Origin of the sequence: Syntrophotalea acetylenivorans, from assembly GCF_001887775.1 — a bacterium.
GTDB classification, from domain to species: Bacteria; Desulfobacterota; Desulfuromonadia; order Desulfuromonadales; family Syntrophotaleaceae; genus Syntrophotalea_A; species Syntrophotalea_A acetylenivorans.
In genome coordinates, this window is record NZ_CP015519.1 from 2,362,372 (window position 1) to 2,419,543 (window position 57,172).

Annotated in this window: 52 protein-coding genes and 1 riboswitch (2 of these 53 running past the window's edge); of the genes, 38 read left to right on the top strand and 14 right to left on the bottom strand. The window is 56.0% G+C overall.

Annotation, left to right across the window (positions count from 1 at the left end; all coding sequences use genetic code 11):
- From A7E78_RS10860 to hslO, 6 genes are all read right to left on the bottom strand, one after another.
- Window positions 1-527, bottom strand: the beginning of a protein-coding gene (locus A7E78_RS10860) for an alpha-keto acid decarboxylase family protein (protein ID WP_072284285.1). It extends 1,120 nt beyond the left edge of the window; 527 of the gene's 1,647 nt are visible here — the first part of the coding sequence; it begins with the start codon at window positions 525-527; its stop codon lies off the left edge, out of view.
- Between the two features lie 8 nt (window positions 528-535).
- Complete coding sequence (locus A7E78_RS10865; protein WP_072284287.1) at window positions 536-1,210, bottom strand: lysophospholipid acyltransferase family protein; 675 nt, start codon at window positions 1,208-1,210, stop codon at window positions 536-538.
- Complete coding sequence (locus A7E78_RS10870; protein ID WP_072284288.1) at window positions 1,207-2,478, bottom strand: glycosyltransferase; 1,272 nt, start codon at window positions 2,476-2,478, stop codon at window positions 1,207-1,209. The genes A7E78_RS10865 and A7E78_RS10870 overlap by 4 nt, the downstream gene beginning before the upstream one ends.
- A gap of 391 nt (window positions 2,479-2,869) precedes the next feature.
- Window positions 2,870-3,280: a TraR/DksA family transcriptional regulator gene (locus A7E78_RS10880; RefSeq protein WP_072284291.1), complete on the bottom strand. Its 411-nt coding sequence runs from the start codon at window positions 3,278-3,280 to the stop codon at window positions 2,870-2,872.
- Window positions 3,281-3,494: 214 nt separating this feature from the next.
- On the bottom strand, window positions 3,495-4,547 hold the full coding sequence (mnmH, locus tag A7E78_RS10885) for a tRNA 2-selenouridine(34) synthase MnmH (RefSeq protein ID WP_072284292.1): 1,053 nt from the start codon (window positions 4,545-4,547) through the stop codon (window positions 3,495-3,497).
- 3 nt (window positions 4,548-4,550) lie between these two features.
- Window positions 4,551-5,447, bottom strand: a complete 897-nt coding sequence (hslO, locus tag A7E78_RS10890; protein ID WP_072284294.1) for an Hsp33 family molecular chaperone HslO — start codon at window positions 5,445-5,447, stop codon at window positions 4,551-4,553.
- A gap of 199 nt (window positions 5,448-5,646) precedes the next feature.
- On the opposite strand from hslO, the gene A7E78_RS10895 reads away from it, so the two are divergent.
- The 7 genes from A7E78_RS10895 (at window position 5,647) to A7E78_RS10925 (ending at window position 13,511) form a co-directional block, all read left to right on the top strand.
- The gene (locus A7E78_RS10895; RefSeq protein ID WP_072284295.1) at window positions 5,647-6,642 is read left to right on the top strand and encodes a nucleotidyltransferase family protein; all 996 of its coding nucleotides are present in this window, start codon (window positions 5,647-5,649) and stop codon (window positions 6,640-6,642) included.
- Between the two features lie 48 nt (window positions 6,643-6,690).
- Window positions 6,691-8,283 (top strand): DUF445 family protein, encoded by a 1,593-nt coding sequence (locus A7E78_RS10900; protein ID WP_072284297.1) that lies wholly within the window; start codon window positions 6,691-6,693, stop codon window positions 8,281-8,283.
- 232 nt (window positions 8,284-8,515) lie between these two features.
- Window positions 8,516-9,799, top strand: a complete 1,284-nt coding sequence (locus tag A7E78_RS10905) for an efflux RND transporter periplasmic adaptor subunit (RefSeq protein ID WP_083553037.1) — start codon at window positions 8,516-8,518, stop codon at window positions 9,797-9,799.
- Window positions 9,796-10,479, top strand: coding sequence for an ABC transporter ATP-binding protein (locus A7E78_RS10910; protein ID WP_072284298.1), 684 nt, complete (start codon window positions 9,796-9,798; stop codon window positions 10,477-10,479). Before A7E78_RS10905 ends, A7E78_RS10910 begins: the two co-directional genes overlap by 4 nt.
- Complete coding sequence (locus tag A7E78_RS10915; RefSeq protein WP_072284300.1) at window positions 10,454-11,707, top strand: ABC transporter permease; 1,254 nt, start codon at window positions 10,454-10,456, stop codon at window positions 11,705-11,707. Before A7E78_RS10910 ends, A7E78_RS10915 begins: the two co-directional genes overlap by 26 nt.
- A 73-nt stretch (window positions 11,708-11,780) precedes the next feature.
- Window positions 11,781-13,001 (top strand): ABC transporter permease, encoded by a 1,221-nt coding sequence (locus A7E78_RS10920; protein ID WP_072284301.1) that lies wholly within the window; start codon window positions 11,781-11,783, stop codon window positions 12,999-13,001.
- A gap of 261 nt (window positions 13,002-13,262) precedes the next feature.
- Window positions 13,263-13,511 (top strand): YfgJ family double zinc ribbon protein, encoded by a 249-nt coding sequence (locus A7E78_RS10925; RefSeq protein WP_072284303.1) that lies wholly within the window; start codon window positions 13,263-13,265, stop codon window positions 13,509-13,511.
- Between the two features lie 125 nt (window positions 13,512-13,636).
- Here A7E78_RS10925 and hemL read toward each other — a convergent pair whose 3' ends face one another.
- The 5 genes from hemL to A7E78_RS10950 all read right to left on the bottom strand — a co-directional run bounded on the left by hemL (window position 13,637) and on the right by A7E78_RS10950 (window position 20,858).
- Complete coding sequence (gene hemL / locus A7E78_RS10930) at window positions 13,637-14,920, bottom strand: glutamate-1-semialdehyde 2,1-aminomutase (protein WP_072284304.1); 1,284 nt, start codon at window positions 14,918-14,920, stop codon at window positions 13,637-13,639.
- A gap of 102 nt (window positions 14,921-15,022) precedes the next feature.
- Window positions 15,023-16,552, bottom strand: a complete 1,530-nt coding sequence (locus A7E78_RS10935) for a sigma-54-dependent transcriptional regulator (RefSeq protein WP_072284306.1) — start codon at window positions 16,550-16,552, stop codon at window positions 15,023-15,025.
- Window positions 16,553-16,569: 17 nt separating this feature from the next.
- Window positions 16,570-18,258 (bottom strand): GAF domain-containing sensor histidine kinase, encoded by a 1,689-nt coding sequence (locus A7E78_RS10940; RefSeq protein ID WP_072284308.1) that lies wholly within the window; start codon window positions 18,256-18,258, stop codon window positions 16,570-16,572.
- A gap of 63 nt (window positions 18,259-18,321) precedes the next feature.
- Window positions 18,322-19,467: an iron-containing alcohol dehydrogenase gene (locus A7E78_RS10945; RefSeq protein ID WP_072284309.1), complete on the bottom strand. Its 1,146-nt coding sequence runs from the start codon at window positions 19,465-19,467 to the stop codon at window positions 18,322-18,324.
- 173 nt (window positions 19,468-19,640) lie between these two features.
- Window positions 19,641-20,858 carry a molybdopterin molybdotransferase MoeA gene (locus tag A7E78_RS10950; protein ID WP_072284311.1) on the bottom strand — a complete coding sequence of 406 codons (1,218 nt, stop codon included), beginning with the start codon at window positions 20,856-20,858 and terminating at the stop codon, window positions 19,641-19,643.
- Between the two features lie 360 nt (window positions 20,859-21,218).
- Window positions 21,219-21,338, bottom strand: a riboswitch (molybdenum cofactor riboswitch).
- Between the two features lie 724 nt (window positions 21,339-22,062).
- Here A7E78_RS10950 and A7E78_RS10960 point away from each other — a divergent pair.
- From A7E78_RS10960 to A7E78_RS11035, 16 genes are all read left to right on the top strand, one after another.
- Window positions 22,063-23,235 (top strand): iron-containing alcohol dehydrogenase, encoded by a 1,173-nt coding sequence (locus A7E78_RS10960; RefSeq protein ID WP_072284314.1) that lies wholly within the window; start codon window positions 22,063-22,065, stop codon window positions 23,233-23,235.
- A 766-nt stretch (window positions 23,236-24,001) separates the two neighbouring features.
- The gene (gene mdh / locus A7E78_RS10965) at window positions 24,002-25,174 is read left to right on the top strand and encodes an iron-dependent methanol dehydrogenase (RefSeq protein ID WP_072284316.1); all 1,173 of its coding nucleotides are present in this window, start codon (window positions 24,002-24,004) and stop codon (window positions 25,172-25,174) included.
- Between the two features lie 275 nt (window positions 25,175-25,449).
- Window positions 25,450-26,268 (top strand): HesA/MoeB/ThiF family protein, encoded by an 819-nt coding sequence (locus A7E78_RS10970; protein ID WP_072284318.1) that lies wholly within the window; start codon window positions 25,450-25,452, stop codon window positions 26,266-26,268.
- 51 nt (window positions 26,269-26,319) lie between these two features.
- A complete protein-coding gene (folK, locus tag A7E78_RS10975) occupies window positions 26,320-26,817 on the top strand; it encodes a 2-amino-4-hydroxy-6-hydroxymethyldihydropteridine diphosphokinase (protein ID WP_072284320.1) in 498 nt (165 codons plus the stop codon).
- A 4-nt stretch (window positions 26,818-26,821) separates the two neighbouring features.
- Window positions 26,822-27,070, top strand: coding sequence for a PP0621 family protein (locus tag A7E78_RS10980; protein WP_072284321.1), 249 nt, complete (start codon window positions 26,822-26,824; stop codon window positions 27,068-27,070).
- 62 nt (window positions 27,071-27,132) lie between these two features.
- The gene (gene fsa, locus A7E78_RS10985; protein WP_072284323.1) at window positions 27,133-27,777 is read left to right on the top strand and encodes a fructose-6-phosphate aldolase; all 645 of its coding nucleotides are present in this window, start codon (window positions 27,133-27,135) and stop codon (window positions 27,775-27,777) included.
- A 176-nt stretch (window positions 27,778-27,953) separates the two neighbouring features.
- Window positions 27,954-29,111, top strand: coding sequence for an ADP-forming succinate--CoA ligase subunit beta (gene sucC / locus A7E78_RS10990; RefSeq protein WP_072284325.1), 1,158 nt, complete (start codon window positions 27,954-27,956; stop codon window positions 29,109-29,111).
- A gap of 67 nt (window positions 29,112-29,178) precedes the next feature.
- Window positions 29,179-30,051, top strand: coding sequence for a succinate--CoA ligase subunit alpha (gene sucD, locus A7E78_RS10995; RefSeq protein ID WP_072284326.1), 873 nt, complete (start codon window positions 29,179-29,181; stop codon window positions 30,049-30,051).
- A 185-nt stretch (window positions 30,052-30,236) separates the two neighbouring features.
- A complete protein-coding gene (gene def / locus A7E78_RS11000) occupies window positions 30,237-30,755 on the top strand; it encodes a peptide deformylase (RefSeq protein ID WP_072284328.1) in 519 nt (172 codons plus the stop codon).
- A 29-nt stretch (window positions 30,756-30,784) separates the two neighbouring features.
- Complete coding sequence (gene fmt / locus A7E78_RS11005) at window positions 30,785-31,699, top strand: methionyl-tRNA formyltransferase (RefSeq protein WP_072285131.1); 915 nt, start codon at window positions 30,785-30,787, stop codon at window positions 31,697-31,699.
- 1 nt (window position 31,700) lies between these two features.
- Window positions 31,701-32,492 (top strand): DUF116 domain-containing protein, encoded by a 792-nt coding sequence (locus A7E78_RS11010; RefSeq protein ID WP_072284329.1) that lies wholly within the window; start codon window positions 31,701-31,703, stop codon window positions 32,490-32,492.
- A 20-nt stretch (window positions 32,493-32,512) separates the two neighbouring features.
- Window positions 32,513-33,352, top strand: a complete 840-nt coding sequence (locus tag A7E78_RS11015; protein WP_072284331.1) for a zinc metalloprotease HtpX — start codon at window positions 32,513-32,515, stop codon at window positions 33,350-33,352.
- Between the two features lie 87 nt (window positions 33,353-33,439).
- Window positions 33,440-34,795, top strand: a complete 1,356-nt coding sequence (gene rsmB, locus A7E78_RS11020; RefSeq protein WP_072284333.1) for a 16S rRNA (cytosine(967)-C(5))-methyltransferase RsmB — start codon at window positions 33,440-33,442, stop codon at window positions 34,793-34,795.
- 267 nt (window positions 34,796-35,062) lie between these two features.
- Entirely contained in the window at window positions 35,063-35,722 is a 660-nt protein-coding gene (gene rpe, locus A7E78_RS11025) for a ribulose-phosphate 3-epimerase (protein ID WP_072284335.1), read from the top strand.
- Window positions 35,722-36,291 carry an NUDIX hydrolase gene (locus tag A7E78_RS11030; protein ID WP_072284337.1) on the top strand — a complete coding sequence of 190 codons (570 nt, stop codon included), beginning with the start codon at window positions 35,722-35,724 and terminating at the stop codon, window positions 36,289-36,291. Before rpe ends, A7E78_RS11030 begins: the two co-directional genes overlap by 1 nt.
- Window positions 36,292-36,308: 17 nt before the next feature.
- On the top strand, window positions 36,309-38,147 hold the full coding sequence (locus A7E78_RS11035; RefSeq protein ID WP_072284339.1) for a bifunctional homocysteine S-methyltransferase/methylenetetrahydrofolate reductase: 1,839 nt from the start codon (window positions 36,309-36,311) through the stop codon (window positions 38,145-38,147).
- A 15-nt stretch (window positions 38,148-38,162) separates the two neighbouring features.
- Here the strand turns inward: A7E78_RS11035 and grxC are convergent, their stop codons facing one another.
- Entirely contained in the window at window positions 38,163-38,417 is a 255-nt protein-coding gene (gene grxC / locus A7E78_RS11040; RefSeq protein ID WP_072284341.1) for a glutaredoxin 3, read from the bottom strand.
- 67 nt (window positions 38,418-38,484) lie between these two features.
- Here grxC and A7E78_RS11045 point away from each other — a divergent pair, with 67 nt between their 5' ends.
- The 4 genes from A7E78_RS11045 (at window position 38,485) to A7E78_RS11060 (ending at window position 43,022) form a co-directional block, all read left to right on the top strand.
- Window positions 38,485-38,901: a hypothetical protein gene (locus A7E78_RS11045; RefSeq protein WP_145924894.1), complete on the top strand. Its 417-nt coding sequence runs from the start codon at window positions 38,485-38,487 to the stop codon at window positions 38,899-38,901.
- Window positions 38,902-39,681: 780 nt separating this feature from the next.
- Window positions 39,682-41,019 (top strand): aldehyde dehydrogenase family protein, encoded by a 1,338-nt coding sequence (locus A7E78_RS11050; protein WP_072284343.1) that lies wholly within the window; start codon window positions 39,682-39,684, stop codon window positions 41,017-41,019.
- 176 nt (window positions 41,020-41,195) lie between these two features.
- Entirely contained in the window at window positions 41,196-42,260 is a 1,065-nt protein-coding gene (locus tag A7E78_RS11055) for a glycosyltransferase (protein WP_072284344.1), read from the top strand.
- 153 nt (window positions 42,261-42,413) lie between these two features.
- On the top strand, window positions 42,414-43,022 hold the full coding sequence (locus tag A7E78_RS11060) for a J domain-containing protein (RefSeq protein ID WP_072284345.1): 609 nt from the start codon (window positions 42,414-42,416) through the stop codon (window positions 43,020-43,022).
- 22 nt (window positions 43,023-43,044) lie between these two features.
- Here A7E78_RS11060 and mobB read toward each other — a convergent pair whose 3' ends face one another.
- Complete coding sequence (gene mobB / locus A7E78_RS11065) at window positions 43,045-43,554, bottom strand: molybdopterin-guanine dinucleotide biosynthesis protein B (protein ID WP_072284346.1); 510 nt, start codon at window positions 43,552-43,554, stop codon at window positions 43,045-43,047.
- 168 nt (window positions 43,555-43,722) lie between these two features.
- Here mobB and A7E78_RS11070 point away from each other — a divergent pair, with 168 nt between their 5' ends.
- Window positions 43,723-44,943 (top strand): c-type cytochrome, encoded by a 1,221-nt coding sequence (locus A7E78_RS11070; protein ID WP_072284347.1) that lies wholly within the window; start codon window positions 43,723-43,725, stop codon window positions 44,941-44,943.
- 375 nt (window positions 44,944-45,318) lie between these two features.
- Here the strand turns inward: A7E78_RS11070 and A7E78_RS11080 are convergent, their stop codons facing one another.
- Window positions 45,319-45,816 (bottom strand): ferritin-like domain-containing protein, encoded by a 498-nt coding sequence (locus A7E78_RS11080; RefSeq protein WP_072284349.1) that lies wholly within the window; start codon window positions 45,814-45,816, stop codon window positions 45,319-45,321.
- Window positions 45,817-45,938: 122 nt separating this feature from the next.
- On the opposite strand from A7E78_RS11080, the gene A7E78_RS11085 reads away from it, so the two are divergent.
- The 10 genes from A7E78_RS11085 to A7E78_RS11130 form a co-directional block, all read left to right on the top strand.
- On the top strand, window positions 45,939-46,475 hold the full coding sequence (locus A7E78_RS11085) for a thiol-disulfide oxidoreductase DCC family protein (RefSeq protein WP_072284350.1): 537 nt from the start codon (window positions 45,939-45,941) through the stop codon (window positions 46,473-46,475).
- Window positions 46,465-47,082: a ribosome biogenesis GTP-binding protein YihA/YsxC gene (yihA, locus tag A7E78_RS11090; protein WP_072284351.1), complete on the top strand. Its 618-nt coding sequence runs from the start codon at window positions 46,465-46,467 to the stop codon at window positions 47,080-47,082. The genes A7E78_RS11085 and yihA overlap by 11 nt, the downstream gene beginning before the upstream one ends.
- A 309-nt stretch (window positions 47,083-47,391) precedes the next feature.
- Window positions 47,392-47,637, top strand: coding sequence for a SemiSWEET family sugar transporter (locus A7E78_RS11095; protein ID WP_072284352.1), 246 nt, complete (start codon window positions 47,392-47,394; stop codon window positions 47,635-47,637).
- 71 nt (window positions 47,638-47,708) lie between these two features.
- The gene (gene cobC / locus A7E78_RS11100; RefSeq protein ID WP_235606736.1) at window positions 47,709-48,287 is read left to right on the top strand and encodes an alpha-ribazole phosphatase; all 579 of its coding nucleotides are present in this window, start codon (window positions 47,709-47,711) and stop codon (window positions 48,285-48,287) included.
- A 10-nt stretch (window positions 48,288-48,297) separates the two neighbouring features.
- The gene (locus A7E78_RS11105) at window positions 48,298-48,720 is read left to right on the top strand and encodes a sirohydrochlorin chelatase (protein WP_235606737.1); all 423 of its coding nucleotides are present in this window, start codon (window positions 48,298-48,300) and stop codon (window positions 48,718-48,720) included.
- Between the two features lie 251 nt (window positions 48,721-48,971).
- Window positions 48,972-50,183 carry a precorrin-6y C5,15-methyltransferase (decarboxylating) subunit CbiE gene (cbiE, locus tag A7E78_RS11110; RefSeq protein WP_072284354.1) on the top strand — a complete coding sequence of 404 codons (1,212 nt, stop codon included), beginning with the start codon at window positions 48,972-48,974 and terminating at the stop codon, window positions 50,181-50,183.
- A gap of 97 nt (window positions 50,184-50,280) precedes the next feature.
- Window positions 50,281-50,994, top strand: a complete 714-nt coding sequence (locus A7E78_RS11115; RefSeq protein ID WP_072284355.1) for a hypothetical protein — start codon at window positions 50,281-50,283, stop codon at window positions 50,992-50,994.
- Window positions 50,995-51,124: 130 nt separating this feature from the next.
- Window positions 51,125-53,098, top strand: coding sequence for a putative bifunctional diguanylate cyclase/phosphodiesterase (locus tag A7E78_RS11120; protein WP_145924895.1), 1,974 nt, complete (start codon window positions 51,125-51,127; stop codon window positions 53,096-53,098).
- 94 nt (window positions 53,099-53,192) lie between these two features.
- Window positions 53,193-54,473, top strand: a complete 1,281-nt coding sequence (locus A7E78_RS11125; RefSeq protein ID WP_072284357.1) for a metallophosphoesterase family protein — start codon at window positions 53,193-53,195, stop codon at window positions 54,471-54,473.
- Between the two features lie 290 nt (window positions 54,474-54,763).
- Window positions 54,764-57,172: the 5' portion of an AAA family ATPase gene (locus A7E78_RS11130; RefSeq protein WP_072284358.1), read on the top strand. The gene runs 39 nt beyond the window's last position; 2,409 of the gene's 2,448 nt are visible here — the first part of the coding sequence; the start codon lies at window positions 54,764-54,766; its stop codon lies off the right edge, out of view.

Genomic DNA, 57,172 nt, shown 5'->3' on the forward strand with positions numbered 1-57,172 from the left:
CAGCTGCAGGCTGCCTCAGTCAGGTCGCGGGGCAACTCGATGTACACCGGTTGTTTGTGGCGCACCGCAGCTGCCAGTACCCGGTCGATCTCACAGCAGCCGTTTTCCACGTCGATCAGATCGGTGGCGGCGACGGTGAGGTGGCGGAAGATGTTGAGCTGGGTATCGAAATCCCGCACTTTATGATGCAGCAGGGGATTGCGATGGCGCTCGTTGAGTCCCGGCGCCCCGCTGATGACCACCAGCGGCGATTTCTCGGCAAAGGCCTGGGCGGTGGTATTGGCGATCTTCAGGCCGCCGACGCAATAGGTGACGCAGACCACGCCGAGGCCCTTTAGGCGGGCGTAGGCATCGGCGGCAAAGCCCGCCCCCTGTTCGTCGCAGGTGTTGATCATCTGCAGAGGGCTTTCTTCCAGTTGGCGGTAGAAATCGAGAATATAATCGCCGGGTACGCCGAACACATGGTCGACGTCATAGTCGATAAGGCGGCGGATCAGATAGCCGCTGACGGTGGTTTCACCCTTCATAAGACCTCCTATCGAGCCGGGTTGTTTTTTCCGGCGGGTTGCCTTATCAGCTCCAATGCCTGACGGTGGCAGCCCTGCAGGCGCTGCTGCAGCTCCTGGCTGAACCGGTCCAAGGCCACATCGGGCAGATGGGGCGGCAGTTGCAACGGTTCGCCGACCACCAGCGCCACCCGGCTGAACAGCAGCGGTAATTCCATCTTATCCCAACGGCGTTGTAAGCGCCAGTTGGGCCGGCTGGCCACGCCGAGGGGCAGAAGGGTGAAACCGAAATGGGCGGCCAGGGTTAGCAGTTGCGGTTTGACCTCTCGGTCTGGTCCTACGGGGCCGTCGGCAGCGGTGGCCCACACCGGCTGTTCGGCCAGGCGCCGGCGCAGGGCGACAAGGAACTGGTGTCTCGGCTCGGCCGGCAGTTCAAGAGTGGAGAGACCCAGGCGTTGGCAAAGGGCACTGAGGGTTCGGCCACGCCAGGAGCGATTAGTGAGGGCACAGACCCGCCGGTGGTGCAACAGGGCGAGGAGGGCCAGATAGTCGCCGTGCCAGCATAGCAGCAGGGTGCGCTCACCGCTGGCAAACTGGGTGTCGAGACGCTGCAGACCGTGTTGCTGGCGGCGCCAGCTGGCCCCCCACAGCCGCAGTAGCAACGCGCCGATTGATCCCAGCAGTCGCTGGCCGCTATCGCTCACTGGCGCGGCCGCTGACGGTTGCCCGGTTTCAGGGCATGGATGATGTTGTGGACGATTTTCCATTCTTCCTCGAAACGGAAGCGCCAAGCGGTCCATTGGTTGCCGTTGGGCCGGGGGCAGTTGGAAGCGGCGATCAGCCTCGCATAGAGGCTCTGGAGACGGGTAACGGCCTTGTCCATGGAAAAATCCTGAGCGCTGTTCAAGGCACCTTCGATCAGGCGCATGCGCTCTGCTGGCAGCAGCTCCGCCAGCCAGTTCAGGGCCGCAACAAAGGACTTTCGCTGTTCTGACGGTAGCAGACGGCCGTTGATGCCGTCGCACAGGATGTCGCGCACCCCCGGGGCGTCGATGGCCACTACCGGGGTGCCCGCGGCCATAGCTTCGGCCAGAACCAGGCCCTGGGTTTCGCTTTGCGAAGCAAAGACGAAGATGTCCATGGCGCGGTAGGCATCGGCCAGTTCCGCTAAGGGCAATACCCCCAATGCATGAACCCGCCCTGCCACACCCGCGGTGGTAAGGTATTGCAGGAGCGAAACACCCTCCGAACCTTCTCCTGCCAGCAGAAAATGCGCTTGCGGCCGTTGGCGCAGAAAGTCTGCTACTGCTGTCGCCAAAAAACCGAGGTTTTTCTCCGGCGCCAGGCGGCCGACGTAACCAAGCAGCAGCGCATTCGCGGGGATGGCGTGCTGCTGTCGACATCTTGCGCCGTCACCGTCGGTAAAGCGCTGCAGATCGATGCCGGTGGGGATGATCTCGATGGGCACCTTGACTCCACGTCGTTGCAGACAGGCCGCCAGGGTGGCGCTCGGGGCGATCACTGCGGTGCACAGGTTGCAGTAACCGGTCGCCAGGTCGGCGGCGAAGCGGCGCACCCGCGGAGAATCGAAGGGCAGGTTGTGGGTATAGCGCTCGTACATGGTGTGATGGGTGAAAACCATCGGCAGACCGCGTTCGGCGGCGATACGCAGGGCGGTGTCGCCAAGCAGAAAGGGGTGGTGGGAATGAACGAGTTGTGGTGCCAATTCGCGCAATCGGTTGTACAGTCCCACCGGGGCCGGGAGCGGCACCGAGAAATCCGTGTGGTGAAACCGGTGCAAAGCCGGCCAGCGTAGCACCCCCGGCTCGAAGCCCGGCTGGCCGATAAAGGTTGGCGCTACCACCAGGACCTGATGGCCCCGCCGGCGCAGAGCGTTGCTGAAGCTATGTACGCTGCGTGCCACGCCGCCCACATGAGGGTGGTAGGTGTTGGTCATCATCAGAATGCGCATGATACCGGCGCTCCAGGAGAAAGACGGACATTGGCGAGGTGCTGAAACCTGGATCTACGCTATCAATAATAACAGCTTTGGCGGCAACCTGAATTGGCGGGGGCTTCGGATCGGTTATTTGAGGATAATTGTCAGGCGGTTGCGGCACCGGTCTGGACTACGGTTCGAAGTGGCGATGCGGGGTGGTCGGCAAACGGCGGGAAAGAATGATGCTGTTTCTGATAGGGCCGAAGCCAGCAACAATAATACCCCGGGTCCTAAGTGGGATAGGAAATTACGGTGCTTGGGGTCGGGCGGCGGTAAAAAGCCTGTTCCGTCGCACTGGCTTCAGTAAACGCTGCCGCCGATCCGGCAATAGCCGGACTGGCGGCAGGCTATGGATGTGGTCCTGTTAGCGTCCAGGCAACCGACTTGACGTCTGTTTTTCCAAACGTTCTTTTTCCTCGGCGTATTCGATGCTATAGCGGGCCCATGGCCGGACCTTAAGGCGCGGATAGCCGATGGGTTCCTCGGTCCCTTCGCAGAGGCCGAATTCCTCGGTGTCGAACTTTGCCAGGGTCCGGTCGACCTCGCGCAATAGTTTGACTTCTTTATCCAGAACCCGCAACTGAACAGCCTGTAGTTGGTTGATGGCAGCTTGATCCAGCTCCTCGAGATTGTCGTCGGGATCAAACTCCATATCACGGGCGCGCATAGTCTCGATGGACTTGACCAGTTCCCGGCGTTTTCCTTCCAGCAGCTTCTGTAATTCTTGCCATTGTTGCTCAGTCAAACCGTTGATTTCTTTTGTTTTAGTTGCCATTCTCAGCACCTCCTATCCAGAAATCTGGCCAAGCCAGCATAGTGAGACTTAAATGTAGCATAAACGACGAAAATTATCAGTAGCCTAAACTATTTTAATCATAAGGTCACTAGGGTATTTAATTTGCCAGGATACGATTCGTATAATTGGTTTTGCTCTCGTCAATACAAGACACAGAGTGTTAATGCAGGTGATGTGCATTCGACCTCAGTGGTCAGGTTACCGGTTTTAGTTCAGCGGGCAGATTGTTGCTAAGCTCGATCAGGGAACGGGCGATCTCGCCGGGCCGCTCGGGGGTAGGAGTCAGCATGACGACCCGTTGCGGATCTCTTTGTTTCAAACCAAACAGGTAGGTTTTGTCGTAATAATCAAGGATGGCGTGTGCCGCTGAAGAAATATCGCCGTTGGTGATAGCTTGCAGGGTGGCGCTGGTTTTCTCCCCTCCGAGCCGCTTGCTGATATTGGTGACGGCCTCGGCCAGTTTTTCCGGCGCTTCATTGCCGTAATCAATACACAACCGCTCCACTCGCCGTTCCCTCGGCACATCGATTTTTATCACCGTGGCTTTGCGCATCTGTTTATACAGGTTATCGTTGATCACGACCCGGCCGATACGACGGCTTTCGTCTTCGACCCAGATCGGTCTGTCGCTAACCAGGGTTTGCAGCTGGGCGCCGATTTCATTTTCAAACTGTTCGGTAGTCGGTTGCGCCAGGCCATCGATGGCGCCGAAGGCCGAGCCGCGGTGGTTTGCCAGACCTTCCAGGTCGAGAACCTGTTCGCCGCGGCGGCGAAGATTTTGTAACAGTTCGGTTTTGCCGCTGCCGGTCATGCCGCTTAATATCAACAGCGGCCAGGGGGCAGCGAGGGTGGCCTGGACCTGCCGGCGATAAGCTTTGTAACCGCCTTTGAGGAGTGCCACGCGATAGCCGACGGTTTCCAGCAGCCAGGCCAGTGAAGAACTGCGCATACCTCCGCGCCAACAATGAACCAGGATCTCTCGGCTGTCTGTGATTTCCCTCACCCGGGCGATATAATCGGTCAGGCGTGGCCCAACCATCTCCAGCCCCCGCAGTACCGCAGTCTCTTTTCCCTGGTTCTTATACAGGATGCCGATCTGGTGCCGTTCCTCGTCGCTGAACAGGGGCAGATTATAGGCGCCGGGGATATGGGCCTGGCCGTATTCTCCAGGGGTGCGGGCGTCGAATACGGGACAGTTTGCCGCACGCTGCAGGAAGGCTTCGGGAGTCAGTAGCCGTTGGCTCATAATTTATTGCGGCCCTTTGTTTGTGGATTTCAGGGCATCCAGCAAGAGGTTGAGTTGCTTGCCGGTAAAGCTATAGCGTTCTTTGCAGAATTCGCAGGTGACAGTCGTCGTTTCCTCTTTTTGGGCAATTGCTTCCAGTTCTTCCAGACCAAGGGCCTTGAGCATCGATTGTACCTGCGGGCGGCTGCAGGTGCAGCGAAACTCCAGAGGAGTCATTTCCGGGGTGCCGAGGGGGATGCCCTCAAAGAGCAGTTGCAGAATCTGCTCCGGTCCTTGCTCGGCTCGAAGCATGGCGGTCAGGGGGGGAAGCGTGATCAGCCGTTCTTCCAGCAAGGAAACGAGAGCTTCTTCGCCTTCAGGCATGGCCTGCACCAGCAGGCCGCCGGCCGCGGCGACCCGGCCTTCCTCTTCAAGGTAGACGCCCAGGGCAACGGTGGACGGTATCTGCTCCGATGAGGTCAGGTAATAAGCCAGGTCCTCGGCGATTTCACTGCTGTAGAGTTGGACCATTCCACGGTAGGGTTCTTTGAGACCGAGATCTTTCACGACATGCAGGAAGCCGGCTCGGCCGACGGCCGCCGGCACGTCAAAACCTTCAGCGGTGGGAGCAATTCCCGATAGCGGCTCTTTGACCGAACCCCTTAACTGGCCGGTGGCATTGGTTTCGGCATGTAGTTTTTGCAGCGGGCCGTTGCCTTCTACCATCAGTGCCAGCCGTTGGTCGCCTTTGAGCAGGCTACCCATGACTGCTGCGCCGCTGACCAGGCGGCCAAGGGCGACGGTAGCGGTTGGGTCGGTGCCCTGGCGTTGGCGGATGGCTTCGACCAGGTCGGTGGTGACGGCGGCGGCGGCGCGCAGTGTGCCGTCCCGAGTGGCGACGCGCAGCAAATGATCCTTCATACAGACTCCTTATGGTCGGGCTGATCGGTCCCGATCAAGTGTGGCTTGTTCTTCGATTAAAATACGGTTATGATCTTGGGCGGTATAGGTCTTCTGTCAGAGCCCAAGCTGGGCCGTATGCTACCCGAAGGGGCCGCTTCTGACAAGGACCTATCCGACCGATCGTGATTCATCATCTTTATTTTATAGGGAGAAAGTCATGAAAATCATTCTGCCGGTAGCAGGCAAAGGCACCCGCCTGCGGCCGCATACCCATACCAAAGCCAAATCATTGGTCCATGTAGCGGGGAAAACCGTCCTGGAGCACATTGTCGAACGGGTACTGACTGTCGATGCCGAGGAACTGATCTTTATCACCGACGACAATGGCAGTCAGATCGAAGAGTTCATGGAGCAGCATTTCCCCGGGGTTAACTGCAGTTATATCGTGCAGAAAGAGCGGCTCGGTCCGGCCCATGCCGTGGCTCTCGCTTCGCCGCGCATCTCTGCCGGTGATGAAGTGCTGGTGGTTTTTAACGATACCATCTTCGTTACCGACCTGGCTAAAATCCCCGATCTGTGCGCTGATTGCGATGGCCTGATCTATTCCAAAGAAGTCGAAGACTATCAGCGCTTCGGGGTTAATGTGGTCAAGGAGGGCTATATCGTCGATATGGTCGAGAAGCCGGACACTCCTGTTTCCCGCCTGGCCCAGGTCGGACTCTATTATCTCAAGGACGGTCAGGGATTCATGGACTATCTGGAGAAGACCATCGCTGCTGGCGATACGGTTAAGGGAGAGTTCTATTTGCCGGCGGTCTTCATGCGCATGATTCGCGATGGCATCAAGTTTTGCGCGCCGGAGATTCAGGCCTGGCTCGACTGCGGCAAACCGGAGACCCTGCTGGAGACCAATCGTTACCTGCTGTCCGGCAACCGGGTCGGTTGCGCAGGCACGATAGAGAATACGGTGATTATCGAGCCCGTGTCGATTGCTGCCGGGGCTACGGTGCGGGGCTCTATTATCGGTCCCAACGTATCGGTGGCCGACGGCTGTCACATCGAGGCCAGCATTGTCAAAGATTCGATTATCAATGCCGATTGCCGGGTGCAGAGCATGACCCTGGCCGAAAGTATTCTCGGCGATGCGGTGCAGCTCACGGGCAGCCCCCGCCGGATGAATATCGGTGACCACTCTCTGGTGATCATGGAATAACCGTCTGACAGAAGGGCCGCTAACGGTCCTCGAAAGTGATGCGCTACAATGACTCTAGTAAAGATCCTGCCTTATGTGCTGCCCCCCGCCTTAGGGGCGGTAATCGGCTACGTGACCAACTATATCGCTATCCGTATGCTCTTTAGGCCCCTCAAGCCGTGGTATATCTTCGGCTTGCGAGTGCCTCTGACGCCGGGAATCATTCCTTCTAAGCGTTTGGAGCTGGCCAAGTCCATGGGGGGCGTGGTCGGTTCCCACCTGTTGACTTCCAAGGATGTCGGCCGGGCGCTGGAAAAGGAAGGCTTTCGTCGTGAACTGCAACAAGCGGTAAACGATAAGCTCGGCTCCTTTCTCGATCGGGACCTGGGGCCGCTGGCTTCGCTGGTGCCGGGCAAGTTTCAGGGCCGTTTTCGCGAGCTGGTCGAAATGCTGCGTTGGAAGGGCCTCAAGGCCCTGTTCGATTATCTGCAGAGCAGCGAGTTCGAAGAGAGCCTGCGAGGTTACCTGCAGCGCAAGGGCGACGAGCTTCTCGAAAGGGACCCTGCAAGCTTTCTCGCCGGACCCAAACGCATGATGCTGATGGGGCATGTAGAGCGCAAGCTGGCCGGCGTGCTGCAGGCGGAGGGAACCGCCAAGGCCATCGAACGAATTATCGACGAGCAGCTGGAAAAACTGCTCACTTCAAAACAACCTCTTAAGGAGATGTTGCCGGAGGCTTTGGTTGAAGGCCTGCTGGGTGCCATCGAGCGGGAGATTCCCGTACTGCTCGATCATTTCGGCGGTTTGCTCTACGATCCTGAATTTCGAGCCCGGCTGGTGGAGCGGGCCAAGGAGGCCTTGGTCAAGTTTATCGACGGTCTCGGCCCCATGAAAAACCTGGTGTCCGGATTTATCGACCTGGAAAAGGTCGGCGAAAAGATCCCCGGCTTCCTCGATCAGGCCGGCGACGAGATTTCCCGCTGGCTGCGGGAAGAACGTACTCAGCAGCAGGTTGCCGAACTGCTGCGTTCCCGGGTGGAGAATCTTCTGGAGCGGCCCGTGAGTTCTTTCGTTGAACCTCTGCCTTTCGAAAAGGTGGCCGGAGCCAAACGTTTTGTGCGCGACCAGGTGGTTTCCTGGGTACAGAGTCCGGCTGCGGCCAAGGCATTGCGGGGATTGTTGGAGAAGGGCTTTGATGCGATCAAGGACCGTTCCTTTGGCGAGATGCTCAATACCGCCCTGCCGGGTGGAATCGTGCCCCGTATGCGCGAGCAGCTGGCCACGCGTCTATTGGGCGCCTTGACCAGTCCTGCGGCCAGGGATGCCGTTGACCGGGTGCTGGCTGAAAAGACTGAGCAGTGGGTTTTTCATCAGCCGTTGGGATGCCTTTCGGCGCGTCTTTCGGCCGATGTGCGTAGTGAGCTGCAGGAAGGGCTGTTTATTCATCTTGCCGAACTTTTGAAAAAAGAGGTGCCGCAGCTGGTTGATACCCTGAATATCAAGCGGGTGGTGGAAGAGAAGGTCAACACACTCGATGTGTTGACCGTCGAGCGTTTGCTCCTCGATATCATGGAGGATCACTTCAGATACATTAATCTGTTCGGTGCCCTGCTCGGCGCTTTGATCGGTCTGGTGAATCTGGTGGTTCTTGGATTTGCTTGAGGTTTTTGTTGTCTGGGAGTCTGGCGGCTTATTATTAATCCGCCAGACTCCTGATACTAACTGAGTAAAGCCAAAAGCTGTCCGGATAGAGGGCAGCTTTTCTTTTTTGAGTGCTGCTGATTGTACTGCAAAAGGGCGATAGGCAGTTATGCTGTAAGGAGTTTGATTGTCGGCCTGAACTGGCTGATTCTTGCGGTATTTGAAAGACGTGAAACAAAAAGAAAGAGGGGCCATGATTAAAAAACTGCTCGTGCTTGGTGTGGTTCTGCTTTTGCTCGGTGGAAGCTATGGGATCTGGCGGTCCCGCCACAATGAGCAGGCCGTGCGCATTCTGGAAACGGCCGAAGTAAAGCGGGGGGCTGTACGCCAGGTTCTTGAACAGACTGGCATTATCAAGCCGCAGGTTGGGGCCATCGTTAAGATCGGTACCCGGGCTACCGGAGTTATCGAACGGATGTTGGTCAAGGTCGGAGACCGGGTGTCCGCCGGGCAGTTGGTGGCCCAGATCGACAGCCGGGAAATCCGCTCCCAACTGGCGGAGGCAAAAGCCCGCTACCAGGCTCGCCGTGCGGAACTCGCCCGTGTCGAGCAGGTCTATCCCTTGCGGATTCGAGAAGCCGAAGCACAGTTGGCCCTGGCCGAAACCGCGGCGGAATATCTGGCCAGCAACTACCGACGACTGGCGCAGTTGGCCGAAGAAGGCATCATCTCCCAGGATGAGCTGGATAATGTTCGTCAGAAGTCCGAAGTTGAACAGCGCCTGGTTGCCGCCCGCCGAGCGGTCTTTGAGCGGGAAAGCCGCGAGTTTATCGAGGAGCGGCGCAAGGCGGACCTGGCGATGAAGCAAGCAAAAGCGCAACTGAATGCGGTGAATATCCGACTCTCTTACACGCAGATTGTCAGCCCTCTGGACGGGACAGTCAGCCAGGTCACGGCTCAGGAGGGGGAAACCATCGTCTCGGGCCTGCAGGTCGCCAATCTGATCACCGTGCTCGATACCCGTCGACTGGAGATGTGGATCTATGTCGATGAAACGGATGTCGGCCAGGTAAAGATCGGCCAGAAATTGGAGTTTCGGGTAGACGCCTGGCCGGACCGGATCTTTAAGGGCACCGTAGCCACTGTCTATCCGGAACCGGAGGTGCGGGAGAATATTGTTTATTATCGGGCTTTGGTCGCAGTAAGCGCCGAACAGGCCGAACTACTGCGACCTGAAATGACCACCCAGGTGAAGATCGTGGTGGCCGAAAAAGCGGATGCCCTGCGTCTGCCCAATGCCGCTCTCAAATGGGTCGACGGCAGGCAATTGGTATTCGTGCAGCGGGCTGACGGTTCAGTGCGGCAGGTCGTGCCGGAGTTGGGCCTGATCGGGGTGACTCACAGTGAAGTGACCGGCGGCTTGCAGGCCGGCGAGAAGGTTGCCACTCAACTGATTTTGGGCCAGGCTTCGGCGGCCGCTGGTTCAGGTAGCGGGGCGGGTGGAAACAACGCCCGTGGACGAAAGGCCGGGCGATGAGCGGCAGCGAACCGATTATTCGCCTGGAGCAGATCGACAAGACCTATCTGCAGGGCGATTTGACCATCGAGGTGCTCAAGAACATCGATTTGAGCGTGTCTCCCGGGGAATTTATCGCCTTGCAGGGGGCCTCCGGGTCCGGCAAGTCGACCTTGATGCATATTCTCGGTCTGCTCGATCGGCCGAGCAGCGGTCGCTACCTGTTTCAGGGGCAGAACGTTGCCGAGTTAGCCGATGACCGTCTCAGCGAGTTGCGCAATCGACAGTTCGGATTTATTTTTCAGAGTTTTTACCTGGTCCCCTATGTTACCGCTCTGGAAAACGTTATTCTGCCAGGTCTTTACAGTGCCACTCCGGCCGGTCAATTGCGACAGCGGGCCCAGAAACTGCTCGAGCAGGTGGGGTTGGCCGATCGTATGCATTTTCGGCCCAGTCAGCTCTCCGGCGGTCAGCAACAGCGGGTGGCCATGGCCCGGGCGCTGATGAACGATCCGCCCCTATTGCTGGCCGACGAACCGACCGGCCAGCTCGATTCCAGCACCAGCGCCGGGATCATGGAGCTGCTGCGGGAGATGCATGACCAGGGGCGTACGGTGATCCTGGTCACCCATGAGGCCGAGGTTTCCGCTGCCGCCGAAAGGATCATTGTGCTCCATGACGGTCGTATCGAACCTTCTTGATATTAGCCGCCAGCTGTGGCGGATCGCCGGTATGGCGTTGCAGGCCCTGTGGGCTTTCAAGCTGCGCAGTCTGTTCGTGATCGCCGGGGTGGCTTTGGGGATCGCTTCGTTGACCGTGATCGTGGCGGCGGTGGACGGGGCCGAACGCAAGGCGACGGAGATTGTGCGTTGGTTCGGTCCCGATGCGGTGCTGGTGTTCGGCGGCAATATCGAGAGCCGGGCGGTTGGCCAGCGGAGGCTGACCCTCTCTTACGCCGATGCGGATGCTTTGCGCCGCTCCCTGCCGGGCGCTTATCTGGTGGTGCCGATGCGGGCCAAATCCAACCAGTCGCTGCGTTTCGAGGACCGGGTGGTACAAGTGCCGCTGGTGATCGGTACCGCCGAAGGCTATGCCGAGGCCTGGAACTGGCCGCTGGTCGAAGGCCGGGATCTGAGCGCCGAGGATCTGTCTCGCGGGGCTAAGGTTGGATTGATCGGCGACAATACGGCTCGGGAGTTATTCGGCAAGCGCTCCCCGGTGGGTCATACGGTGCTGGTCAATAAGGTACCGGTTCAGATCGTCGGTCGCTTGAGCTATCGCGGGGTAGTCAGCGGCAGCGGCTCCATCGACGATCGAATTATTATTCCCATCACCACCCTGACCCAACGCTTCAACCTGAACCGTAAGTATTTCAGAGCCTTGCGAGTTAAGTTCCATGCCCCCGAGCTGATGACCGAGCATATTGCTAATCTACGCAGCCTGTTACGTCATCTGCATCACCTGGAACCTGGCGAATTGGACGATTTCACTATTATCAGTTCCGAAGAAATTCTGAAGTTCCTCTCCATGTTCAAAAGCGGGCTGTTATTGTTTCTCGGCGTCACTGCACTGGTGGCTATGACCGTCGGCGGTTTTGTGCTGGCCAATCTGTTTTATTTGAGCATCAATGAACGGCGCATGGAGATCGGTCTGAAAAAGGCTCTGGGTGCTCGTAACTGGGCGATTCTTTGCCAGGTACTGATCGAGGCGATCTGTTTGACCCTGATCGGTGCCTTGCTCGGCATGGGACTCGGCATGGGGCTCGGTCAGTTGTTGGCTCGGCTCGGCCTCTTGCAGATTCTCTTTTCCTGGAAAGTGTTCGGTATGGCGGTGGCCGCTGCGTTGGCCATCGGTGTGCTGTTCGGCCTCAAGCCGGCCCGCCAGGCGGCTGCCTTGAGTCCCATTGAGGTGTTAAAGGATACCGCTTAACTCGGAGTACTTACCAAGCCTCATGAATAACACGGGTTTTGAGAGTTCCAGATCTATAAGATAGCGAGTAGTTATGTTCTTCAGCCTCAAAATAGCCCTGTCTTCCCTGCGTGCTCACCGCCTGCGTAGCATTCTGGCCATGGTCGGCGTGTTTCTCGGCGCCCTGGCTCTCACCGGGGTGCAACATGTGTCGCGTTCCATGCTGCTTAAGGCCGAGCATGAGACGGCCAAACTCGGCACCAATCTATTTATGGTTCGCAGCGGCCAGTTATCCTTTCGGCCCTCGGGAAGTAGCCGGGTGCGGGGGTTGGCCAGAAATTTTACCCGGCAGGATGCCAAGGCGCTACTGGCCGGAGTGCCGGCCGCCCGAGCCGGAGCCCCCTTCGTACTGGCTACCAGCCCCATTCGTTCCGGAGACCTGCAGATCAATTGTCAGCTGGTCGCCACTCTGCCCAGCTATGCCACAGTACGCAATGTAAAGGCTGCCTGGGGGCGATTTCTCTCCGCCAGCGATGAAGCGGAGCGGGCCAAGGTTTGCGTGCTGGGGGCCAGTATCGCCCGGCGGCTATTCGGCGATGGCCAGGGAGCTGTTGGTCAACAGGTGATGTTGCATCGGGCAGGGCTGCGGGTAATCGGTGTGATGGAGCCGAAGGGGGCCGATATTGCCGGCACCGATCAGGACGAGCAGGTCTTCGTGCCTCTGACCACTTATATGCGGCGCTTGGCCAACCAGGACTGGATCAGCGGCGTCTATCTGCAGTTGGCGGATTCGCAGGCGATCGAGGAAGCGCGGCAGGCGGCGGCAACTATCCTGCGGCGCCGACACAGCATCGATGTCGGCGAGGATGATGACTTTACCCTGCTGGCCGCTCAAGACACCATGCGGGTACAGCGCGACGCTCTGGCCCTGGTGCAGACCCTCGGTCTGCTCAGCTCAAGTATTTCCTTTGCCGTTGGCGGTCTCGGTATCTTGTCCATCATGGTATTGCTGGTGCGCACGCGCAGGCTGGAGATCGGTGTCCGCCGGGCAGTAGGGGCGAAGCGCCGGGATATTGTGCGCCAGTTCATGTTCGAGGCGGGACTGATGGCGGGTATCGGTGGCGGCCTGGGGGTGCTCAGTTCTTTGCTGCTGGTGCTGGTGGTCTGCCGCATCGGCGAAATGCCCCTGGCTTACGATCCCGTGTTGATCGGCAGCAGCCTGTTCGGCTCTCTGTTGCTGGGTTTGGCCGCCGGTGCCTATCCGGCCTGGCAGGCGGCAAATGTGGAGATATTGCAGGTGCTGCGCAACGAATGAAGGTGGTATTTTTTGTTTCGTGAACCAGCCACCAACGCTGACCAAAAAACTATCGACCTGCTGTTGCCGTTTGCCAACGACCCTGTTTGTTTCCCAATGTCTGATAAGTTCTTGGGGTCTGATAATTGTGATTTATCGGAAATAGGGGAGTGTCCTCTTTTCCCTCTTGGAAACAACTTCCCGATGCAACGGATTTTGTAATATAATTCAGCGCCTGTTTGGTCAGGGATTGAAAGCAAAAGCGATGTAGGGAGGGTGTATATGCTTCGGCGAATCTGCAAGATCTGCGGTCGTGAAACGAGTAAGGAATTATCCGTTGAAGGGCCGAAGTTTTTCTGTAAAACCTGTAAAGACTATCCCCAATATGTAGAACTGGATATGGAACCCCATTGTCCCCAGTGCGGAGACCTGATTGAGGAGTGCGTCAAATGCGGCACCGGTTATTTCTGCAACCGCTGCAAACGTCTCTTTTCTCGAAAAGATCTCGCCTGGAAGGATAAAGAGGCCTAAAAGTCGGACGGTCTGACATATGGGAAAAGCCCCTAGTTATCTGACCGGGGGCTTTTCATGTCTGCAGTATTCGGAACAGCCTAGAAGCCTATTGCGAGGTTTTCAGGTGAAACCTGTCTTGGCAGTTAAAGGGCCGCAAAAGCTTTCCGGGCCGCGTCGATGGTGCGATCGAGATCCTCCTGGCTGTGGGCGGCGCTCATGAAGCCGGCCTCGAACTGAGAGGGTGCCAGATTGACTCCGTTCTCCAGCATCAGGCGGAAGAAGCGGCCGAAGGCGTCGGTGTCGCTTTGGGCGGCATCGGCGAAGGAGTTGACCGGGCCGGGATGAAAGTAGGTGCAGAACATGGCCCCGACCCGCTGCAGGCAGGTGGGTTGAGAGCACTGTTCGGCGGCTTCGCGAAGCCCGGCCTCGAGGTAGGCACTCTTGACTTCCAGTTGCTGGTAGAAGCCAGGTTCCTGCAGGAGCTTCAAGGTGGCGAGGCCAGCGCTCATGGCCAAAGGGTTGCCGGACAGAGTGCCAGCCTGATAGACGGGGCCTTCCGGAGCCAGCTGTTGCATGATCTCTTTCTTGCCGCCAAAGGCGCCGACCGGCAGGCCGCCGCCGATGATCTTGCCGAGACAGACCAGGTCTCCACGGATGTTGAAGCGCTCCTGGGCGCCGCCGTAGGCGAGGCGGAAGCCGGTCATCACCTCGTCCATGATCAGTACGATCCCTTCCGAATCGCATAACTCCCGCAGGCCCTCAAGGAAGCCGGGCAGCGGTGCCACGCAGCCCATGTTGCCCGCCACCGGCTCGAGAATGATGGCCGCCAGGTCGCCGCGATGGGCATCGGTCAGGGCCTGAACCTGTTCGAGATCGTTGTACGAGGCGGTCAGGGTGTGGCGGGCAAGGTCGGCCGGTACCCCTGGAGAGGTGGGCACGCCGAAGGTGGCCGCGCCGCTGCCAGCCTTGACCAGCAGGCTGTCGGCGTGACCATGATAGCAGCCTTCGAATTTGAGGATCTTGTCGCGGCCGGTATAGCCCCGGGCCAGGCGGATGGCGCTCATGGTGGCTTCGGTGCCGGAGGAGACCATGCGCAACTGCTCCATATTGGGGTAGGCCTGGCGCACCATCCCCGCCAGTGCCACCTCCAGGGCAGTTGGGGCGCCGAAGGAGGAGCCGAGAACCGCAGCCCGGCACACCGCCTCGACCACCTTGGGGTGGCTATGGCCGAGGATCATCGGTCCCCAGGAACCGACGTAGTCGATATAGGCGTTGCCGTCGACGTCGTACAAGGTGCTTCCATTGGCCCGGTCGATAAACAGCGGCTCGCCGCCGACGGATTGAAAGGCTCGTACCGGGCTGTTGACCCCGCCGGGAATGACTTGTTTTGCCTCGGCAAAGAGCGCGGCAGATTTCGAGCGGTTCATAACAGTTCTCTCCTTATGGGACACGGGGCTCTATTCTCCAGTTCTGGATAATAGAGCCCCAATATTGATAGTAGGCAGTTAAGTTGTCTGTTGCGGTTGCCGCTAATTGTGCAGGTCGTATTTTTTGATCTTGCGGTGCAGCGTATTGCGGGCGATGCCAAGGACCCGGGCCGTTTCGGTAATGTTCCAGCGGTGCTGGACCAGAGTCTTTTTGATGGAGGCGGCTTCCGAATCCTTGAGACATTCGCTGCCGGGCGAAGCAATGCCTTTTTTGCGCATCACCGAACAGAGGCTCTCTTCGAGGCCGCGCAGGGAATGGAGCAGTTGGGTCAGTTCGCCTCCGGAGAGTTGTTCCAGAACCTCGGGCTTACCGTAATGTTCCCAGAACTTGTCCAGAGAAGGCTCATTGTTTTCAACGGGCGGTGCCGATGTATCCCGCTGCGGCACAACAACCGGTCGCGGCCGGTTGACGGACAGCTTGCCGGCAAAGTGCTTGGGTAGAATCTTCGGGCCGTCGCAGAGGGCGACCGCTTGACGCAGGGTGTTGGACAGTTCGCGGATGTTCCCCGGCCAGTCGTATTCGCAGAGCAGTTGAGTGATCTCTGTAGAAAGGGTGAGGTGGGGATTGAGCTGGCGGACAAAATGTTCCGCCAGCATGGGAATGTCTCCCTGTCGGGCGCGCAGCGGGGGGATCTCCAACTTAACCACGTTGAGACGGTAAAAGAGGTCTTCGCGGAAATCACGGCCGAGCATGGCTTGTTCAAGGTCGACGTTAGAGGCGGAAATAACCCGCACGTCGCTATGGACCATCTTTTCTCCGCCCAGGCGCATGAATTCGCCTGTTTCCAGAACCCGCAGCAGTTTGACCTGAATGGCCAGGCTGGCCTCACCGACTTCGTCGAGAAACAGGGTACCGTTATTGGCCAGCTCGAAAATGCCTCGGCGCATGCTGCCGGCACCGGTAAAGGAGCCCCGTTCGTGGCCGAACAGTTCGCTTTCGAGCAAGTTGTCGGACAGGGCGCCGCAGTTGATGGGGATAAACATCTGTTCGGCCCGGTGGGAGGTGGCATGGATAAAGCGGGCCAAGACCTCCTTGCCGGTCCCCGTTTCCCCTTGAATCAGGATGCTGATGTCCTTGCTCGCCAGGCGATAGGCAAGGGATGCCAGTTGCCGCATTTCCGGTGTGTTGCCCACCATGAATCCCTGGCTTTTGGCAAACTGACTCCACTCTTCTTCGTCTTTTTGCTTGCCCTGGGAGGCGGAGGCGGCCGCTTCCTGGATCAGCCATTCAATCTGCTTGATATCGTCAAAGGGTTTTTCAACATACTGATAGGCGCCCATCTGCATCGCTTTGACTGCCGTCTGGATGGTGCTGAAGCCGGTCATGATGATGACTTCGCAATTGGGCTGTTTGCGTTTGATATGTTTCAGCAGAGTCAGGCCATCCGTATCGGGAAGCTTCAAGTCGACCATGGCCACCTGAAAGGGCGACCCCTCCAGGGCACGCAGGGCTTCACTCTCACTAACTGCGGTAACCGTGCGACAACCTTTCCTGTCGAGCAGCCGGCGAAAAAAATTACAGACGGATTCTTCGTCGTCGATAATCAAAACATTGATGGGATGTGCAGCCATGCTTCTCCTCTTGGTCTTCAGACGGGTAGATGTTTAGTCGGTTGTGGCGGACTGGGCGGCAGCTTCAGAGAAAAGCAGCTACCTTTGCCGGGACTGCTTTCCACTTCCAGGGTGCCGCCGTGGGCCTGGGCGATCCCGAAGCTGACCGAAAGACCTAACCCGGTACCTTTGGTCGCTTCTTTGCTAGTGTAAAACGGGGTAAAGACATCGTCCAGTTTGTCCTTTTCTATGCCGGTTCCGTTGTCCCGTACAGAGACGGTCACCCAATCCTGATCCGGTCCCTGCTCTAGATAAGATTTCAGGTAGATGGTCTTTTCCCCGGTTTTATCCGTCAGGGCGTCTCTGGCGTTGATCAGCAGGTTGGTAACCACCTGCTGGATTTGTACGGCGTTGGCCATAATTCGCGGTAAGTCTTCAGCCAGCTGTTTGACAATGGTGATCTGTGTCGGGTCGACCAGATAGTTGACCAGACCAAGAGCCCGTTCGATCTCGCGGTTGAGGTTGGTCAAATCCATCGGGACCTGTTCCTGACGGGAAAAGGTCAGCAGGTTCTGGATGATACGCTTGCAACGCAGGCCGCAGTCAGCGATTTCTTTAAGGGAATCGCCTTGTTCCGGGTTGCCGGCCAGTTCAGCATATAAGAGTTGGGCTGTACCGATGACCACGGTCATCGGGCTATTCAGTTCATGGGCGACCCCCGCTGCCATCTCGCCAATGGCTGCCAATCGTGCCGAATGCATCAACTTGGCTTCCATTTGGGCTTTTTCGGTAATGTCCTTGATGATGATGGTCATTGCTACCAGTTCCTGCTCTTTGCCCAATACAGGATAAAAGGATAGATCAAGCTGGCGGCCTGTTTTTGTCTCCAGATGGCGGTAAATGGGACGGGGGTCTATGGCCAGCGTTTGCATCGGGCAGTTAGGACAGGGACTGTTGCGACCGTAAAGGGTAGTGAAACATTTCTGGTCCTGTTGCGACGGCTTTCCGTCGGGAAATAGTTCCGGCAACGGTCGATGGTTGTTGAGTTGAATATTGTATTCGGTATCTATCAACAAGATCGGTTCGGTGACGGCGTTAAAAGTCGCTTCCCAGCCTTGTCGTGCGCGGGAAACCTCTTCGTAGAGCTGGGCGTTCTGAATGCTGATGGCCAACTGTTCGGCCAGATGCTGAACAAAGCTGAGCTCTTCCTGGGTATAGGCCGACTTTTGGGAACTGCCGATCAGCAGCAGTCCCTGGTTGGCCGACTTATAATGCAGGGGAGCCACCACCAGAGAATGGAGCTGCTCCGCCAAATGGGGATACCCGGCGAAAAAGGGGTCGCTTTTAGGCAATTCGCCAAGGATCAAGGCCTCGTTGAGGTTCAGGGGCTCCCAGAGAACCGAATCGCGCGGTAGGGGTTGCGCTTGTCGAAAATGAAACGGGGGCAGCGCTTTGATCACCAGTTCATCGTTCTGCAACATGGCCAGGCCAAGCAAATCACAGGGCAAAGCTTCTGGCAACAACTGCTGGGCTTCGTTGAACATGTCTTCAACAGACATTTCCAGATGTAGGGCCCGGGTCAGGCGGTGCAGAATTTCGAGGCGGACATTTTGCCGGCGAATCTTTTCCTGACGCTTCTTCAGCTCGGCGTAATAGCTCAACTTGGACGCATTGACGCCGGTCAGGTCGGCTATTAGCTTATTTTTTCCGTCAGGCTTTTGGCTCACTATTGAGACCTCTGTCCAGGGCAGGAAAACTCATCTGTGGTTTTAAGCGACTTGCTTCAATCGCTAAAGGGCTTTGCGGAACAGTTCGGCAATATCTTTCGGAGTGGCCATGCGAGGGTTGGTGGCAATGCATTCGTCTTGCATGACATTGTCGGTCAGACGTTGAAGCTGGTCTTCAGAGAGCCCTAAGTCGGACAGGGATTGCTTCAAGCCAATATCCGCTACAAGTTTTTTAACCGCTTCAATAGCGTGCTCAGCAGCCGGCAATGGATCCGTTGAGCTGAGTCCCGCCATCGCCTGGGCGATCTGTTGAAATCGTTGGCGGCAGTCCGGTAGATTGAACTGCATAACATGGGGTAACAGGATAGCGTTGGCTTCGCCATGGTGAGTATCCATCAGACCGCCGACCTGGTGGGTCATGGCGTGGCCGGCGCCGAGTATGGCATTGGAAAAGGCAATGCCGGCATTAAGGCTCGCGAGGGCCATATTGGTATTGGCCTGCAGGTCGCTGCGGTCCGTTACGGCCTGGCGCAGGTTGCCGAACACCAAACGGACTGCTTTTAACGCATGCAGATCGGTCAAAGGGGTGGCGGCCAGGGAAACGTAGGCTTCGATCGCATGGGCCAGGGTATCGATACCTGTAGTAGCTGCCAGACGTGGATTAACCGTGGACAGCAAATTCGGATCGATCAGGGCAATATCAGGAATAAGGGACCGTGAGACAAAAGACATCTTCAGTCGGCGCTCGGTATTTACGATGCGAGCGAACTGGGTAACCTCGGTGCCGGTGCCGGCAGTGGTAGGAACGATGATCACGGGAGGCAGAGGCTGGTGAATCTTGTTGATGCCTTCATAGTCGGTCAGTTGACCGCCATTAGTGGCTAACATGGCTATGACTTTGGCCATGTCGGCGCAACTTCCGCCACCAACTCCGATGACGGCATCGCATTTAGCGGCTCGGTATCGTTCCAGGGCCACCTCAACTTCCGTGTCCTTGGGATTTGAGCTTAGCGCAGAAAAAATTTCGAATTCGACTCCCGCTGCGGCGAGGTATTCAGTTGCTTTGTCGATCCAACCGGTTTCCAGCAAACCGCTGTCGGTCACCACAAGGGCCCTGAAGGCACCGCTGCCTGCAGCGCTCTCGCCGAGATGTTGCAGGGCTCCCGGACCGAAGATGACTTCCGGAATGACAAATTTACTGATATTCATGGTTTGACCGCCGAGAAATGAGGTTTTTCCGCCCGTAATCTATTCTTTGACACAGCATCTGCTTCAAAGACTTAGCATAGATTATTAAAATACTATGGGTGAAGCTCGGCAGTCAATGTGAATTAATGCGGTATACCGCATAGTTCGCGTGATTGCGACGGTTAACGAGAACCTCAGTACTCAAGCATATCGGCGTAGCGGCTAAGTAAGTGGATGTTTACCTGGTCGCCGGCTTGAAAATGATCGCGATCTTCGGGCAGCAGCGCAAGGGCATCGGCCTGGACCATGGTCTTAAGAATGCCGGTGTTCTGATCGCCGGAGCAGCTAGCCAGATACTTGCCGTCTCTTACTTCAATGCTGACTCGCTGAAAATTGAGAACGCCGAGGCGTTTCTTGGTCAAGTCCGTCAGCAGTGTGGCTTCGATCAGGGGTTTGATGACTCGGCTGTGGCCCATCATTTTAAGCAGGGCGGGTCTGACCAGTTCTTCAAAGGTGACCATGGTCGATACGGGGTTGCCGGGCAGGCAGAAGATCGGCGTCTTGTCGAGGCGGGCAAAAGTGGTTGGTCGGCCCGGTTTGATTCCCACGCGGCAAAAGAGGGTTTCCGCACCAAGTTCGTCGAGTACGGTGCGGACAAAGTCGCGGTCGCCGGTCGATACACCTGCAGAGGTAATCAAGGCGTCGGCCTTGAGTCCTTCAAGCATCTTTTCCCGAGTTGCTTCGCGGGTGTCGCGGGCGATGCCAAGGATGGTCGGTTCGGCGCCGATTTCCCGCAGGGCTGTGGCCAGGGCCAAGGTGTTACTGTTAATGATTTTGTCTTCGGTCAGCGGATCTCCTGGTTCGATCAATTCATCCCCGGTCGCCAGGATGGCTACCCTGACCGGCCGATAAACCGAGACAAAGATCTTGCCAAAGGAGGCGAGCATACCGACCTCCGCTGGCCTTAGAATCGTGCCGGTGGGTACGATCACTTCTCCGCGCTGAACGTCTTCTCCTTTGTGGCGAATGTGAGATCCAGCTTTGACCGGCTTGGGGAAGTGAACGCCACCCTCGGTCTCTTCAGTATCTTCCACGGGCACAATGGCATCCGCTCCCTCCGGAAGGGGGGCGCCGGTCATGATCTTGACCACGGTGCCGGGTTCCATCGGGGACCCGAGGGAGCCGCCGGCAGGGATAAAACCGCTAACGGGAAGAGTGGTTGGTTCCTGGCAGTCGGCTGCACGCACGGCATATCCGTCCATGGCCGAGTTGGTCCAGCGGGGCATGTCCCACAGGGCCGTGATGTCTTCGGCGAGAACACGACCGCCGGCATCGAGAATGGACGCCCGCTCAAGGCCCATCAGGGGGACTTGGTTAAGAATGGTGGCACGGGCTTCTTCAAAGCTGGGCATAGAAACTTCCTTCCTAAATGCTTTGCTGGTAGCTGATTTCGGCACTCTGTAGAGATGCCTTGATATATGAAAACGAATATTTGTGAAGATTTAAATCTCAAAGGGCGCTGGCAGTTCTGCGCGGTACCCTGCTGCTGAGAATAAAGAGATATTACAATTTTATTCTGGCACTCACTTGCAGTACGAGAGACCTGCGATATAACTGTGTCCAGGCTTCAGCTTAGTTTTTAAACTGTAAGAAGAGCAATAGAACAACGTTTAACTTTCCCATGCGTTTTCGATCTTTAAGTTACGTGTCCGGAATTGAAAAGAGGTTCTTGTCCTTTCGGAAAGAACCTCCGGTGCGTCGAAACACAAGGTGCGGCGCAGAAGGACTCTCCTTTCCAAAGCGGGAGGTCGCACCGTTTCCAGCAAGACCCGTAGGCCTCTGACCTTGGAGTAGATATCTTTAGGTCGGTCGGCTCGGAGATCGATTAGATTGTATGTCAATGCGCAGCCCCGGATTCGCTCTTGAGAAAGGTCTTGAGATGACTTCCGGGGTTGATGTCAGTTTAAAATCCGGTTTGCGAAAGCCTTTCTGTGAGCGCTTTGCTGCAAAATTGTATGCGACGCTAGAAATTACACCAATGGTAGGGCTTTTTCAACAGAAAAGAGTGTTTGCGTGACCTCCGGGGGCGGGGTTTGAAGCGGACCCGGCGAGGACATGGTGCATAATGTAACACCCGCAAGAGACCCATAATGGAACACTTTGACACGTAATGTTTGCCCGGGTTGTTGTTTTATTGTTCGTTGGGCGTAATGGCGGTGCTTTTTGCTCCCCTGGGAGGAGGGTCTTGGTCGAGAAAATTAAACAGCGATTTGTTTTTCTCTTCAGGGGTTGCCAGCAAGGGCGCTGATGTTTGGCCGATTTGGAGGCTCTTTCAGGGAGGTTATGGGTCGGCGTTTGATCCCTTAATTGTTGCATTAATGGAGCGCTGGCATCCTAATTGCTCTATGTTTTGGCTCCGACGTTATGGCATCTTTAAACAGTGTTTTGTTTTTTTGATGAATAGTCTTGACAAAAGATGTTTATGTGCCAAAATCAATTTCAGTAAACAGAAAGGAAGGGGGGTGAAGGCGTAACACTTTAGAATTCTTTTGGTGGTAGAAGGCTTTATAATTGTGCAAGCTCTTTCAACAAACAAAATCTTGAGGAGGATTTACCATGCCTGTTGTTAATCTCGCTGACACTACTTACGGCTTCTTCATTCCTAGCGTAACTCTGATGGGTGTTGGCTCTGCTAACGAAGTTGGCGCTAAAGCTGCCGAGCTGGGCGCAAAAAAATGCATGATCGTTACCGATGCTGGCCTGAACAAGATGGGCGTGGCTGCTAAGATTCAAGATAACATCAAGGCTGCTGGTGTTGATTGCATTATCTATGATGGTGCTGAGCCTAACCCGACCGACAAAAACGTTCATGACGGCGTTAAGGTTTTCCAGGACAACGGCTGTGACTTCCTCGTTTCCTTGGGTGGCGGTTCTTCTCATGACTGTGGTAAGGGTATCGGCCTTGTTTGCGCCGGTGGCGGCCACATCCGCGACTACGAAGGTGTTAACCAGAGCTCCGTACCTTTGACTCCTCTGATCTCCATCAACACCACCGCGGGTACCGCTTCTGAAATGACCCGTTTCTGCATCATCACCAACACCGATACCCACGTTAAGATGGCTATCGTTGACTGGCGTGTAACTCCTCTCGTCGCCATTGATGATCCAGTACTGATGGTAGGTAAGCCTCCTGCGCTGACCGCCGCTACCGGTATGGACGCCTTGACTCACGCTGTTGAAGCTTACGTTTCGACTATCGCTACTCCGATCACCGACGCTTGCGCTGAAAAAGCTATCCGTCTGATCGCTCAGTGGTTGCGTCCCGCCGTTGCTCTGGGTGCTAACCTGGCCGCTCGCGATGCCATGTGCTACGCTCAGTTCCTGGCCGGCATGGCGTTCAACAACGCTTCCCTCGGTTACGTTCACTCCATGGCTCACCAGCTTGGTGGTTTCTACAACCTGCCTCACGGTGTTTGTAACGCCATCCTGCTGCCTTGCGTTTGCGAATTCAACATGATCGCTTGCCCGGATCGTTTCGCTGACATCGCCGAGTTCATGGGCGTTCCTTGCGAAGGCTTGACCATTACTGAAGCTGCTGCTGCTGGCATCGCTGCTATCCGCGAGCTGTCCGCTTCCATCGGCATCCCTGCTGGTCTGACCGACCTCGACGTTAAAGAAGCCGACTTCAAGATTATGGCCGAAAACGCCAAGAAGGACGCTTGCCAGCTGACCAACCCGCGTACCGCTACGCTGGAGCAGGTCATTGGTATCTTCAAGGCTGCTATGTAATTCTTAGCAACTTGATAGCAGGACCCGAAACGCCCGGCCTTTTGGCCGGGCGTTTCTTTTTGTGAAGTGACCGAAGTCGGGTTGTAGGTTTTTGGGAAGGGGAGGAGCTGCGTGGTTTTTAAAGGTCTCATTGAGTATGGATCGTTTAATTCCATGGGTGGTGGAGTGGCGGGCTGCCATAAACGATGTTTTGCGTTGTGGTATACGAAATGAAATAAAAAGTCACCGGGGCTACACGGGTGAAAGTTTTTAAGGTTGTGCTGGAAGAGGATATGTCTAAAGCTGGTCTTTCTGCCGCTGGTGATTTAAAGGTTTTTGTCTGCTTGCTGCCGCTTCGCCTCCAGGTTTGGAAGCCGTGAAAAGTTTATGCAAACATTGTTGTAAAATCGCATTTTCTTCCTTGTGTCGCTTGTCCGCGACTAAATAAATTATGAGTGGCTGAGATGATATTTGGGGTTCGTTCCTGGCGTGGGAAAAGTGGTTTTGCTACGCTGTTTGGTTAATGAAAAATACAGCAAATGGTTGCTTGTTCTGGTCTTATGTGTCTTGCAAAGTATAGAGAAATAAAGTGTTTTTTTATTTGCCAAGAGATTGGGCAGAGTTCATCATCCGTGATATGTCAAAGCTGGCGGGGATCAAGAAAATTGCAATAAACAATGTTTTAAAAAAATCGTTTGATTTGTTTTGAGATTTATAGTAAAAATTTCGCCGTGCAAAAACCTGTGTGGGGTTTTTTTTCTTCAACGCTTAACTAGGAGGATTCACAATGGCAGTTGTAAATCTCGCAGACACTACTTACGGTTTCTTCATCCCCAGCGTTACTCTGATGGGTGTTGGTTGTGCTAACGAAGTTGGCCCTAAGGCCGCTGAGCTTGGCGCCAAAAAAGTTCTGCTCGTCACCGACGCCGGCCTGAACAAAATGGGTGTTGCTCCCAAGATCGCCGACACCATCAAGGCTGCTGGCGTTGACTGCATCATCTACGACGGTGCTGAGCCCAACCCGACCGACAAGAACGTACACGACGGCGTTAAGGTTTTCGAAGACGAAGGCTGCGACTTCATCGTTTCCCTCGGCGGCGGTTCTTCCCATGACTGCGCTAAAGGTATCGGCCTTGTTACCGCTGGTGGCGGCCACATCCGTGACTACGAAGGCGTCAACAAGAGCACCGTGCCCATGACTCCCCTCGTAGCCATCAACACCACCGCGGGTACCGCTTCTGAAATGACCCGTTTCTGCATCATCACCAACACCGATACCCACGTCAAGATGGCTATCGTTGACTGGCGTTGTACTCCTCTGGTCGCCGTTGACGATCCCGTACTGATGGTTGGTAAGCCCCCGGCACTGACCGCAGCTACCGGTATGGACGCCCTGACTCACGCTGTTGAAGCTTACGTTTCGACCATCGCTACCCCGATCACCGACGCTTGCGCTGAAAAAGCCATGCGCCTGATCGCTCAGTGGCTGCGTCCTGCTGTTGCTCTGGGCGCCAACATCGAAGCTCGCGACATGATGTGCTACGCTCAGTACCTGGCCGGCATGGCGTTCAACAACGCTTCCCTCGGCTACGTACACTCCATGGCTCACCAGCTTGGTGGTTTCTACAACCTGCCTCACGGTGTTTGCAACGCTATCCTGCTGCCTTGCGTTTGCGAATTCAACCTGATCGCTTGCCCGGATCGTTTCGCTGACATCGCCGAGTTCATGGGCGTTGACACCGTAGGCATGACCCAGACCGAAGCTGCTGAAGCCGGTATCGCTGCTATCCGCGAACTGTCCGCTTCCATCGGCATCCCTGCCGGTCTGACCGATCTCGACGTTAAAGAAGAAGACTTCAAAGTAATGGCCGAGAACGCTAAGAAAGACGCTTGCCAGCTGACCAACCCGCGTACCGCTACGCTGGAGCAGGTCATTGGCATCTTCAAGGCTGCTATGTAATTCTTAGCAACTTGAAAGCAAGACCCGAAACGCCCGGCCTTTGGTCGGGCGTTTCTTTATTTGTCCTGCCTAGAGGTATCGAAAGATATCTCGATTTAGAATGTGCCGTTTGTGTGGGGTAAAGGTGCTCCTGGCCTCGTGATAGGGGTTGCTTTTCCGCAGGGTATTTGCGACCATTGACCGCTCTCTTTGCAATTGCCGGATAATCGAAATGGATTTGCAGGTGAGGGGGCGCCGTTCGGGACGCCCTCTCTGCTTTTATGTGGGGGAAGAACATGAAGGAAGTAATAGAGTGGCTTCAGTCGCGGATACAGGGAGACCTTCTGCCTTGGGCCGATCAGCAATCCGCAGCACATCGTTTTGGTCTGAGTTACCGCCAGGTAGAAGAAATGGCGTTGAAAAACGGTTTGTTGCCGGCCCGCTATCAACGCAATCGCAACATGATATCCCTGCAAGAACAGATACGTTTGTTCCATAGTCGGGCGGTTGTTATTGGTTGCGGAGGTCTGGGGGGCTATATCATCGAAGAGCTTGCACGGCTTGGCGTTGGCCATATTGTCGCGGTGGATTATGATGTTTTTGAGGAACATAATCTGAACCGTCAATTGCTGGCTACGCCCGATTTCCTTGGAATGAATAAGGTCGCTGCAGCAGCCCGGCGCGTTGATCGCTTAAACCCGTCAGTGGATTTGATCCCTGTGTGCGAAGCGTTTGGCTCTGAAAACGGGCGGCAGATATTGGCTGGTGCCGATATCGCCATCGATGGCCTGGATAGTATAACCGTTCGATTGGAGTTGGCCGAGGCTTGCCGCGCAGAAAATGTACCCTTGGTTTATGGTTCCATCGCCGGCTGGTACGGCTACGTTGGCAGCCAGTTTCCAGGCGAGCGTACCTTGGAAAAGATTTTTTCGGATGACACCGGAGGTCGAGGCCTTGAAACCGAGCTTGGCAACCCCTCTTTTACTCCTGCGGTTATTGCCAGCCTGGAGGTGGCCGAAGCCTGCAAAATACTCCTTGGTCGGGGCACGCCAGCCCGAAAGCGCTGTCTGTCCGTAGACCTTCTCGACATGGAATTCGTAGAAATCGAGTGCTAAAAGCATTTACCGGGCCGCCATGCCTGGACGTACATTGACGATGAGGAAAGTATGGTAACGGCCTTTCTTGGCCTTGGTGCCAATCTCGGTGATCGCCTGGGCTCTTTGCGTGGAGCCCGACAGGCTCTGGATAAATTGCCGGGGATCACCGTGGTAAAATCGTCGGCTCTGTACGAAACTGTCGCTGTGGGGGGGCCACCGGGGCAAGACGCCTATCTGAATGCGGTTCTTGAAATAACCACGACTCTATCGGCTGACAAGCTGCTGGAGAATTGTCTGGCCGTTGAAAAACAGTTCGGACGTGAGCGCCTTATCTATCATGGCCCGAGAACCCTGGACATCGATCTTCTTTTTTTTTCTCATCTCGTATGCGAAGACAGGGATTTGACGCTACCTCATCCACGCCTTCATCTGCGAGCGTTCGTCCTGATTCCTTTAAGAGACCTGGCGCCGGAGATGCTGCATCCTCTGCAGGGAAAGACTGTGCGCCAGTTGTGCGATGAGTTACCCTGTAATCAAGGGATTAAATACTTTTCTCGGACCTGGTGATCTGATGCGTTTTCTCCAATTTCTACTGTTGTTTTGGGTTTTTTACGCCCTGGTAAAGCTCCTTCGTGGTTCGACCAAGCGCCGCTCTCCGAAGCCGGAACCGGAAAAGACTGAGGCTGGCGAGGAGATGATTCAGGACCCTCAATGCGGTACCTATGTGCCGCGCAGTCTGGCTGTGGAGTTAGTAACCGATGGGCGAACCTACCATTTTTGCTCTGAAAAGTGCCGCGATGCGTTTCGGGATTCCCATTGAAGTTTCAGTTGATGCGTAGGATTTGTAGATAGTTTTATCCCCTTTTTTATAGGAGCCGGACCATGAAATTCTTTATCGATACTGCTGATGTAGATGAAATTCGCACTGCCCATGAAATGGGCCTGGTTGACGGAGTAACCACCAACCCATCACTGGTTGCCAAAAGCGGTCGGGACTTTAAAGAGGTCATCACCGAAATTACTACTATTGTTGATGGTCCCATTTCCGCTGAAGTGGTGGCTCTCGATGCGCCGGGCATGATCGATGAAGCGCGGGAGCTGGTCAAGATTCATCCCAATATTGTGGTTAAAGTTCCGATGACCGCCGAGGGCCTGAAGGCTACTCGCACTCTGGCAGACGAGGGCGTCAACATTAACGTAACATTGGTCTTTTCGCCGATTCAGGCCCTGCTGGCCGCCAAGGCGGGAGCAGCCTATATCTCTCCTTTCGTCGGTCGTCTTGACGATGTCGGTCATGATGGAATGGAAGGGATCGAGCAGATCCGCACCATCCTCGACAATTACGGTTTCGCTTCGGAGATTATCGTTGCTTCAGTGCGCAGTCCGTTGCATGTTCTTAATGCCGGCCTGATAGGCGCCGATATTTGCACCATCCCCTTTGGAGTCCTGCAGCAACTGGTCAAACATCCCCTGACCGATGTCGGTATAGAGCGTTTTCTCGCCGATTGGGAAAAAGTCCCCAAGTGATGGCGGCGCAAAAAGTCCGCCCTACTGTGTTGCAGCACTTTTTCAGGAATTCGACATACTGATGTATGCTTTCACCCCTGAAAAACTACTACGCCTTGTAGGTCGAAATTTTTGCTTAGCCCTCTCGTGGGGTTTTGCGAAATATTTAGGTGACTCTGTTTTAGGAAGAGGGCTGCATGAATCTTCATGAATATCAGGCCAAGGAGTTGTTTCGGGCCTATGGAGTGCCGGTGCCACGGGGCAGTGTCGCTGCTTCTGCTGCGGAGGCGCAGCGCCTGACGGAGGAACTGGGTGGCACCAGTGTGCTGAAGGCCCAGGTTTATGCCGGAGGCCGCGGAAAAGCCGGTGGTGTGAAGCTAGCTAAAACTTCTGCAGATGCGGGCGAATTAGCTGTCACCATGCTTGGGGCCACCCTGGTCACCCCCCAGACCGGTTCCGATGGTTTGCCGGTCGCTTGTTTGCTTGTTGAAGAGGCTGTCGCCATTGAGCGGGAGTTTTATCTTTCCATTACTCTCGACCGTTCTGTCTCCCGTTACTGTCTCATTGCCTCGGCTGCCGGAGGAGTCGACATCGAGGAAACGGCCAGTAGTGCGCCGGAACAGATTCATCGGCAACTCATCGATCCTTGCCTCGGGCTGCGCTCATTTCAGGCGCGTCGCTTAGCCATGGCCCTCGGTTTGCGAGGTTCGATATGCGAGGCAGCCGTCGATTTGATGCTCAATCTCTATCGACTGTTCCTTGAGAAAGACTGCTCTCTGCTTGAGGTTAATCCCCTGGTAACGACAGTTGACGGTCAATTGTTGGCTATGGATGCTAAACTCAACCTGGATGACAATGCTCTGTTCCGTCATTCGCAAGAACAGGCTCTTCTCGACCACAGCCAACTCGATCCCCTTGAAGTGCAGGCCGGGCGTTTTGATATCGCCTATATCAAGATGAGCGGACGTATCGGTTGTCTGGTTAATGGCGCGGGTTTGGCCATGGCGACTCTGGATGTGCTGCAGGAGTGCGGAGGCGAGCCGGCGAATTTTCTCGATGTCGGTGGCGGCGCCAGTCGGGAAAAGGTCGCCGAGGCATTTCGTATCATTCTTCAGGACCAGGAGGTCCAAGGGGTGTTCGTCAATATCTTTGGCGGTATCATGCGCTGTGATATCGTGGCCCAAGGGATTATCGATGCTGCCGGTGCAACATCGTGCCAGCTGCCTATTGTGGTGCGCATGGCCGGTGCCCAGGTCGATGAGGGTAAAGCGCTGCTGGCGGATTCCGGTCTCAACGTGACTTGCGTCGATGGCCTGGGGGAAGGTGCGGCGCGTATTGTTGCGCTGCTCGCTTGAGCTGTTGTGACACGCCTGGTCGTTGTTCTGTAGACAATGGACCGGATTTCGAAACGGATAATAGCCGATGGCAATATTAATAAATCAGGATTCGCGGATTGTAGTTCAGGGCCTCGGTCGGGCCGGGCTGTTTCATGCCCAGTCCTGTCGGGACTACGGCAGTTCAATTGTTGCCGGTGTCACTCCCGGCAAGGGCGGGGCATGCAGCGATAATATTCCGGTTTACGATACCGTCGCTGAGGCTGTGGAGCATGAAGCGGCCAATGTCTCGATGATTTTCGTGCCTCCGCCGGCTGCAGCGGACGCCATTCTTGAGGCAGCGGAAGCAGGAATTGAGCTGGCGGTCTGTATCACCGAAGGCATTCCCGTTCGCGATATGGTGCAGGTCAAGCAGGCTCTACAGGGCTGCGCCATGCGCCTGATCGGCCCGAATTGTCCCGGCGTAATAACCCCCGGCCAGTGTAAGGCAGGCATCATGCCCGGTGATATCCATCGTCCGGGCACGGTGGGGGTGGTCTCCCGCAGCGGTACCCTGACCTACGAAGCGGTTCAGCAACTCAGCGATGCCGGCCTTGGGCAGTCGACCTGTGTCGGTATCGGCGGCGATCCTATTATTGGCAGTGGTTTTATCGATATCCTCAAGCTCTTTAACGACGATCCGGCTACCGAGTCGGTCTTTCTTATAGGCGAGATTGGCGGGTCTGCCGAAGAAGAAGCGGCAAACTGGATTCAACGCCACATGCGCAAGCCGGTGGCGGCTTTTATTGCCGGAGTTACCGCGCCGCCCGGTAAACGCATGGGACATGCAGGTGCCATCGTCAGCGGGGGCAAAGGCCGGGCGGTGGACAAGATCGCTACTCTGCGAGGCTGCGGGGTAAAGGTAGCAACCAGCCCGGCTCGCATGGCCGAAGCCTTGATTGAGGCACTAAAAGGCTTTTAAAACAGGTGCTTGCAGCTTGTTTGCAGAGAGCGCAAAGGTTGACTTTTGGCCTTGAATAGCCCTATTATGGGATAATTATTCTATAGCCTGGTAGTTTTTGATAACGGTCCTATTAGGGCCTTTTTTACATCCAATACCGTTAATCAGCAAATCATACATCCGGTGTTGGAACATTGGCAGGATTCATGGCAATTTTAACGATTCGACACTATCCCGACCCCGTGTTGCAGCAAGTGGCGCAACCGGTAACCGAAATCGACGAGACCATCAAGACTCTGGCTCAGGATATGGCAGAAACCATGTATGCCGCACCGGGAGTGGGTTTGGCTGCTCCCCAGGTCGGTATCAGCCAGCGTTTGATTGTGCTTGATTGCGCGCCTAAAGGGGAACCGGCACAATTGATCACCGCGGTCAATCCCGAGATTGTAAGCCGCGAAGGCGAGCAGTTTGAAGAAGAAGGCTGTCTTTCGGTTCCCGAGTATTATTGCCGTATCCATCGGGCTCAAAAGGTTACAGTACGCTTTCTCGATCTGCAGGGCCAACCGCAGGAAATGGTCAGCGAGGGCTTCCAGGCTGTTGCCTTTCAACACGAGATCGACCACCTTGACGGTCTGCTCTTTGTCGACCATCTCTCTTCCCTGAAGAAGGGGATGTTTCGTAAAAAATATGTCAAAATCATGAAACAACAGGAGCAGCAACTGTGATCAAGGCGGGGAATATTCGTACCATTTTTATGGGCACGCCGGACTTCGCCCTGCACACGTTGCAAGGGCTTCTCGACTTCGGTGTGGATTTGTGCGCCGTCTATACCCAGCCTGATCGGCCACGGGGACGGGGCAAAAAGCTGGCACCGCCGCCGGTCAAAGAGCTTGCCGTACAGCACGGTATCCCCGTATATCAGCCTCTTAAACTGCGAGATCCGGCGGTGGTCGAGGAAATCAAGTCTTTGGCGCCCGATCTGATCGTAGTGGTTGCCTATGGGCAGATCCTGCCAAAAAGCGTGTTGGATATCCCCCGGTATGGCTGTATCAATGTTCATGCGTCATTACTGCCTCGCTATCGGGGCGCCGCTCCGATCAACAAGGCAGTGGTTGATGGCGAGCAGGTCACCGGGGTGACCACTATGCTGATGGATGTGGGTCTCGATACCGGCGATATGCTGGTCAAGCGGGCTACCGAAATTGGAGCAGAGGAAACCGCGGGAGAGCTTCACGATCGTTTGGCGTTGCTTGGTCGTGAAGCCATGGAAGAGACTCTGCAACGTCTCTGCGAAGAAACCCTTCGGCCCGAGCCTCAGGACGATGCATTGAGTTGCTATGCGGCGATGATGAAAAAAGAGGATGGCCGCATAGACTGGCAAAAAAATGCCTTGACCATTCATAACCTGGTCCGGGGTCTGACCCCATGGCCGGGAGCCTATACTACCCTGCAAGGGGAGACTCTCAAAATTGGCAGCACAGTGCCGGAAAATGGCGATGATGCTGACCCTGGTACGATCGTCGCGGCCGGTCCCGAAGGGGTGCGTATTGCCTGCGGAGACGGCACGCTTCTGGTGCGGGAACTGCAGCTTCCTGGCAAAAAGCGTCTTTCGGCGGCGGACTTTCTGCGGGGTCGAGCTTTGCTGCCAGGCACTATTCTGGGGGAATGACTTGAGTGAATGGACCTTAGAGGGCCGCTCCTGTCGGCCACCCTGGTTGTTCCTTTGCGTGCTCGGGATTATCGGCTTGTTGCTGGTTCTTGTGTCCTGGTTGGCCTGGTGGGTACCGAGCGTGGGCTTCGGAAATATCCATCCCGCATTATCGCGTTGGTTCGGTATTCTACTGGGTAGCATTGTGCTGGTGGTGTTGCTGGCGCTGGGGCAGCTCGGCCTGACTTTGTTCAGTGGCCGTGACCTGTTTTTTTCCGTTCATCTGCGGGGTCTGGCCATCCGCTACCTGCTGCCGGCGGTTATCTTTGTCGGCCGTTGTTTCGGCGCGGATCGCGACGCATTGCAGCGCTCCTTCATCACCGTCAACAATCAGTTGATCCGAGGCCGCAAACTACAAGTACCGGCCAGCCAGGCGGTCATTCTTCTGCCTCACTGTGTACAACTGCATGATTGTGCCGTAAAGGTTACCGGTGACATCGAAAAGTGTCTGCGGTGCGGCAAATGCGACATCGGAGACTTGGCTGAATTAGCACAAAGCCGTGGTGTGACCATTGCGGTTGCCACCGGTGGTACCCTGGCCCGGAAGATCTTGATGGAAACACGGCCCCGATTTGTGTTGGCGGTTGCCTGTGAAAGGGATTTGACCGCCGGTATCCGCGACGCCTATCCTTTGCCGGTATACGGCGTTTTCAACCGCCGTCCCCAAGGCCCCTGTTACAACACCGAGATCGATCTGGCCGAAGTCGAAGCAGCCCTCGACGCCCATGTTCTCTCCGATTCGGTCGATCACTGATTCAACGAGGTGCAAAGATTATGAATATAGTACGAACCGCTATCCTGATGACCGTTTTGACCCTGTTGCTGGTTTTTGCCGGCGGCCTGCTGGGAGGGCAGAGCGGTGCCCTGTTGGCGTTGGTTTTCGCCGGAGTAATGAACCTCGGCTCCTACTGGTTCTCCGATAAAATCGTGATTCGCATGTATCGTGGTCGCGAGGTGCAGCACGGTACCCTGTTTGAGGTGGTGAGGGAACTCTGCCAGCGCAACAGTCTGCCTATGCCGAAGGTATATACTCTGCCCCAGGCCACTCCCAATGCTTTTGCTACCGGCCGTAATCCGCAACATGCGGTGGTGGCCGCTACCGAAGGATTGGAGCGCATACTCAGCCGCGACGAATTGATGGGCGTCATGGCACATGAATTGAGCCATGTTCGCAACCGGGATATTCTGATCGGTTCCATCGCCGCCACGATCGCCGGGGCTATCGGTTATTTAGCTCATATGGCTCAGTGGGCCGCTCTGTTCGGCGGGCTGGGTGGCCGTGACGATGAGGACGGCGGTCCTTTCGGTCTGATCCTGCTGATGATTTTCGGACCTCTGGCCGCCATGTTGGTGCAGATGGCTATCTCCCGATCCCGGGAATACGCCGCAGACCGTGGTGGCGCTCAGTTGTGTGGCAATCCCCACAGTCTGGCCAACGCTCTGCGCAAGCTGGAAGACGCCAACCGGCAACGGCCCATGCCGCGGGTCAATGAGGCCACGGCCCATATGTTCATCGTCAGCCCGTTGCGTGGCGGTGGGTTGGCCGCTCTGTTTTCCACCCATCCGCCCATGGCGGAGCGAGTGCAGCGCCTGGAAAACATGACGGTCCTTTAAGGGCCTTTTGCAGAGCAATAGAAGGTATGGGGGCATGGTGACATGCCCCCGTTTCGTTAGCAGCATCATAAAAATCGAGGTGATTTGGTGAAAAAAAACGATCCCCGCAAAATGGCCTGGGAAATCCTGGCGCGGGTCGAGGAGGGCATGTTTTCCGATCTGGCGCTCGATGCGGCTCTGTCTAATGCATCGCAACTGGAAGATCGGGATCGTGCCCTGTTGACCGAACTGGTTTACGGGGTGTTGCGCTATCGTGGCCGCCTCGATTTTGCCCTGAGTCATTGTTGCAGCCAGCCGCTGCGAAAGGTTGAACCAGCGGTGTTGCGCCTGCTGCGTCTCGGCTGTTATCAAATACTGCTTTTAGACCGTATTCCGGTTCGGGCTGCGGTGCATGAAACGGTGGAGTTGGCCAAGCGCCTCGGTCTGAGTCGGGCCACCGGGTTTGTCAATGGTATCCTGCGCGCGGTCGATCGCCGGCGAGAAAGTATCCCCTGGCCGGATCCCCGGAAAGCCCCTCTTGCTCACCTGCAACATGTACTGTCTTTGCCCAAGTGGCTGGCCCAAACCTGGCTCAAAGAATTTGGCGCCGCCGAAGCTCTGGCGCTGGCCGAGGCTATGCTGCAAGTGGCCCCCTTTACTGTCCGGGTCAATAGCTTGCAGCAGGGTAGAGAGGAGTTCCTCGCCGCGTTGACCGACGCCGGTTATCAGGCAATGGCGACTGCCTATGCCCCTGAAGGAATCAGCATTGAAGGGGGCGGCTCGCGCCGCTTGCCCGGCGATGACCGGGGCGCGTATCAACTGCAGGATCAGGCCAGTATGCTGATCGCTCATCTATTGGCGCCTCAACCCGGCGAACGGTTGCTCGACGCCTGTGCTGCCCCAGGGGGCAAGACCACCCACCTCGCCGCCCTGGCGGATAACCGGGCCGAGATTATGGCTCTGGATATTTCCGCTGCCCGATTGGCCCTGGTGGAACAGAGCGCCCTACGTCTCGGAACACAGGGCATCAGCTGCCGCGCATGGGATCTGACCGCTGCTCCCGATTTTCTCAAAAACGGGAGCTTTGACGGGATACTGGTCGATGCTCCCTGCAGCGGTCTCGGTACTCTGCGTCGTAACCCGGAGAGCCGCTGGCGGCGGCAACCGGCCGACCTGGCGGTTAATGCCGAACGCCAGTTGGCTATTCTGAGTCGGGCAGCTCCTTTACTGCGCACCGGGGGTCGGCTGGTCTATTCCCTCTGTACTTTCACTCAGGAAGAGACCGAGGGCGTGGTGCAAAAGTTTCTTGCCGCCTATCCCGAATTTGAGCGCATCGACCTGCGCTTGCAGGTACCGGAGGCCTGGCGTGAGCTATTTGATGAGCAGGGCGCTCTGCGTACTTGGCCCCATCATCACGGCGGCATGGATGCCTTTTTCGCCGTCGGTTTTCGTCGAAAGGCCTGAGGGAGCTTTTTTGCTGGGGAAGTGACAGCAAATCTGGTAATAATCAAAACCTGGAAAGGCATCTTACGCCCGCTCCTTTCAGTCGCTTAAGCCGCAAAGGCGCCAAGAAAACCCAGTTTTTGACTTTCTTTGCGACTTTGCGGCTTGAGTGAGCGTAGCGAATGGGTGTGAGGATAGAACTTGGACTTCAAGGTTTGGGTTGGTTCTCGAACCTGTTTGCCATTTAGTCGACCTCGTCCAATAGCCTCAATTAAGGGAATCCATTATATGATCAAGATCGCCCCATCCATCCTGTCCGCTGATTTTGCCCGCCTGGGCGATGAGATCCGCGCCATAGAAGCCGGTGGCGCCGACTACGTCCATATCGATGTCATGGACGGCCATTTTGTGCCCAACATTACTATCGGCCCGCTGGTGGTGGATGCGGTTCGCAAGGTTACCGACATGCCTCTCGACGTCCACCTGATGATTGAAAATCCCGATCAGTATATTCCGGACTTTGCCAACGCCGGGGCCGATATCATCACCGTTCATTATGAAGCGGTGCCGCACCTGCATCGTACCGTCCAGTTGATTCACGGTCTGGGCAAGAAGGCTGGCGTTTCCCTCAATCCGGCCACTCCGGTTTCGAGCCTCGAGGTTATTCTCGACGAGCTCGACCTGGTACTGCTGATGAGTGTCAATCCGGGATTTGGCGGTCAGAACTTCATCCCTTCCTGCCTGTCCAAGATCGAAGCTCTGCGCAACGAGATAGAGCGCCGCGGCCTGAATATCGAGCTTGAAATCGACGGCGGCGTCAAGCCCGCCAATATTGCTGCCATTGCTGGCGCCGGCGCCGATGTTTTCGTGGCGGGTAGCGCGGTATTCGGCACCCCCGATTATCAAGCGACCATTGCTGAGTTGCGCCGGCTGGCCGAGACAACCTGATGCTTGATCCGGCTGCTGTCAAAGCGGCTCTGGCCCGTCATGCCTGTCGAACCATCGATCCCGGTGTGTTACGGCCTGCAGCAGTGTTGCTCACCTTTTACCCTAAGGACAATAGTGATACCCTGCTCTTTACCCGGCGTACCGAGCACTTGCCTGATCATGCCGGAGAGATTTCCTTTCCCGGAGGTCGCTGGCAGGAGGGAGATGCCGATTTGACCGCCACCGCCCTGCGGGAGACCGAAGAGGAAATGGGTGTAGCGCCGCAGGACGTGACGATTCTGGGGCGGTTGGACGATTTTGTTTCCGTCTACGGCTATCACGTCACCCCCTTTGTCGGTACTTTGCCGACGGCTTATCCCTTTTGTGTCGACCATCGGGAGATCGCCGAGGTGATCGAAGTACCTTTGAAGAAACTCTGTGATCCGAAGATTTTTCACACCGAAAATTGGCGGCACAAGGGGCGGCTGTATCCGGTGGGGTTCTTTTCCATCGGCCGGCACCCGATCTGGGGCCTGACCGCGGCAGTCCTGCGTCAGTTTCTACAGCGTATCGAGGTGATCGACTGGTAACCAGGGAAGGCAGCATAATGGCGCAGAACAGCAGAATAAAAGGTCGTTTTTTGCAACGTCTGGAAGCCGGTCTGATCATCGGTGACGGCGCCATGGGTACGTTGCTCTATAACCGCGGAATACCACTGGGCCACAGCTTCGAAGCACTCAACTTGAGTCGCCCGGAGCTGGTGGAAGCGGTGCATCGCGATTATGCGGCGGCCGGAGCGCAGCTCCTGGAAAGCAATACCTTTGCCGCCAATCGCCTTGCTCTCGGTCCCCTGGGTCTCGATGGGCAAGTCGCGGAAATCAATGCCGCGGGAGTTCGTTTGGCTCGGCTGGCCGCCGGTGTTGATGGATTGGTGGCCGGTGCGGTAGGCCCTTTACCCTCTGCCAAGGGCCAAGCCGCAGAACTGCCCCTTGCCGAACAGCGGGCCCTGTTCAGTGAACAGATGACCGCTCTGGCTGAAGCCGGTGCTGATCTCTTTGTCCTGGAAACATTTGCGGGAATAGAGGAACTGGAGCTGGCACTGCAAGTGGCGGAAGAGCTCGGTCTGCCAGCAGTGGCGCAGATGGCTTTCTTTGAAGAGGGACGCACCCGTCACGGCTTGAGCGCCGAAGAGGTTGCCCGCCGATTGAGCGCGGCCGGTGCGGCGGTGATCGGTGCCAACTGTGGTTCCGGGCCGCGAGAGTTGCTGAGCGTTCTGCAGCGCATGTCCACGGTGACCGACCGGCCTCTGTCCGGTTTCGCCAACTCCGGATTACCCCAGTATGTCAACGGCCGCTATATCTACCTGGCCACCCCCGAATATTTTGCCGACATGGGGCGCGAGATGGTTGCCGCCGGGGCTTGCCTGGTCGGCGGTTGTTGCGGCACCACCCCCGAGCATATCCAAGCCCTTGCCAAGAGCCTGGAAGAAGTCCGGCCCGTAGAGCGATCTGTACCTGTCATTAAGGTGACCGAGCCGTCTGCTGTCGTTGAACCGGTGCCTACCCAGAGAACCTTTCTCGATGACTGGGGTCACCGGCCCGTTGTCACCGTTGAACTCGGTCCCCCCAAGGGCCTTGATTGCCGCAAGGTGCTGCAGGGGGCCGAGACTTTGGCCAAGGCCGGCGCCGATGCCATCAGCTTGACAGAAAACCCCCTGGCGCGCATTCGCATGGGCAACATCGCTCTGGCCAGCCAAATCCAGCAACAGGCCGGAATCGAGGTGATTATTCATATCACCGGTCGAGACCGTAACCTGATCGGTCTCCATTCGGAGCTGATGGGAGCCCATTTGCTCGGTATCCGCAACGTGCTGGCCATTACCGGAGATCCGGTGGCGGTTGGTGGCGAGGCGGGGGCGAGCAGCGTCTTCGACCTCAATTCCGTCGGCATTCTGGAACTTCTCCGTTCCCTGAATACGGGGACTACCCTGCTCGGTGCGGATCTTGGCGGTACTACCCGGATGCTGGCCGGTGCGGCGTTCAATCCCAATGTGGCCAATATGAGCGGGCAGATTCGCAGAATGGAGAAGAAGGTAGCGGCGGGTGCGCGGTTTATCGAGACCCAACCGGTCTATTCGCCGGAAGTGATGCTGGAGATGCTGGAACGATTGGCGCCGCTGAACATTCCGGTGCTGGTCGGTTTAATGCCCCTGGTCAGCGAGCGCAACGCCGAGTTTTTGCATAACGAGGTTCCAGGTATCTCGCTGCCCGATGAGGTGCGGCAGCGCATGCGCGGCACCAGCGGCTCCTCCGGGGTAGAAGCCGGTATGGCCATCGCGCGGGAACTGATCGATGCCGGCCGGCAGACCGTTGGCGGCTTTACCCTGATGCCGCCCTTCGGCAAGGTGGAACTGGCCGTGGAACTGCTGCGCTACATTCGCGGCTAGGAGCCTGTCGGGCGCCTAGATACCCAGGTGGTCATCCAGATTGCCCGATGTCTCTAAGGCGAAGAGATCGTCGCAGCCGCCGATCAGGGTGTCGTCAATGAAGATCTCCGGTACCGTCATGCGCCCGGAACGCTGGCGCATCTCCTGCTCCTTGACGGAATCGGTGCTGACGTCGTATTCGACGAAGGGCACATTCTTGCTTTCCAGCAAGTCCTTGGCCCGATGGCAGTATGGACAATGATCTTTGGTGTAAATTTCGACCCGTTTCATAGAAGCTCCACATTTGGTTGATGGTTGTCGAGATTTTCCGGTCTCGATCCTGCGGGGAGGTGAAAAAATGACACGATATGGCCGAGTATACTCGATTTTGTTGATGGTTGTCCTGCTTTCTTCCTGCGGCTTGGCAGCGCGCCCCGGGGAGACCATGCTCGAATCACGGGACGATTTCATCCAGAGGTTACGCTGGCAGGATTGCAACGGCGCCGGGCGTTATCTGGCAGCGGAGCACAAAGAGGCCTTTCTGGAGAACTGCCAAGCCGACGAAGACCTTCACTTTGTTGGTGTTCAGCCTCAGTCGGTGGATCTCAGCGATGATCAACGACAAGCCGATACTGTAACCCTGCTCGAATATTACCGGCTGCCGTCGGTGGTAGTGAAGAAATACCGCTTGCGTCAGGAGTGGGCATACCGGCAGGGCGAAGGGATGAAGCAGGGCTTCTGGCAGATTGTCGATCCCTTTCCCGAGTTGCCCTGATGAATAGTTCCCCCATGTTAAAGGCTACTTCGGCCTGATTTAGGCCTCTCGAGTTTGCCGGCAGGCTGCAAAATAGCGCTTCAGTAAATCTTCCCGATTTTTTAGGCCTCCCTTGAGCCATGGCGGTATCTTCTCAGAAGTCACGGTTGGTCAGAAGATCGAACGGCCCAATCTGTTTCCCACAGGTTGGGCCGTTTTGTAATTCCCCTCCCTCCCCAATCGGTGAGCAGATTGTATTGAGTTTGTCCGCGGATAGGAAGCAAACCCGGTGGGGGATTTTCGGTATTAGCAATGAGGCTTTTTAGCGTATACCTATTGTTCAAATATTGTTATGAGCAGTAGAAAGAGTGCTTGATTTCGTTAAGTAGTCAATTTCAAAAAGGAAATTTCTGAATCGCCAGGGGGGTGATTCATTGATGAGCATGCCAATGTGTATTTTTATGCGGATTGTATGAAAAATATCTGCTTTCAGTACGTTTTAGAAAAAACTTTCCTTTCATTTTAAACCATTGTTTTCCCTTTCCGTATTCTTTACTTATCCGAAAAAGCAAAGAAATTCAAACCTTTAAGATCAAGTTGTTTTTGGTCTTTTGGGCTTGACAGCTGCCGGTCAGAGCATTAGAAAAGCGGTGCTGAAGACTGTGTAAAAGTGCGGTGTTTTGCGGCGACTTTCAATGCAATATCAACGGTTATTTTTGTTTTTACATATGCGTTCTCGTCCGAGGACTGACAATCGGGCATTTAGAGGTAGTTCAAACCACGAATTCTAGGAGGAATACCATGGTAGAACAAAAAATCAACGCAATGATCGAAACGGCCAAAGTGGCCCTGGAAGATTTCAAAAAGCTCAACCAGGAGCAGACCGACGCCATCTGCGAAGCGGTAGCTAATGCCGTGGAAGCGAAAAAAGAAGAACTGGCCAAAATGGCTGTTGAAGAGACCGGCCTCGGTAACGTAGCTGACAAGACCATCAAGAACCACTTCGGTTCCACTGTGATCTGGAACGACATGAAGGGCGTGAAGACCGTTGGCGTCGTTAAGGACGAAAACGACATCATCGAAATCGCCGAGCCCGTTGGCGTAGTGGCCGGTATCACCCCGACCACCAACCCCACCTCCACCGTTTGCTTCAAGATCCTGTCTGCCCTTAAGAGCCGCAATGTGATCGTTCTCGGTTTCCACCCCCGCGCTCAGAAGTGCTGCGAGACCACCGCTCAGCTGTGCCTCGACGCAGCCATCGCTGCTGGCGCTCCTGCTAACTGCATCCAGTGGATCACTGAGCCTTCCATGGAAGCTACCAGCGCCCTGATGACCAACCCCGGTGTGGACGTGATCCTGGCTACCGGCGGCGGTGCCATGGTTAAAGCTGCTTACAGCTCCGGTAACCCCGCTTTCGGCGTTGGCGCCGGCGGCTGCCCCGTTTATGTTGCCAGCGATGCAGATATCGACCAGGCCATGGAAGACACCCTGCTGTCCAAATGCTTCGACAACGGCGTGGTTTGCGCTTCCGAGCAGAACCTGATCTTCGACGACGCTGCCGTGGCTGAAAAGGCCGTTGCCAAGCTGCAGGAAATCGGCGCTTACCTGGTTAACGAAGACGAAAAAGCCAAGCTCGAAAAGCTCTACTTCGGCGACTGCTATGTTGTTTCCGGCAAGGTTGTTGGCCAGCCCGCGACCAAGATTGCCGAAATGGCCGGTTTCTCCGTGCCCGAAGGTACCCGCGCCCTGCTGGTCGGTCCTCTCAAGGGTATGCAGGACGAAGAGCCCATGAGCCGCGAAAAACTTTCCCCGTCCCTCGGCTACATGGTTGTCGAAGGCAAGGACGCCGCTATCGAGCGTTGCGCCGAGCTGCTGAAAAAAGGCGGCGCCGGTCACACTGCCGGTATCCACTCCGCCAGCGATGAAACCTGCATCGAGTTCGCCAGCAAGGTTGACGCTAACCGCGTTACCTTCAACTCGCCCACCAGCCACGGTGCCATCGGCGGCCTGTTCAACGTTATGATCCCTTCGTTGACCCTCGGTTGCGGCTCCCAAGGCAACAACATCACCACCGACAACGTTAGCTTCCGTAACCTGGTCAGCATCAAGCGTGCTGCCCGTCGCGTGGTACAAGGTTAATCGTTCAACTTACCTGGATTCTTAAGTACGCCATACCTAAGCTCCTCCGGTAAGTGAGCCCCCCGCCTCGGCGGGGGCTCTTTTTTTATCCGTTTGTTTCGATTGACACAGTCCGGGCATTTATCTAGCATGCATCCTATTCTGGTTGTTGTCCCAGATCGCTCTGGAGGGTTTTCGTGCGAATTTTGTTTGTGGTTCCCGAACAGCCCCGTACCACCGGCAATTGGGTGACCGCTCTGCGCCATCAACAGGGGCTGGTCTCTCTTGGACATGAAGTGCGGCTGGTGGCGACGGCTGGTTCTGCAGCTTGCCTGGAACGTCAGGTGGAAGAATTCGCTCCAGATTTGGTTCACATGCTACATGCCTATCGGTCAGGGCTGCCTTGGCTGGGATGCCGGCAGCAGGCACTTATTCCGTCGATAGTATCCCTGACCGGAACCGATCTGAATCACGGCATGGACAGCGCCGAGCAGGGGCCGCAGATTCGTACGGTACTGGAGCAGGCTGCGGCCATCATCATCCAAAATCGTCTGACCGTGGATTCTTTTGCGGCGGACCTTCCCGGCCTGGCCCCTCGCCTGCACCATTTAGCTCCCGGCGTTAGCCTGGGAGATGATCCATACCCCCTGAGACAAAGGAAGTCCATTCCCGCCTCCGATATTATCTTCCTTCTTCCAGCCGGCATTCGTCCCGTTAAAGCGAATCTGGAACTCCTGCAACTTTTTGATCCGGTCGCGGAGGCGGCACCCTTTTGCCGCCTGCTTTTTTGCGGCTCAATTCTTGACCCGGACTATGGTCAACACTTTCTGGAGGAGTTAAAGGTGCGCCCCTGGGCCCAGTACCTCGGTGAGATTCCAGCCGCTGCCATGGCCGCGGCGCTCCGCGAGGTCGACGTGATCCTGAATCATTCTATCAGCGAGGGATTGCCCAATGTTCTGCTCGAAGCGTCTGCTCTTGGCCGACCAATACTGGCACGGGATATCCCTGGTAATCGGGCGGCATTCACACCGGAAGTTAACGGCTTGCTCTACGATTCTTCGGAACGTTTTATCCGTCAGGCCTTGGCTTTAGCCCGAAACACAGCCCTTCGCCAACGGTTAACCCGGCCCTTGCAAAAGTTCCGGACTTCTCTGGATGAGGCGTTGCAGCTTGAAAAAATCTACCAACGTCTGGCGACGGGTCTGTCCCGGAACTCCTCTTCTTGCAAAATGGCAGGTTGCATATCAACCGCCGACCTATAGCTGCCCTATAACCTATGCTTGATCTAAAGAATTTCCGTAATCCGGTCGACAAAGAAAGCTCAGGGTTGTTTTTGCACAGGGCGTTCGGCCCTTTCTTCCTTTTACCGCTTAGGCTCTCCATGGATGGAGGCCCTGTCGATCAGGGGCTTATCCATGGAGAAGACCTGTTACCAGCTCCTCGCGGTGTCTCCCGAAGCCGGTTACGATGAAATTCGGAGGGCTTTCCGTCGCCAAGCCAGACGTTGCCATCCTGATACGGCAGCGCCAGACATGGCGGATGAAGACCTCTTCCAAGAGATTCTGGCCGCTTACCGAACCCTTAGTTCCCCATTAAAACGAGCGAGTTACGATGCCCAGCTATCTAGTGCCCGTTCTGCTGGCAGCGATTCGTTTCTGCAAAAGCTGAGAGAGCTTTGTCGTTCCCGGCGGCGCTGGTTGAATCCCTTTTTTCGCTTCGTTGCCAGTGCTTCTGTTGCTCGGACCACTCCCGTTCGCAATGGGCCTCCGCCAGTGAAGGTCCGGGCTCGGTATCATTCCAGTGGTCCCACCTTTGGCCAGGTATTGGCGGCTCGCCAGCAGGCCGAATACTCCAGTTATGTGCTCTGCGAGGATGGCATTATTCGACCTAAGAATAGGCTGGGTGCAGCAAGACGCAAGAGGCCTTTACCACCACACCGACCCAAGTCGGCGGTAGTGCTGCGGAGCTGGTGGGGAGTGCTGTTGTTGCTGCTGGTCGGTGTCTGGGAAATGTTCAGGCGATAAGCGACTGTTTAAAAGGAAAGGGTTAGCTTAAAAAGCGGCTCTCAATGAGGTCGCAGATGCCGCTGGTGTCATTCAGGTCAAAGACCGGCACGTCAAGATCGAGAGGCTCGTCGGAAGCCACAGCGAGCAGATTCGGGTCGTGACTTTCACCCCGATAAAGCAGTTCGCTACGGCATTCCCGGCGGTGGACCTCGATTTTTGGCAGGGTGTTCTTTTTAAAACCTTCGGTGATGACGATATCGACCTCGCCGAAATAGCGAGCGATGGTTTCTTCTAAAGGCGGTTCCTGCCGATCGGGATTTTGCCGAATCATCGCTATTTTGTCTCGGGAAGTAACCATGGTGATGTCGGATCCCGCCTCGGTAAAGCGCCAGGAATCCTTGCCTTTTTTGTCCATGGAAAAGCCGTGGCCATCGTGCTTGACGGCACCGACACGGTAGCCCCGTCGCTTCAATTCACTGATCAACTTCACTACCAGGGTAGTTTTGCCGGTGCCGCTTTTGGCGGCCACCGAAACGACGGCGGGTTTCATGATTAAATTCCTTCTCGACAGAGTGTTAAGAGCAGAATGTCGATTCGTTGTCTGATGAAGACGCCCACAGAATATCAGCGAGTTTCAGTTCGACGCAAGATGTTCTTGTCCTTAGCTGCGACTGTGATAGGTTTAAGCCATAGCATGCGTTTTTTATAGGAGATGGCGATGCGTATAGTGAATGTCTGGATAGGGTTGCTCTGTTTGCTGATAGTGCTTCCCCAGTCTGCGGGGGCACTGGTGGCCGGTGAACGGCCCGGGATTCAGTATTCCGACCAAGTGCTGTTTCTGGCGAAGAAAATCGTGGAGGACGGGCGGGTGGCCTGGATTTCTCTGGCCTATGAAGATCCCCGCAGCAGTAAAACCTGTCGCAATTTTTTCGATGTGCTGGGTGGTCGGGAACTGTTTGCTGATATTCCGGAAAATAGCTGGCTGCTGGTCGACTTTGAGCTGCGCAGTCTGGTCGTCGATTCGGGATTTTCCGGTGATGCCGATGTGACCGGGGTAGAAGTCTGCCATGATTACACTGCCTGCTGCCGTGAACGGGACCGGCGCGCTGCGGCAAAAGCCGTTGAGCCGCAGACCGAGGTGGCAGAAAAGCCAATGCCAGACAAGACAACCCAGGGAAAACCATCGACCCTGGATGAGGTTGGCGAACGGTTGCTGGTTGGCCGGCGGCTGGTCAAGGCCGCCCGCTGCCGAGGGTGCCATACCCTTGAAGGATTCGGTGCCGATCATGCACCGAGCCTGACCTGGCGCCGCCACAAATACGAGCCCAATTGGCTGGCGGATTATCTGGCGGCCCCCTATCGTATGCGACCGGCCATGAATAACCTGATGATGCTGGCCTACACCTCTCCCAATGCGGTGCCCAACCTGCAGCCTTCCGAACTCAAAGCGGTAGCCGATTATTTGCAGCAGCTGGCCTGGATGACCTCGCCGGCCAAGGATTTTCGCCTCGAGCCGTGGCAGGACTACAATTGCTTCGATTGCCATGCGCGTCTTTTTATGGAAAAACCATTATCCTTTGAGCCTACCCCCATCAGTGGTTCGCTGCCCTCAAAAGTTGCCGCCAGCGCTTCCTTGCGCAGCTGCCTGGCCTGCCATGCCTTCGGCGATCAGCAGCCGGCCGATAAGCTTCCGGCCCCCATGGCATTGGCGCCCGACCTGTTGCTGGCCGTGGAAAAGCTGCATATCGACTATCTGCAGGCCTATCTGGAAGACCCCGGTTATGTTCAGCCAGGTTCGCAGATGCCGCGCCTCAATCTCACCGAGGCGCAACTGCTGGAGCTTCGACAACTGTTCAAGGAGCTTAAGGAATCCCTGGCCGCGGGGGCTATAAAGCCGGTGCATCGTTATTATCGTATGGAAAAAGAGACGGCCAAGTAAGCCCTCTTAGTAGTTTTTGCGAATGTGGCAAATAGAGGATGGTTGTGCGGTAGGCCTGCTTTCAGAGATACAGGCACGGGAGCGGCGCAGAGGTAAAGTGCCTGGAGGTGAGCACAACAATACCGACATCGCCACGACCAGCTTTATGCTAATTCGCAGGCTTGCTACCTTTCGACCGCTGCTTTTTCGGCTCTTTTATAGACCCGAAGGACAGGTGGGCTTCCGGTGGCAACCGGCGGATGAGAAGACAAGGCTTCTGGCATGAGGCCGCGCAATGCCGGTATTCAGTTGTCAACTGGAACAGGGTTGAAGCGCCTGCCCCGTGTTTATATTTTACCATGAACAGGGGGCAGGAAAAGGGCCGATCGACAGTTTTTATTCGCGGACGTAGGTGTCGATATCCGTTTCGTGCACCATGCCCATCAGATGGGCATATTCCGATTCGATCAACTGATAATGGTGGTTGGTCGATTTGGCATTTTCTTCAAAGACCCCGCGCACTTCGGGGTTTTTGATGTTGGCGGCGATCTCCCTCAGTTGCTTTTCAAGCTTCAGTTCCTTGTGCATGGCCAGTTCCATGGCCTTACGTACGCCGAGGTCACTCAACAAAATCTTTTCGCGCGAAGAAAGCCATTCTTTTTCCGATTCGCTGGCACTGTCCATGAAACTGTCGAAGTCAGGGAGATCATCGCGCTTATAGAGGCGATAGAACTGCTGGGCATGTTCCCGCTCTTCATTAGCCAGCGTCTCAAAGAGGCGCCGTGCTTCGCTGTTTTGCATGTGTCGGGCCGCCATTCGATAAAAAAGCATGGCCTTTTTCTCGGTCTGGATCGAGCGTTTGATGGCGTCCTGAACATCGATATGTTCAAACATTCGCGGCCTCCTTTCTTGATTAGCGCAAATTACCCTGTACTTTATAGTTATCCTCCAAATGGCCGACTGTCAATCGTCCTTTACCGATCATTGGCGGGTCGTTTTCAAAAAAGGTGCATTAGATGGGTCGGTCCCCCAAAATTCTTTTTCCATTGACCGTTTTTTACGATGGTAACTGCCCCGTCTGCTCGCGGGAGATTTTTCACTACCGGCCCTTGAATCGAGCCGGCCGGCTTGACTTTATCGATATCAGCGCGCCTTCCTTTGATGCAGCAGCTCGGGGACTGGATCAGGCGGCGTTGATGAAGGCCATGCATGTGCAGGATGCCGCGGGCCGTCTTTACCTGGGGGTAGATGCCTTTCGTGCCCTGTGGTTGGGGCTTCCCGGACTTCGTTATCGGTGCCTGAGCCAATTGCTCGGCTTGCCGGGCGTGCACCTGTTGGCGGTTCTCGGTTACCGGGTTTTTGCCCGGTTTCGCCACCTGCTTCCCCGCCGTTGCCGCGGGATGAATAACGGGGTTGCTATTTTGTCGCCCCCGTCGGTGAAAAGACGTGAATTCATTGCAATTGCCTGCGGCCTGGGATATCGTGTCGAGCAAGTTGACGGCGGCTTGAAAGCCGCATTACAAGAGCCAAGGAGCCCGTTAGGTGATCATTAAATCAGCTGATTTTGTTAAGAGCGCCACTCGTCCGGCGAACTATCCGCCAGGCGATTTCAAGGAAGTGGCCTTTGCCGGTCGTAGTAACGTAGGGAAGAGCTCCCTGATTAATGTTCTGGTCAACCGCCGCGGTCTGGTCCGGACATCCTCGACTCCGGGGCGCACTCAGTTGCTTAACTTCTTCGATATTAACGGCGAGTTCTACCTGGTCGATCTACCGGGCTATGGTTTTGCCAAGGTACCTTTAGCGGTGAAAAAACAGTGGGGCCCAATGGTCCGGACCTATCTGGAAGGTCGGGAGAATCTACGGGCACTATTATTGCTGTTTGATATTCGCAGGGTGCCACAGCAGGAAGAGATACAACTGCTTGATTGGTTGGAAGAACTTCAGGTTCCGACGATCCCGATTATCACTAAAGTCGATAAAATTACCCGCAGCCGCCGGGAAAGGCAGATTCTACCGATTCTTGAAGCCACCGGTTTGCCAAGGGACGCGTTCACTCTCTTTTCCGCCTTGACCCGCGAAGGGCGCGATGAGATCTGGGAACGCATCGATGCTGCCCTTGACGATGATGCCCAGCCGGTGTTTGTTGATGAGGATGATTGATGGCGTCGCAAAAATTCCGCCCTACAGCGTTAGGGTGTTTTTTCAGAGTCTCGACATACTGGTTGTATGTCTTCGCCCCCGAAAAAACACCAGGCCTTGTCGGACGAAATTTTTGCTTAGCCATCCTATGAGTAGGTAAATGTGATGGCGTCGCAAAATTCCGCACTACGGCGTTAGGTTGTTTTTCAGGATCTCGACATACTGGTTGACTGTCTTAACCCCTGAAAAAACACCAGGCCTTGTTGGCTGAAATCTTTGCTTAGTCTTTTCTATAAAGTTTTTGCGAATGCATTAAGGTTGAATCAAAGAATGTTCTGGATTGGTATCCTGGGCGGATTGCTGGTAGCCACTGGCTTTGTTCCGCAAATCATCAAGGCGCTTCAGACCCGTTCGACAGCGGACCTGTCGATCTGGATGTTGTTGATTATCTTTGTCGGAGGACTGTTCTACACCACCTATGCAGTTCAGGTCGGTAACCCGGTGTTTGTCGCCATGAACGGTCTGGCAACGGCCAATACCACTATTTTGCTGATACTTAAGCTTCGTTTTCGCTGATGACGAATAATGCTGCTACAGGCTCATTGAATGCGCTGCAACCCTGCCGGCCAGAGGAGACGCGCCTTTTTTTGCTGCGGCACGGCGAGGTCGAAGGGCACGGCGAGCCGCGCTACAACGGTCAACAGGATGTGGCTTTGACCTCCCGGGGGCGAGATCATTACCGGCAGTTGGTCGAGCGCCTTAAATCGCGGCCGATTCAGGCTGTTTATAGCAGCGATTTGTCCCGCTGTTTAGAGGGAGCTGAAATGCTGGCGGCCGTCCACGGTCTGGTGCCGACTCCTTTGCAGGCATTGCGTGAGTTGCATGCCGGCGAGTGGGAAGGTCGACCCTGGAGCGAATTACAGGCCCGTTATCCTCAGGAATGGCAGTCGCGGCTCGATGATCTTGTCCACTACCGCATTCCAGGCGGGGAAAACCTGCTCGATCTCCGACAGCGGGCCCGTTCGGCTGTCGCCGAAATCACTGCGCGGCATAAGGGGCAGGAGGTCATCGTGGTGGCTCACGGCGGCATCAACCGGGTTTTGCTGCTGGATGCTCTCGATGCCCCTCTGGACAAAGTGCTGTCTCTGTCCCAGTTCTACGGCTGTATGAATATCCTCGATTACGGAGCGGGTGGCCGGGTTTCTGTTCAGTTGATTAACGGTTGACGGAGTTTTGATGATAGACGGGCAGGCCATGAATGAGACAGGGTGCAAAACGGCAGTGCTGTTGATCGGTCATGGCTCGACTCGGCCGGAGGTCAAGTCGGCTTTTTGTGCCCTGGCCGACCTGGTGCGAGCCGGCAGCGACAACAGGTTGGTGGAGGTTGCCTTTTTGTCCTGCGGCGAGCCGACTATTGCCGGCGGCATTGATCGCTGCGTAGAGCAGGGGGCCCGGCGTATCGTGTTGTGTCCCTACTTTCTGTTTGCCGGTAGCCATGTACGCAATGATCTGCCCGCTGCCATGGCTGCCGCCGGGCAGAGATACCCGGAGCTGGAACTGCTGCTGGCCGAGCCGCTGGGGGTTCACGCCAAGCTCGGGGAAGTTGTCTGCGAGCGGGTTGCGGAGGCCCTGGGAAAATCCACCGTTACGGCCGAATGAAGCAGGCTTGACGGGCTGCGGACTGAAACGGTAGAGTGACGGCGGCCGGTTCCTCAGAAGCCGGACTCTGCTGCTTGATGGCGTTGCAAAAAGTTCGCCCTACGGCGTTGCGGCATTTTTTCAAAACCTCGACATACTATGTATGCCGTTGCTCTGAAGAAACACCAGGCCTTGTAGGACAAATTATTTGTTTAGCCATCCCTGAGTTTTGGCGAATGGATCATTGCTTAAACGGCGAAAAAGGAAGAATGATGAAAAAGATCTATGTTGTCGGTGCTGGAGTGCAAGGTCAGGAAGGTTTTAGTGGCAGGGCTCTGGAACTGGTCAAGTCCTGTGAGGTTCTCATGGGGCGGGCCGAACATCTGGCACTGTTCCCTGAATTTCCCGGTGAGACGGTCCTGATCGACAATAATTTTTCCGAAATTGCCGAACGCCTTAGACAGAGCGATCGACAGACGGTGGTGTTGGCCTCAGGCGATCCGCTCTTTTTCGGCATCGGTCGACGACTGTTGCGCAATTTTTCTGCTGAGGATTTGGAGTTCGTGCCCAACGTCAGTTCGGTGCAGTACGCTTTTGCCAAGCTCAAAGAGCCCTGGGACGATGCCATTTTTCTTTCTGCCCAGGGGCGCGGTATCGAAGGGTCGGTCGATCGTATTGTCGCCAACGATAAGGCGGCTATACTGACCGATGCCATTAACACCCCGGCGGCTATCGCGGCCGAGCTGGTGAAGAGGGGCCGCGACGGTTATAAGGCCTACCTGTGCGAAAACCTGGGCACCACTGAAGAGCGTATTGTTACCACCGATGTGCGCGGCCTGCTCGAAATCAGTGCGGCTCCTCTCAATGTGCTGATACTGATTAAGGAATACGATGCCGGGGGCGAAGAGCATGTGCCGACCCTGGGCATCCCCGACGAGGAGTTCGCCGCGGCGCGTAAGCTGATCACCCACGAAGAGGTGCGGGTGGTGACTCTGGCCAAGCTCAAGTTGCGCCATGACATGGTTTTGTGGGATATCGGCGCCGGGTCGGGCTCAGTCAGTATCGAGGCCGATCATCTGTTGCCAAATGGTCGTATTTTCGCTGTAGAACGCAATAAGCAGTGTATCGACTATATCAAGCAGAATTTCCGCAAATTCAATGTTCGTCAGGCTCGCCTGGTGGAAGGGGAGGCTCCGGCCTGTTTCGATGGGATGCCCGATCCCGATCGGGTCTTCATCGGCGGCTCCGGAGGTAATCTGTGGGATATTCTTCAGGCCGTTGATGAGCGGCTTCCGGCCGAGGGTCGGGTTGTCATTAACGCCATGACTTTCGACACTCTCACAGCGGCCAGCGAATATTTCTCCAATGCCGGCTACCAGCTGGAAATCACCACGATCAATGTGGCCCGCACCAGACCATCCACTGAATACAAGATGTTTGAAGCCCACAATCCGGTCTATATCATTGTGGCGATAAAAGAGTAATCTCGACGAAGCCTGCCCGGCTGCAATGGATAGCGGGGCCGCTCTTACCGAGACAGGTATTTCATATCTCTGAAAAGCTTTTTGCAAGGAGGCGAAGATGAACCAAGAGGAGATTTTGAACTTCATAACAACCCTGGACCACCGGTTGCTGGCCGCAGCAGCAGTGTTTCTGCTTCTGTTTCTGCTGTTTTGGCGGGTATTGCGTCGTACTTCACGTATTGAACGTGAAGTCGCTCGACTCAACGAGCGACTGGAGCGGATTCGTGAAGAGGTAAGATCCATTGCAGAGCCCAACCCCCTGTCCGTTGCCCCGGCCAAAGAAGTCCCGGCAACAATCAAAACAGAGCAAGCCCCTCCTGAAGAGCCGGATTTGATCGAAGAACAGCCTGAGGAAGAAGATGTTCTGAGCCGTGCAGCCGCATCCCTGGCGGAAGCGAATGCGGAAGAGGATCGTGGCACGGCCGACAGCGACACCGATTTTTCTTTTGACCAGACCTTTGCCGATGACCCGAATGAACTCGACGCAGCTGTCGAAGAGTCATCGACTATGGACAATGATACCTTTTCCTTCGGCGAGCCGGAAGAAGCCCCGGCTCCTGTTGAAGAGACAGTTGTTCCCGCTGCTGCCGAGCCTGAGCTCGAGCCTGAAAAGGCCCCCTCAGGGGTGGTTAGTCTGGAGGGGGACCCTGCCCGTCCCGGCGTCAGCATGGTGCGCTGCCTGTCTTGCAATTACAAGCTGGCCTATCCGGAAAAACTGTCCGGTAAGCGGGTACGCTGCCCCTCTTGCCGCACCGGTCTCGACTTGCCCTAGGCTTTTTCGCAGAGACACTTTGTAAAACTGGTGCTTGACCCGGTCTGGAGAAAGGGCAGCACAGAAGTTTTATTGTCGGTAACGTCGCCATCCAGAAATTGTCTGCCAGACGGAGTAGGTGGTAGCAAAGGTGATACGAGCTAAATTCATAGGGATGTTGTTTGTATTCGGCCTGTCGCTGGCGGCTGTTTTGCCGGTCAGCGCTGCGAATGGGCAACAGGATCTCGACCATTATCGCTTGTTGGTCTGGTTGGTTACGGCACTATTGGTTCTGGTGGTGGCTCTGTTCCTGTCTATTCTGCGCCGTGGCCATCGTAGCAGACAGGCTTTGCATCAGGAGGTCAAACGAAGGCATAAGGCGGTTAGTGCTCTGGAAGAGAGCGAAAAGCGTTTTCGCGAAACGGTTGATCTGCTGCCGCAGAGCGTCTTTGAAACGGATCGTGTCGGCAAGGTGGTTTTCTGGAACCGTTGTGCTCTCGATCTGAGCGGTTATAGCGCTGGGGATCTGGACAGCGGCCTGATGTTATCGCAACTCTTTGCCGTTGAAGACGGAGAACGTCTGCAGGAGGTTTTTCAAAAGGTATTAAGCGGCCAGCGACTGATCAACAGTCAGTTTACCGTGCGCAAAAAGGACGGTTCGATTCTGCCTGCCCTTATCTCCGCCGATGCCATGGTTTTGCAGGGGCAAGTGACCGGCATTCGCGGTAGTATCGTTGATATCAGTGACCGGGTGCAGGCTGAAAAAACCTTGCGCCAGAACGAAGCCCGCCTCAACTATCTGGCCTATCACGATACCTTGACCGATCTGCCGAACCGGGCGTTGTTTCAGGACCGTTTGGAACATGCCCTGGCCCGGGCCCGGCGGTTTGGCAGTCAGCTCGCCCTGCTAGTCATCGACCTTGACCGCTTCAAAAACTTCAATGATTCCCTTGGGCACGATGTGGGCGACCAGGTGTTGTGGAAGGTCGCCTGCCAGCTGCGCAATGGACTGCGTGAGGTCGATACCCTGGCCCGTATCGGTGGCGACGAGTTCGTCATTGTGCAGGAAAATGTTGCCTCCCAGGCGGATGTGGCCACGGTGGCGAAAAAAGTCCTTTCTCTTCTGGTGCAGCCGATCAGTCTGCGGGAACACCAGCTGTTTCTCACTGCCAGCATCGGCATCAGCCTGTATCCCAATAACGGCGAGGATGTCAGCAGTCTGATGCGTCAGGCCGACCGGGCCATGTATCAGGCCAAAAACAAAGGCGGTGCCTGCTTCAGTTTCTTTTCCGCCGAAGATGACGACCTGGTCGAAGAACGGCTGTTTTTGGAAAACGATCTGCGTCAGGCCGTTGATCGCCATGAACTGCTGTTGCACTATCAGCCCCAGATCGACCTGGAGTCCGGACGGCTGGTCGGGGTGGAGGCATTGGTGCGCTGGCAGCATGGTCAGCGTGGAATGATTTCGCCGGGGGCCTTTATTCCGTTGGCCGAAGAGACGGGTCTGATCGTTCCCATAGGCGAATGGGTGCTACGGGCTGCCTGTATTCAGGGCCGGAAGTGGCAGCAGTCCGGAATGCCGCCGGTGCGGGTAGCGGTGAATATATCGACCTGGCAGGTTCGACAGCCCGATTTTGTTGACATGGTAGAGGGCATTCTTGATGAGAGCGGCTTCGATCCACAGTTGCTGGAACTTGAAATCACCGAAAGTGCGGTCATGGACAATGTCCAGGAAGCCGTGCGGATTCTGAATATCTTTCAGCAGCGGGGCATTTCCCTGGCCATGGACGACTTCGGCACCGGCTATTCTTCGCTCAGCAGTTTGCAGCGACTGCCACTGTCCAAGCTGAAGATCGATCGCTCCTTTATCCGTGAGGTCACCAGCAACGCCAACGATGCCGCCCTGACCAGTTCGGTTATTGCTCTGGGACGGACCATGGGCCTGGGAGTTGTCGCCGAAGGGGTCGAGACGGAAGAACAGTTGGATTTTTTGCAGCGGATGAATTGTGCTCAAGTGCAGGGATTTTTGTTCAGCAAGCCCCTTCCTGCCAACGAGGTCTCGACCCTCTTTGAACGCAGTTTTGTTTCCTCCTCGGCACCACCACCTGTAGCGTCTGAAAAATAATCTTTGTCCGGCGGCTGCTTCGGTTGTTGCCGGGCGGGTCGCCATTCCTTGTTTTGCCCCCGATTGTTCACTTAATGCGACGGAGTTCCGGCCTATGGCTGTGCGCTTTATCCACACTGCCGATATTCACCTGGGTAAAACCTATCGTCACTCCAGTGGCGAAGCGGCCCGTTACAATGATTTTTTCCGCACTCTAGCGGCCATTGTTGCCGACGCCCTGGCTGAGCAGGTCGATTTTGTGTTGATTGCCGGCGACCTGTTTCACACCGGTCAGATTTTGCCGCAAACCTTTGCCCGCACCATCGAAACTCTGCAGCCCCTCAAAGATGCAAACATTCCCTGTATCGCCGTCGAAGGCAACCACGACTGGATTCACCGCCGGGACAGCATCTCCTGGATGGAGGCTCTGTCGCAGATGGGGTATCTGCGACTGTTGCGGCCCTCTCGTACCGAAGAGGGCGGTTATCATTTTGTTCCCTTCGACGAAGAACAGGGCGTGGGAGGGCATCTGCTTGTCGGTGACCTGAATATCTACGGCCTCGGTTATGTCGGAGCTCAGGCCGGCAACCATGTGGAGCGAATCTGCGAGGCGGTAACCACCGACCACAACCTGTTGTTGTTTCATGTCGGCATCTGGAGCTTTTCGCCGGTAGAGATCGGCAACATGAAGCCGGAAGAATCCCTGCCTTTGGCCGAACGCTTCGAGTACCTGGCCCTTGGACACGGGCATAAGCCTTACATCGTGGAAACCCCGGAGGGGCGACCCTACGGTTTTAATCCCGGTTCTCCCGAGAGGGTCAATTTCGGCGAGCAGAAGTACGAAAAAGGTTATTACCTGGTAAACATGGAAAAGGAGCGGTTTGACCACGAATTCCGTTCCACGGACCCGCGGCCCATGCAGGCGGTGGTGGTCGACCTGGATGGAGCGAGCGATGCGGAGCAGGCTCTGGGAATCTTTCGCGACCATCTGACGGCTGTGCTGGGGAGCCTTTCCGAGAGGGCTGGTGAACATCGCCGGCCTCTCATCGATCTCAAGCTTAAGGGCAAAGTGGCTTTTCATCCCTTCGAGCTGAGCCGGGAACAACTCCGGACGGTGCTGGACGAAGTCTGTCAGCCGCTGCATGTGGAAATTCGCAACCAGTTATCCCTTGTCAGCCGCGGCAGCGCTGAGGAGAGCTCCGGTAAAAGTCTGGCGGATATCGAACAGGAGGTTTTGCGGGAACTGATCGAGGCCAGCAGCGATTACAAGGAGCGCCCTGATGAGCTGGTCGAGCTTTCCCTGGCCATTCGCGATCTGGTGTTGCGTGGCGAGGTGGAGGACGATGAACTGTTGGCGCTGCTGGAGCGCAGTGAGAAGATTGAAGGCAAAAGCTGATTTTCACGCGGAGTCGCGGAGGACGCGAAGACAATCAAAATCGGCCTCACGCCACGACGCAACGTCGCCACGCAAAGCCAAACCCTGCTTATAGGGGAAAATCAAAAGCCGGTGTTGTTCGATTTCTGATTTTACGTTGCGTTCATTGCGGCGTGGCGTGAGACATGGGCTTTAAAGGTCAACAAGCATTTCTTCGCGCTCTTCGCGGCTCCGCGTGAGAGAAGCGCTTTTGATTTAAGTTCGGAGTTTAATCAGGGATTTCCCCCGGAATTTCCTGGCGAAAGACATCAATGCAAATTCTCTCCATCCATCTGAAAAACATCAAATCCCACCGGGACACGACCCTTGATTTCGCCGCCGGTATCAATGTGCTGTCCGGGCCCAACGGGGTCGGCAAGAGTACGGTCTTCGAGGCGATCGGCTATGCCTTGTTCGGTGTGGACGCGCGGGATTTTGTCACCAATGTCGAGCGTTTTCTGTCCATCGGTGCCAAACGGGGTGAGGTGGCGGTATCTTTTCGCATCGATGATGGCAGCAGCTGGCGGGTGACCCGCACCGTCGGCGGTGGCGTTAAATGGTTGCTGGCCCGCCAGCTCGGAGATGATTTCGAGGTAGAGGAACACGCCAATATCCGGGAGACGGAAGTCCGCCTGGCCGAACTGTTGGGGTTGGCCAACGGCCGGCCGCTGGCCGAACAGTTCAAGCTGCTCATCGGGCCCTTCCAAAATGACTTTCTCGGTCCCTTTGTCATCAAGCAGGCGACCAAGCGGCAGGAGGCTTTCGATGAAATCCTCGGTATCGACGCCTGGCGTAAGACCTTCAAGGGAACCAGCGGTTTATTGTCGGCGGTACAGAATCGTATCGAGGTATTGAACGCCGAGGTGGAAGCCCGCCAGGAACAGGTCGTCCTGCTGCCGGAGCGGGAAAAAGAACATCTTGAATTGCAGGAGCTGCTTGCCGGCCAGCGTCTTGTTCTGAAAGAAAAACAGGAGTTGTTGACCGAGGCGACTCGGCGACTTGCAGAGCAGGATAAACTGGAAAAGTCTCTGCGGGAGGCGACCGGCAAGGTGCAGGAATTCGATCTCCGTATTCAGAATGGCGAGGAAAAGGTTGCCGAGCAAAAACTTCGAGTTGAGCAGGCTCACCAGGCCCAACGGGAGCTTGAAAAGAACAGGGCCGGTAAAGATGCATTTGAAAAGGCTGAGCAGAAGCTTAAAGACTTGCGCGAGCTAGAGCGGCAGTGCCGTGAGCTGGAGCGTGAGATCGGGCGCCTGGAAAAAGACAGTCAGACCCTGCAACAGAAGTTGCTCCATGAGAAGGACGAAGTGAAAAAATCCGAGACGGAGCTGGCCGCGGAGCAGATCCGTCTGGATGCCGCCCGCCAGGAGCTGAAACCCGATCCCCGATTGCAGGAGGTCGCAGACCGCCTGCCCGACTTGCGCCGGAAAGGCGAAGCCCTCAGGAGCGAGCGTGGTTTGCTCAACGGTCGCCGGGCAGCGCTGGTCGAGGGACAGGACAAGCTCAGTGAAGGGATCTGTCCTTTTTTTGCCGAACCCTGCGGCAACATTGCCGGTGAACAGCCGCGAGACGTTTTCAGTCACAAGATTGCCGATCTCGATGAACAGGCGGCGCAACTGGACAGTCGCATCGAAATTCTTGGACAGGAGATACTTGAATCAGAGCAATCCCGACAAGGGCTGCAGGGATTGGTGGTGCGGGCTGGAGAGCTGGACAAACAGCAACAGCAGTTGGATGGACGTCGGCAGAAAACCGTCGAGCGGACTGCCGGCCTGACCGGACTGCAGAGCGATTTGGCTGCGGCCGAATCCCGATTGACTGCGGCCAGGGAATCGCACAAGGTCTATGCCGACCTGGAAGCGACTTTAAGTCGGACCGAACAGGAGCGCGCCGCTTCTCAGGCCGCACGGGATGCCTGGCATGCCCATGCCAAGGACGCCGGTGAGCTGGTTTCTCGCCATCAGATCCTGGAAAAGTGGCAGCAGGCCCTCTCTTCGTTAAAAAAGGACCGGGAACTTGCAGCGGAAACCCTCAATGTCTGCCAGAAGGCCTACGACGTCGATCAGCATCAAATCGTCCGGCAGCAAAGGGAAGGCCTGGTGGCCGCTTCCGCGGCGTTGGAACAACGTCTGCAGGACTTGGATAAGGATCTTCAGCGCCTCACCGGGGAGATCGTCCGACTAAAGCAGATCGAACAGGAAATTGCCTCCCGGCTGGTGCAAAAGAAGCGTTTTGAGGCGCAGGAAAAATTAGTCAAGTATCTGCGTAATCGCGTGTTCAAGAATGTCTCTGCTCGACTTTCCGAACGCTTTCGCGAAGAAATCAGCCAGCGGGCCGATCGTATTTACCGGACCATTGCCGAGGGGGATGAAGAACTGATCTGGGGTAGCCATTATCAGGTGGTGCTGCGGGATCTGGCCGATGGCCAGTTGCGGGAACGAACCGATGATCAGCTCTCGGGCGGTCAGATGATGAGTGCCGTGGTCGCTTTGCGCCTGGCGCTGCTGCAGACCATCGGCGCGCGTCTGGCCTTTTTCGACGAGCCGACTTCGAACCTCGACGCCTCCCGCCGGGAGAACCTGGCCCGGGCCTTTCGGGCCATCGATGTGGGCCGTGAAGAGGTCACCGAACACTGGTACGACCAGCTGTTTTTGGTCAGTCACGATGTGGCTTTTACCGAA

Excerpts from the sequence above, each read along its gene's own strand:
- A7E78_RS10960 (WP_072284314.1), top strand. The coding sequence starts at position 22,063 with ATGCCTGTTGTTAATCTCGCTGACACTACTTACGGCTTCTTCATTCCT.
- hemL (WP_072284304.1), bottom strand. The coding sequence starts at position 14,920 with ATGAACCGCTCGAAATCTGCCGCGCTCTTTGCCGAGGCAAAACAAGTC.
- A7E78_RS11070 (WP_072284347.1), top strand. The coding sequence starts at position 43,723 with ATGCGTATAGTGAATGTCTGGATAGGGTTGCTCTGTTTGCTGATAGTG.
- A7E78_RS11045 (WP_145924894.1), top strand. The coding sequence starts at position 38,485 with ATGACACGATATGGCCGAGTATACTCGATTTTGTTGATGGTTGTCCTG.
- A7E78_RS11015 (WP_072284331.1), top strand. The coding sequence starts at position 32,513 with ATGAATATAGTACGAACCGCTATCCTGATGACCGTTTTGACCCTGTTG.
- cbiE (WP_072284354.1), top strand. The coding sequence starts at position 48,972 with ATGAAAAAGATCTATGTTGTCGGTGCTGGAGTGCAAGGTCAGGAAGGT.
- A7E78_RS10945 (WP_072284309.1), bottom strand. The coding sequence starts at position 19,467 with ATGAATATCAGTAAATTTGTCATTCCGGAAGTCATCTTCGGTCCGGGA.
- A7E78_RS10935 (WP_072284306.1), bottom strand. The coding sequence starts at position 16,552 with ATGGCTGCACATCCCATCAATGTTTTGATTATCGACGACGAAGAATCC.
- A7E78_RS10980 (WP_072284321.1), top strand. The coding sequence starts at position 26,822 with ATGCGTTTTCTCCAATTTCTACTGTTGTTTTGGGTTTTTTACGCCCTG.
- rpe (WP_072284335.1), top strand. The coding sequence starts at position 35,063 with ATGATCAAGATCGCCCCATCCATCCTGTCCGCTGATTTTGCCCGCCTG.
- A7E78_RS10950 (WP_072284311.1), bottom strand. The coding sequence starts at position 20,858 with ATGCCCAGCTTTGAAGAAGCCCGTGCCACCATTCTTAACCAAGTCCCC.
- A7E78_RS11115 (WP_072284355.1), top strand. The coding sequence starts at position 50,281 with ATGAACCAAGAGGAGATTTTGAACTTCATAACAACCCTGGACCACCGG.
- A7E78_RS10880 (WP_072284291.1), bottom strand. The coding sequence starts at position 3,280 with ATGGCAACTAAAACAAAAGAAATCAACGGTTTGACTGAGCAACAATGG.
- folK (WP_072284320.1), top strand. The coding sequence starts at position 26,320 with ATGGTAACGGCCTTTCTTGGCCTTGGTGCCAATCTCGGTGATCGCCTG.
- A7E78_RS11035 (WP_072284339.1), top strand. The coding sequence starts at position 36,309 with ATGGCGCAGAACAGCAGAATAAAAGGTCGTTTTTTGCAACGTCTGGAA.
- A7E78_RS10905 (WP_083553037.1), top strand. The coding sequence starts at position 8,516 with ATGATTAAAAAACTGCTCGTGCTTGGTGTGGTTCTGCTTTTGCTCGGT.
- A7E78_RS10920 (WP_072284301.1), top strand. The coding sequence starts at position 11,781 with ATGTTCTTCAGCCTCAAAATAGCCCTGTCTTCCCTGCGTGCTCACCGC.
- hslO (WP_072284294.1), bottom strand. The coding sequence starts at position 5,447 with ATGAAGGATCATTTGCTGCGCGTCGCCACTCGGGACGGCACACTGCGC.
- fsa (WP_072284323.1), top strand. The coding sequence starts at position 27,133 with ATGAAATTCTTTATCGATACTGCTGATGTAGATGAAATTCGCACTGCC.
- A7E78_RS10970 (WP_072284318.1), top strand. The coding sequence starts at position 25,450 with ATGAAGGAAGTAATAGAGTGGCTTCAGTCGCGGATACAGGGAGACCTT.
- def (WP_072284328.1), top strand. The coding sequence starts at position 30,237 with ATGGCAATTTTAACGATTCGACACTATCCCGACCCCGTGTTGCAGCAA.
- mdh (WP_072284316.1), top strand. The coding sequence starts at position 24,002 with ATGGCAGTTGTAAATCTCGCAGACACTACTTACGGTTTCTTCATCCCC.
- A7E78_RS11085 (WP_072284350.1), top strand. The coding sequence starts at position 45,939 with ATGGGTCGGTCCCCCAAAATTCTTTTTCCATTGACCGTTTTTTACGAT.
- A7E78_RS10870 (WP_072284288.1), bottom strand. The coding sequence starts at position 2,478 with ATGCGCATTCTGATGATGACCAACACCTACCACCCTCATGTGGGCGGC.
- grxC (WP_072284341.1), bottom strand. The coding sequence starts at position 38,417 with ATGAAACGGGTCGAAATTTACACCAAAGATCATTGTCCATACTGCCAT.
- A7E78_RS10895 (WP_072284295.1), top strand. The coding sequence starts at position 5,647 with ATGAAAATCATTCTGCCGGTAGCAGGCAAAGGCACCCGCCTGCGGCCG.
- A7E78_RS11105 (WP_235606737.1), top strand. The coding sequence starts at position 48,298 with ATGATAGACGGGCAGGCCATGAATGAGACAGGGTGCAAAACGGCAGTG.
- A7E78_RS10915 (WP_072284300.1), top strand. The coding sequence starts at position 10,454 with ATGACGGTCGTATCGAACCTTCTTGATATTAGCCGCCAGCTGTGGCGG.
- sucD (WP_072284326.1), top strand. The coding sequence starts at position 29,179 with ATGGCAATATTAATAAATCAGGATTCGCGGATTGTAGTTCAGGGCCTC.
- A7E78_RS11030 (WP_072284337.1), top strand. The coding sequence starts at position 35,722 with ATGCTTGATCCGGCTGCTGTCAAAGCGGCTCTGGCCCGTCATGCCTGT.
- mobB (WP_072284346.1), bottom strand. The coding sequence starts at position 43,554 with ATGAAACCCGCCGTCGTTTCGGTGGCCGCCAAAAGCGGCACCGGCAAA.
- fmt (WP_072285131.1), top strand. The coding sequence starts at position 30,785 with ATGGGCACGCCGGACTTCGCCCTGCACACGTTGCAAGGGCTTCTCGAC.
- A7E78_RS11050 (WP_072284343.1), top strand. The coding sequence starts at position 39,682 with ATGGTAGAACAAAAAATCAACGCAATGATCGAAACGGCCAAAGTGGCC.
- A7E78_RS11060 (WP_072284345.1), top strand. The coding sequence starts at position 42,414 with ATGGAGAAGACCTGTTACCAGCTCCTCGCGGTGTCTCCCGAAGCCGGT.
- A7E78_RS10910 (WP_072284298.1), top strand. The coding sequence starts at position 9,796 with ATGAGCGGCAGCGAACCGATTATTCGCCTGGAGCAGATCGACAAGACC.
- A7E78_RS10925 (WP_072284303.1), top strand. The coding sequence starts at position 13,263 with ATGCTTCGGCGAATCTGCAAGATCTGCGGTCGTGAAACGAGTAAGGAA.
- mnmH (WP_072284292.1), bottom strand. The coding sequence starts at position 4,547 with ATGAGCCAACGGCTACTGACTCCCGAAGCCTTCCTGCAGCGTGCGGCA.
- A7E78_RS11125 (WP_072284357.1), top strand. The coding sequence starts at position 53,193 with ATGGCTGTGCGCTTTATCCACACTGCCGATATTCACCTGGGTAAAACC.
- A7E78_RS10900 (WP_072284297.1), top strand. The coding sequence starts at position 6,691 with ATGACTCTAGTAAAGATCCTGCCTTATGTGCTGCCCCCCGCCTTAGGG.
- A7E78_RS11080 (WP_072284349.1), bottom strand. The coding sequence starts at position 45,816 with ATGTTTGAACATATCGATGTTCAGGACGCCATCAAACGCTCGATCCAG.
- A7E78_RS11095 (WP_072284352.1), top strand. The coding sequence starts at position 47,392 with ATGTTCTGGATTGGTATCCTGGGCGGATTGCTGGTAGCCACTGGCTTT.
- sucC (WP_072284325.1), top strand. The coding sequence starts at position 27,954 with ATGAATCTTCATGAATATCAGGCCAAGGAGTTGTTTCGGGCCTATGGA.